The sequence below is a fragment of the Streptomyces endocoffeicus genome, from assembly GCF_016741935.1.
Taxonomy (GTDB): domain Bacteria; phylum Actinomycetota; class Actinomycetes; order Streptomycetales; family Streptomycetaceae; genus Streptomyces; species Streptomyces endocoffeicus.
Map to the genome: position 1 here is coordinate 1 of NZ_JAERRG010000021.1, position 55783 is coordinate 55783.

General features: G+C 71.3%; 57 protein-coding genes (1 of these 57 cut by a window edge). 14 read left to right on the forward strand and 43 right to left on the reverse strand.

Annotated features, from left to right (window positions below; all coding sequences use genetic code 11):
• Positions 1-258: 258 nt before the first annotated feature.
• Positions 259-543, forward strand: coding sequence for a hypothetical protein (locus JK364_RS37525; protein WP_044580366.1), 285 nt, complete (start codon positions 259-261; stop codon positions 541-543).
• Positions 540-830, forward strand: a complete 291-nt coding sequence (locus tag JK364_RS37530; RefSeq protein ID WP_201855878.1) for a hypothetical protein — start codon at positions 540-542, stop codon at positions 828-830. Before JK364_RS37525 ends, JK364_RS37530 begins: the two co-directional genes overlap by 4 nt.
• 45 nt (positions 831-875) lie before the next feature.
• Here the strand turns inward: JK364_RS37530 and JK364_RS37535 are convergent, their stop codons facing one another.
• The 11 genes from JK364_RS37535 to JK364_RS37585 form a co-directional block, all read right to left on the reverse strand.
• Complete coding sequence (locus JK364_RS37535; protein ID WP_201855879.1) at positions 876-1835, reverse strand: alpha/beta hydrolase family protein; 960 nt, start codon at positions 1833-1835, stop codon at positions 876-878.
• A gap of 265 nt (positions 1836-2100) precedes the next feature.
• Positions 2101-2370, reverse strand: a complete 270-nt coding sequence (locus JK364_RS37540) for a hypothetical protein (protein ID WP_201855880.1) — start codon at positions 2368-2370, stop codon at positions 2101-2103.
• A 149-nt stretch (positions 2371-2519) separates the two neighbouring features.
• Positions 2520-3083, reverse strand: coding sequence for an HD domain-containing protein (locus JK364_RS37545; protein WP_201855881.1), 564 nt, complete (start codon positions 3081-3083; stop codon positions 2520-2522).
• A complete protein-coding gene (locus JK364_RS37550) occupies positions 3080-3910 on the reverse strand; it encodes an inositol monophosphatase family protein (protein WP_201855882.1) in 831 nt (276 codons plus the stop codon). The genes JK364_RS37545 and JK364_RS37550 overlap by 4 nt, the downstream gene beginning before the upstream one ends.
• Positions 3907-5184, reverse strand: a complete 1278-nt coding sequence (locus tag JK364_RS37555; protein ID WP_201855883.1) for an alpha-D-ribose 1-methylphosphonate 5-triphosphate diphosphatase — start codon at positions 5182-5184, stop codon at positions 3907-3909. The genes JK364_RS37550 and JK364_RS37555 overlap by 4 nt, the downstream gene beginning before the upstream one ends.
• Entirely contained in the window at positions 5181-5942 is a 762-nt protein-coding gene (locus JK364_RS37560) for an ATP-binding cassette domain-containing protein (protein ID WP_201855884.1), read from the reverse strand. Before JK364_RS37560 ends, JK364_RS37555 begins: the two co-directional genes overlap by 4 nt.
• Positions 5943-5947: 5 nt before the next feature.
• The gene (locus tag JK364_RS37565) at positions 5948-7846 is read right to left on the reverse strand and encodes an alpha-D-ribose 1-methylphosphonate 5-phosphate C-P-lyase PhnJ (protein WP_201855885.1); all 1899 of its coding nucleotides are present in this window, start codon (positions 7844-7846) and stop codon (positions 5948-5950) included.
• On the reverse strand, positions 7843-8964 hold the full coding sequence (locus tag JK364_RS37570; RefSeq protein WP_201855886.1) for a carbon-phosphorus lyase complex subunit PhnI: 1122 nt from the start codon (positions 8962-8964) through the stop codon (positions 7843-7845). Before JK364_RS37570 ends, JK364_RS37565 begins: the two co-directional genes overlap by 4 nt.
• Complete coding sequence (phnH, locus tag JK364_RS37575; protein WP_201855887.1) at positions 8964-9728, reverse strand: phosphonate C-P lyase system protein PhnH; 765 nt, start codon at positions 9726-9728, stop codon at positions 8964-8966. The genes JK364_RS37570 and phnH overlap by 1 nt, the downstream gene beginning before the upstream one ends.
• Entirely contained in the window at positions 9725-10147 is a 423-nt protein-coding gene (gene phnG / locus JK364_RS37580) for a phosphonate C-P lyase system protein PhnG (protein ID WP_201855888.1), read from the reverse strand. Before phnG ends, phnH begins: the two co-directional genes overlap by 4 nt.
• 25 nt (positions 10148-10172) lie before the next feature.
• Positions 10173-10937, reverse strand: coding sequence for a GntR family transcriptional regulator (locus JK364_RS37585; RefSeq protein WP_201855889.1), 765 nt, complete (start codon positions 10935-10937; stop codon positions 10173-10175).
• A gap of 222 nt (positions 10938-11159) precedes the next feature.
• Between JK364_RS37585 and JK364_RS37590 the strand changes: the two genes are divergently transcribed.
• Together JK364_RS37590 and JK364_RS37595 are read left to right on the forward strand one after the other, a co-directional pair.
• Positions 11160-12140 carry a formylglycine-generating enzyme family protein gene (locus JK364_RS37590; protein WP_201855890.1) on the forward strand — a complete coding sequence of 327 codons (981 nt, stop codon included), beginning with the start codon at positions 11160-11162 and terminating at the stop codon, positions 12138-12140.
• Between the two features lie 114 nt (positions 12141-12254).
• Positions 12255-14522 (forward strand): arylsulfatase, encoded by a 2268-nt coding sequence (locus JK364_RS37595; protein ID WP_201855891.1) that lies wholly within the window; start codon positions 12255-12257, stop codon positions 14520-14522.
• Positions 14523-14595: 73 nt separating this feature from the next.
• Here JK364_RS37595 and JK364_RS37600 read toward each other — a convergent pair whose 3' ends face one another.
• Genes JK364_RS37600 through JK364_RS37635 form a run of 8 tightly spaced genes read right to left on the reverse strand, consistent with a single transcriptional unit; the run spans position 14596 to position 23268 of the window.
• Entirely contained in the window at positions 14596-15384 is a 789-nt protein-coding gene (locus JK364_RS37600) for an SDR family NAD(P)-dependent oxidoreductase (RefSeq protein WP_230993103.1), read from the reverse strand.
• 17 nt (positions 15385-15401) lie between these two features.
• Positions 15402-16895 carry an aldehyde dehydrogenase family protein gene (locus tag JK364_RS37605; RefSeq protein WP_201855892.1) on the reverse strand — a complete coding sequence of 498 codons (1494 nt, stop codon included), beginning with the start codon at positions 16893-16895 and terminating at the stop codon, positions 15402-15404.
• A gap of 5 nt (positions 16896-16900) precedes the next feature.
• A complete protein-coding gene (locus JK364_RS37610; RefSeq protein ID WP_201855893.1) occupies positions 16901-17773 on the reverse strand; it encodes an ATP-binding cassette domain-containing protein in 873 nt (290 codons plus the stop codon).
• The gene (locus JK364_RS37615) at positions 17766-18833 is read right to left on the reverse strand and encodes an ABC transporter ATP-binding protein (protein WP_201855894.1); all 1068 of its coding nucleotides are present in this window, start codon (positions 18831-18833) and stop codon (positions 17766-17768) included. The genes JK364_RS37610 and JK364_RS37615 overlap by 8 nt, the downstream gene beginning before the upstream one ends.
• On the reverse strand, positions 18830-19708 hold the full coding sequence (locus JK364_RS37620) for an ABC transporter permease (protein ID WP_201855895.1): 879 nt from the start codon (positions 19706-19708) through the stop codon (positions 18830-18832). Before JK364_RS37620 ends, JK364_RS37615 begins: the two co-directional genes overlap by 4 nt.
• The gene (locus JK364_RS37625; RefSeq protein ID WP_201855896.1) at positions 19705-20655 is read right to left on the reverse strand and encodes an ABC transporter permease; all 951 of its coding nucleotides are present in this window, start codon (positions 20653-20655) and stop codon (positions 19705-19707) included. Before JK364_RS37625 ends, JK364_RS37620 begins: the two co-directional genes overlap by 4 nt.
• A gap of 16 nt (positions 20656-20671) precedes the next feature.
• Positions 20672-22189, reverse strand: a complete 1518-nt coding sequence (locus tag JK364_RS37630) for an ABC transporter substrate-binding protein (protein WP_201855897.1) — start codon at positions 22187-22189, stop codon at positions 20672-20674.
• Positions 22186-23268, reverse strand: a complete 1083-nt coding sequence (locus JK364_RS37635) for an isocitrate/isopropylmalate dehydrogenase family protein (RefSeq protein WP_201855898.1) — start codon at positions 23266-23268, stop codon at positions 22186-22188. Before JK364_RS37635 ends, JK364_RS37630 begins: the two co-directional genes overlap by 4 nt.
• A 160-nt stretch (positions 23269-23428) precedes the next feature.
• On the opposite strand from JK364_RS37635, the gene JK364_RS37640 reads away from it, so the two are divergent.
• Both JK364_RS37640 and JK364_RS37645 read left to right on the forward strand, forming a co-directional pair.
• Positions 23429-24883, forward strand: coding sequence for an amidase (locus JK364_RS37640; RefSeq protein ID WP_230993124.1), 1455 nt, complete (start codon positions 23429-23431; stop codon positions 24881-24883).
• Entirely contained in the window at positions 24880-25647 is a 768-nt protein-coding gene (locus JK364_RS37645; RefSeq protein WP_201855899.1) for a FadR/GntR family transcriptional regulator, read from the forward strand. The genes JK364_RS37640 and JK364_RS37645 overlap by 4 nt, the downstream gene beginning before the upstream one ends.
• A gap of 63 nt (positions 25648-25710) precedes the next feature.
• Here the strand turns inward: JK364_RS37645 and JK364_RS37650 are convergent, their stop codons facing one another.
• Both JK364_RS37650 and JK364_RS37655 read right to left on the reverse strand, forming a co-directional pair.
• On the reverse strand, positions 25711-26430 hold the full coding sequence (locus JK364_RS37650) for an SDR family NAD(P)-dependent oxidoreductase (RefSeq protein ID WP_201855900.1): 720 nt from the start codon (positions 26428-26430) through the stop codon (positions 25711-25713).
• A complete protein-coding gene (locus tag JK364_RS37655; RefSeq protein ID WP_201855901.1) occupies positions 26427-27242 on the reverse strand; it encodes a polysaccharide deacetylase family protein in 816 nt (271 codons plus the stop codon). The genes JK364_RS37650 and JK364_RS37655 overlap by 4 nt, the downstream gene beginning before the upstream one ends.
• Positions 27243-27368: 126 nt before the next feature.
• Between JK364_RS37655 and JK364_RS57170 the strand changes: the two genes are divergently transcribed.
• On the forward strand, positions 27369-28130 hold the full coding sequence (locus JK364_RS57170) for a FadR/GntR family transcriptional regulator (RefSeq protein WP_201855902.1): 762 nt from the start codon (positions 27369-27371) through the stop codon (positions 28128-28130).
• Positions 28131-28137: 7 nt separating this feature from the next.
• Here the strand turns inward: JK364_RS57170 and JK364_RS37665 are convergent, their stop codons facing one another.
• From JK364_RS37665 to JK364_RS37680, 4 genes are all read right to left on the reverse strand, one after another.
• Positions 28138-29484: an amidase gene (locus JK364_RS37665; RefSeq protein ID WP_201855903.1), complete on the reverse strand. Its 1347-nt coding sequence runs from the start codon at positions 29482-29484 to the stop codon at positions 28138-28140.
• Positions 29485-29633: 149 nt separating this feature from the next.
• The gene (locus JK364_RS37670; protein WP_201855904.1) at positions 29634-30404 is read right to left on the reverse strand and encodes an SDR family NAD(P)-dependent oxidoreductase; all 771 of its coding nucleotides are present in this window, start codon (positions 30402-30404) and stop codon (positions 29634-29636) included.
• A complete protein-coding gene (locus JK364_RS37675) occupies positions 30401-31723 on the reverse strand; it encodes an MFS transporter (protein WP_201855905.1) in 1323 nt (440 codons plus the stop codon). The genes JK364_RS37670 and JK364_RS37675 overlap by 4 nt, the downstream gene beginning before the upstream one ends.
• 106 nt (positions 31724-31829) lie before the next feature.
• Positions 31830-32291, reverse strand: a complete 462-nt coding sequence (locus tag JK364_RS37680) for an Lrp/AsnC family transcriptional regulator (RefSeq protein WP_201855906.1) — start codon at positions 32289-32291, stop codon at positions 31830-31832.
• Positions 32292-32470: 179 nt separating this feature from the next.
• Here JK364_RS37680 and ilvN point away from each other — a divergent pair, with 179 nt between their 5' ends.
• Genes ilvN through JK364_RS37700 form a run of 4 tightly spaced genes read left to right on the forward strand, consistent with a single transcriptional unit; the run spans position 32471 to position 36466 of the window.
• Positions 32471-33013 carry an acetolactate synthase small subunit gene (gene ilvN / locus JK364_RS37685; protein WP_201855907.1) on the forward strand — a complete coding sequence of 181 codons (543 nt, stop codon included), beginning with the start codon at positions 32471-32473 and terminating at the stop codon, positions 33011-33013.
• Positions 33010-34107, forward strand: a complete 1098-nt coding sequence (locus JK364_RS37690) for a thiamine pyrophosphate-dependent enzyme (RefSeq protein WP_201855908.1) — start codon at positions 33010-33012, stop codon at positions 34105-34107. The genes ilvN and JK364_RS37690 overlap by 4 nt, the downstream gene beginning before the upstream one ends.
• Entirely contained in the window at positions 34104-35120 is a 1017-nt protein-coding gene (locus JK364_RS37695) for an alpha-ketoacid dehydrogenase subunit beta (protein WP_201855909.1), read from the forward strand. The genes JK364_RS37690 and JK364_RS37695 overlap by 4 nt, the downstream gene beginning before the upstream one ends.
• Positions 35117-36466: a dihydrolipoamide acetyltransferase family protein gene (locus JK364_RS37700; protein WP_372462055.1), complete on the forward strand. Its 1350-nt coding sequence runs from the start codon at positions 35117-35119 to the stop codon at positions 36464-36466. The genes JK364_RS37695 and JK364_RS37700 overlap by 4 nt, the downstream gene beginning before the upstream one ends.
• On the opposite strand, the gene JK364_RS37705 is transcribed toward JK364_RS37700, so the two are convergent.
• Positions 36457-37308, reverse strand: coding sequence for a helix-turn-helix domain-containing protein (locus tag JK364_RS37705; protein WP_201855910.1), 852 nt, complete (start codon positions 37306-37308; stop codon positions 36457-36459). The genes JK364_RS37700 and JK364_RS37705 overlap by 10 nt on opposite strands.
• A 200-nt stretch (positions 37309-37508) precedes the next feature.
• On the opposite strand from JK364_RS37705, the gene JK364_RS37710 reads away from it, so the two are divergent.
• Positions 37509-38438 (forward strand): alpha/beta hydrolase, encoded by a 930-nt coding sequence (locus JK364_RS37710; protein WP_201855911.1) that lies wholly within the window; start codon positions 37509-37511, stop codon positions 38436-38438.
• A gap of 224 nt (positions 38439-38662) precedes the next feature.
• Positions 38663-39043 (forward strand): hypothetical protein, encoded by a 381-nt coding sequence (locus JK364_RS37715; protein ID WP_201855912.1) that lies wholly within the window; start codon positions 38663-38665, stop codon positions 39041-39043.
• Positions 39044-39090: 47 nt separating this feature from the next.
• On the opposite strand, the gene JK364_RS37720 is transcribed toward JK364_RS37715, so the two are convergent.
• The 9 genes from JK364_RS37720 to JK364_RS37755 all read right to left on the reverse strand — a co-directional run bounded on the left by JK364_RS37720 (position 39091) and on the right by JK364_RS37755 (position 45816).
• Entirely contained in the window at positions 39091-39291 is a 201-nt protein-coding gene (locus JK364_RS37720; protein WP_230993105.1) for a hypothetical protein, read from the reverse strand.
• Positions 39292-39349: 58 nt separating this feature from the next.
• Entirely contained in the window at positions 39350-39739 is a 390-nt protein-coding gene (locus JK364_RS37725; protein ID WP_201855913.1) for a cupin domain-containing protein, read from the reverse strand.
• A gap of 11 nt (positions 39740-39750) precedes the next feature.
• Positions 39751-40224, reverse strand: coding sequence for a S26 family signal peptidase (locus JK364_RS37730; RefSeq protein ID WP_201855914.1), 474 nt, complete (start codon positions 40222-40224; stop codon positions 39751-39753).
• Positions 40224-42188 (reverse strand): ABC transporter ATP-binding protein, encoded by a 1965-nt coding sequence (locus JK364_RS37735; RefSeq protein ID WP_201855915.1) that lies wholly within the window; start codon positions 42186-42188, stop codon positions 40224-40226. The genes JK364_RS37730 and JK364_RS37735 overlap by 1 nt, the downstream gene beginning before the upstream one ends.
• Positions 42185-42685 (reverse strand): TlpA disulfide reductase family protein, encoded by a 501-nt coding sequence (locus tag JK364_RS37740; RefSeq protein WP_372462058.1) that lies wholly within the window; start codon positions 42683-42685, stop codon positions 42185-42187. Before JK364_RS37740 ends, JK364_RS37735 begins: the two co-directional genes overlap by 4 nt.
• Positions 42567-43415 carry a MauE/DoxX family redox-associated membrane protein gene (locus JK364_RS58195; RefSeq protein ID WP_372462056.1) on the reverse strand — a complete coding sequence of 283 codons (849 nt, stop codon included), beginning with the start codon at positions 43413-43415 and terminating at the stop codon, positions 42567-42569. Before JK364_RS58195 ends, JK364_RS37740 begins: the two co-directional genes overlap by 119 nt.
• A gap of 90 nt (positions 43416-43505) precedes the next feature.
• The gene (locus JK364_RS37745) at positions 43506-43709 is read right to left on the reverse strand and encodes a hypothetical protein (protein ID WP_201855917.1); all 204 of its coding nucleotides are present in this window, start codon (positions 43707-43709) and stop codon (positions 43506-43508) included.
• A gap of 198 nt (positions 43710-43907) precedes the next feature.
• Entirely contained in the window at positions 43908-44759 is an 852-nt protein-coding gene (locus JK364_RS37750; RefSeq protein WP_307841491.1) for a helix-turn-helix domain-containing protein, read from the reverse strand.
• 160 nt (positions 44760-44919) lie between these two features.
• Entirely contained in the window at positions 44920-45816 is an 897-nt protein-coding gene (locus JK364_RS37755; RefSeq protein WP_230993106.1) for a LysR family transcriptional regulator, read from the reverse strand.
• Positions 45817-45911: 95 nt separating this feature from the next.
• Between JK364_RS37755 and JK364_RS37760 the strand changes: the two genes are divergently transcribed.
• Positions 45912-46739 carry an oxidoreductase gene (locus tag JK364_RS37760; protein WP_201855920.1) on the forward strand — a complete coding sequence of 276 codons (828 nt, stop codon included), beginning with the start codon at positions 45912-45914 and terminating at the stop codon, positions 46737-46739.
• Between the two features lie 112 nt (positions 46740-46851).
• Here JK364_RS37760 and JK364_RS37765 read toward each other — a convergent pair whose 3' ends face one another.
• The 8 genes from JK364_RS37765 to JK364_RS37800 all read right to left on the reverse strand — a co-directional run.
• Positions 46852-49140, reverse strand: coding sequence for a polyprenyl synthetase family protein (locus JK364_RS37765; protein ID WP_201855921.1), 2289 nt, complete (start codon positions 49138-49140; stop codon positions 46852-46854).
• 248 nt (positions 49141-49388) lie between these two features.
• Positions 49389-50048 (reverse strand): response regulator transcription factor, encoded by a 660-nt coding sequence (locus JK364_RS37770; RefSeq protein WP_201855922.1) that lies wholly within the window; start codon positions 50046-50048, stop codon positions 49389-49391.
• On the reverse strand, positions 50036-51163 hold the full coding sequence (locus JK364_RS37775; protein ID WP_201855923.1) for a sensor histidine kinase: 1128 nt from the start codon (positions 51161-51163) through the stop codon (positions 50036-50038). Before JK364_RS37775 ends, JK364_RS37770 begins: the two co-directional genes overlap by 13 nt.
• A gap of 22 nt (positions 51164-51185) precedes the next feature.
• Positions 51186-52478 carry a serine hydrolase domain-containing protein gene (locus JK364_RS37780; RefSeq protein ID WP_307841492.1) on the reverse strand — a complete coding sequence of 431 codons (1293 nt, stop codon included), beginning with the start codon at positions 52476-52478 and terminating at the stop codon, positions 51186-51188.
• Positions 52479-52550: 72 nt separating this feature from the next.
• Positions 52551-52943 (reverse strand): LysR substrate-binding domain-containing protein, encoded by a 393-nt coding sequence (locus JK364_RS37785; protein ID WP_230993107.1) that lies wholly within the window; start codon positions 52941-52943, stop codon positions 52551-52553.
• 258 nt (positions 52944-53201) lie between these two features.
• The gene (locus JK364_RS37790) at positions 53202-54371 is read right to left on the reverse strand and encodes an aminotransferase (protein ID WP_201855925.1); all 1170 of its coding nucleotides are present in this window, start codon (positions 54369-54371) and stop codon (positions 53202-53204) included.
• 178 nt (positions 54372-54549) lie between these two features.
• On the reverse strand, positions 54550-55311 hold the full coding sequence (locus tag JK364_RS37795; protein ID WP_201855926.1) for an alpha/beta fold hydrolase: 762 nt from the start codon (positions 55309-55311) through the stop codon (positions 54550-54552).
• A gap of 206 nt (positions 55312-55517) precedes the next feature.
• Positions 55518-55783: the 3' portion of an alpha-L-rhamnosidase C-terminal domain-containing protein gene (locus tag JK364_RS37800; RefSeq protein WP_201855927.1), read on the reverse strand. It continues 1903 nt past the right edge of the window; the window shows 266 of its 2169 coding nt (coding positions 1904-2169); the start codon falls outside the window, past its right edge; it ends in the stop codon at positions 55518-55520.

The following is a 55783-nucleotide window of genomic DNA, read 5'->3' on the forward strand; positions in this document are numbered from 1 at the left end:
GCCGCGGTGGTACGGGGCCGCTGTCTCCCCTGCGGGCGAACGGTGGCCGGGGCCGCCCGGGCCATACGGTGGCGCGGCCGAGCCGCCCGGCGGGGGAGTGGCCCACCGGCTGCATCAACGGTCAAGGGGCCCACCGGCTACCCTGATCTCCCACTACGCCCCATAGAGCACGCGTCCTGCGAGAGAATGACCCGAGCGACGGCGCCTCGACCGGGGGCCGCCGACCGTCGCACCCGATGCGGGAAAGGGAACTCGGAGATGAGCGCACAGCCCGAACACCCCACCGACCGCAGGATCCCGGCAATCCCGAACACGATCAACGGCATCGGCGACGCGCTGACCGGAGCGAACCGGGCCCAGTTCTACGCCGAGGTGCTGGCCGCCGAGGAGGAGACCGTTCCGGGCGTCATGCGCAAGTGGTGGAAGGCGGCCATGCTCGACCGCGCCCCCGGCGCCGCGGAGAGCCGCTCCAACGCCGCAGCCGGCACCCGCCTGGTCTCCGTGGACGACCTCGCCGACCGGCTGGAGGGAATCACCCGATGAACCCCCGGCCGCGCGGCGGCTGGAGGGCGTGGACCGAGGAGATCCCCGCCCAGACGCTGCTCGACATGCCACCGGACCTCTCCAAGAAGGTCGTGAACTTCCTGAGCGCGCTCGCTCTCGAGGTCGGCGGCGCGATCGACCGCGACCGACAGCCCCCCGGCGATCCCATGGACGACCTGGGTGCCCGGTACAGCCTGCAGATCGGCGGCGAGCCGGTCGTCTTCGAATACGTCGTCCTCCCCGAACTCCGGGAGATCCGCGTCCCCGTATTGGTCTGGTTCCGCTGACCTTCCGCAGTGGGTCCGGGGCTGACGCGGGCCGTCCCCCCCGGTCTACTTCGATTCCACTCGTCCGAGCGGGCTGGGGTCGGCCGCCAGCGCGTCGCACGCCGTCTGCCACGCGGAATCCCCGGGGTTGAGCTGTGTGCGGAGGTAGGCCGTGGTGAGCCGCTGGACCGCGGACACGCGCTCGGGGCTTTCGTCGGTGGTCTCGGCGACGTCGTAGCCGGAGACCCCGCCGAGCCCGTGCTCCGCGTCGAACAGCGTGAGCAGGGACTTGGGGCCGGGGGAGAGGAGGTACGGATCGGTGTGCCACTCCGGGCCCCGGACCGTCAGGTGGGCAGACGCGTCCTTGTCCCCGGCGACCACGAGCGCGGGCGCGGTCATCTTGGCGAAGTCCGTGGTCAGGAAGAAGGGAAAGTTCTCGGCCGTGGACTCGGTGAGGGCGTCGCCGCCCCTGCCGGGCACGGCGAGCAGCACACCCGCCGTGATCCGGGGCTCGGCCAGGTTCACTTCCGTTCCGTCGTCCGGATCGGTGAGCCGGGCGCCCAGCAGCAGGCTCGCGGTGTGCCCGCCCATCGAGTGCCCGGCCACGGCCACCTTGCTCCGGTCGACGCGCCCGAGGAGCTGCGGAACGGCGGCCTCGATCACATCGAGCTGGTCGAGGACGCGCATCATGTCCTCGGCCCGCGATCGCCAGAACAGCGGCGCGCCAGGGGTGTTGGGGTCCAGGGTCAGCGTCCGCGAGCTCAGATGGGTGGGCTGGATCACGACAAAGCCGTGTGCGGCCCAGAAGTTGGCGAGCGGGGCGTATCCGTTCAGTGAGGAGAGGTGGTTCGAGTAGCCCTGGCCGTGCGAGAGGAGGATGACCGGCAGGCCGCTCCCGGTCACGGGCGCGGAGACGCGCACTTCCAGGTCCACGGCCCGGCCGGGCGCCGGCAGCGCCACCGGGCTGACCGAGAGGACGGGAGCGGTCGAGCCGAAGGTGTGGGCCGCGTATGTCGATTCACTCATGAGGTGCGTATGTCCCTTCAATGGCCTCTGCCGCCGGTCTTGTCCGGCGGGGGCGGGTGAGGCGATCAGGAGCGTCCGGCTTCGGACGGCGCCGAAAACGGATCGTCGTTCCGATTAATGTACGGAGCGGCGTTCCGTTTTGTCAAAGCGGTTGACCGTGAAGCGGCTCAGACGGCCATCCACGTGGACGCGCGGCTCGACCGCTTCTCGCGCCCCGGTGCCCTGACCGGGGTGTTCCAGGGTCCACTGCTCAGGGTGCGCGTCCTCATCGCGTCACCCGGCGGTTTCCCACGCTCGCGAACAGGGCCCAGCCGTCCAGCTCCCGCCTCGTGGGATCGTCGGGGCACCGTCCTGCCGGGGCCGCTCCGGAACGCGATGCGCAGTTCACCCTCGCCCGGAACAGCCGGAGGACGAGGGTTTCGCAGCACTCCGTGTGCCGTCCGTCGTCCAGTGTGCGGTGGGTGTGGCGCAGGGACCACAGAAAGGTGTCCCCGCCGACGACCAGCCGTCGGGCCTTCCTGTCGTCGCGCGCCATCCGCAGATGCTAGCCGCAGGGTCCCGTGGGCAGCAGCGCATTTCCTCGGGGAGCCGGGGGAGCGGGGGAGCGGGGGCGTATCGCTCCGGAGAGCATGTGCGCGGCGTCCGGGGGCAGGCCGCTCGGCCTGCCCCCGGACGCAATCACCCTCAGCCCCGCCGCGCCGTCACGCAGCGGGCGTGGGCCGCCAGGAGGGCCGGCATGGCGAGTCGCGGGCCGTCCGGGTCCTTGGCCGCGTCGTCCCAGCGGCGCAGCGCGACCGCGTCCGTGGCCAGCGGATGGGCCGCGAACTCCGCCACCTCGCGCTCGTCCATCGGGCCGCCCTGGACCTTCAGGGACGCGACCGACGCCGGGCTGAGCAGGGCGTGGTACGCCGCGTCGGTCGCCACCAGATAGCGCTTGGCCGGTACGTGCTGCGCGATGACCCACGCCGCCCGTTCGCCCACCCGGCGGCGGGCGAACTCGGCGCCCGCCACCTCGTGCGGCAGACCCGGGTGTTCGGCCCGGACCGGGCGGGCCCGGCCGATGTCGTGCAGCGCGGCGGCCACCACCAGTTCGTCGTCCGCGCCCGCGTCCATCGCCAGCCACGCCGTCTGGAGCGCGTGTGTCCGCTGGTCGACGGCCTCCCCGCCGTACGGCAGGCCCGCGAGGCCGTCGACGAGCGCGGTCAGTTCCTCGCTCGTCAGCGGGTCGAGGGGGATACGGGTGGTCATCGGTCCTCCGTTCCGCGGATGGTCTCCGCCAGTTCCTCCGCGAGCCGCGGCGTGGCCGCGACCACACCCGACCAGCGGCGAGTGAGATCGGGGTCGATCTCCAGCGGACGGCCGTGCACATCGATCACCGCGCCGCCCGCCGCGGGGACGGTCACCATCGCGGCCGCCAGGTCCACGATCCGGTGGGTGTCGGAGCCGGCGTCCGCGAACGCGTCCGTCGACCCCTCGGCCACCAGCACCGCTTCCAGGCAACTCGTGGACAGGATGCGGATCCTGGCCGCCCGCGTCGCCACCCGCCACCATGCGTCGGCGATGTGCGGCTGCGGCCGCAGCAGACTCACCGCGGCGCCGTCCAGCTCCGTACGGCCGTTCGTGCGGTACGGCGACGGCTGACCCGCCACCGTGTGCCAGCAGCGCCCGGTGTCCAGCCAGGACGTCAGCGCCTCGGTCGGCACACCGTCCACCGCGATGACACCCGCGAACGCGGACAGCGGGACCCCCGAGGCGGCGTTCGCCGTGCCGTCCACCGGGTCGGTGACCAGGGTGACGGCGGACCCGTTGTCGATGCTGCCCAGTTCCTCGCTGAGCAGATTGATCCGGTGGGCGTTCACGACCTCCGCGATCGCGGTGTCCACCAGGATGTCCAGCCGCATGGTGGGCGTACCGTCCGCGCCGACCTGCACCTTCTCGGCCAGCTGGGCCCGGTCGTACGCCTCGCGCGCGGCGCGGAACGCGTCCGTGGCGGCGCGGGTCGCCGCGGCCAGCACCGGGTGGACACCGGTCGGCAGGTGCGGTTCCGGCACCGGCCAGGGGATCCGGCCGCTCATGCCGCGTCACCTCCCGAGCGCGTTCCCGAGCCCGATGCCGAGTCGGCGTCCGACTCCGCGCGCAGGACAGCCGCCACGACGGGCCAGGGGCGGCCCGGTTCGGCCAGCACCAAGTCGGCCCGCAGCCCCGCCTCGAGACGGCCGCGGTCCGGGAGACCGGCGACGTCCGCCGCGCCGCCGGTGACCAGGCCGACCGCCGCGGGCAGCGGCGCCAGCCCGTCCTCGGCGAGCAGCAGCGCCGCCGAGAGCAGCCCCGACGGCAGGTAGTCGGAGGCGAGCGCGGTGACCAGGCCGCGCCCGACCAGCTCGCGGCCGGAGGCGTTGCCGTTGTGCGAGTGGCCGCGCAGCACGTTGGGCGCGCCCATCACCGTCGGCATGCCGTGCTCGTACGCCGCCTCCGCGGCGGCCACCGTGGTGGGGAACTCCGCCACCGTGCCACCCCGCATCCGCAGTTCCTCGATCTCCTTCGCCGAGCTGGGGTCGTGGCCGAGCAGCCGGATGCGGCCCGCGCGGGCCTGCTCGCCGAGCCAGTCCAGCGCCTCCTCGCGGACGTCGAGCCGGCCGTCCCGGTCCTCGATCAGCCGGTCCACGTAGCCGCGGGCCTCGTCCTCGGTGACCCCGCGGGTGCCGACGAGATACCGCTCGTAGTAGCCGCGGTCCGCGTACTGCCCCTGGCCTGGGGTGTGATCCTCGTGCGACACCAGGACCGGCCCGCGGGCGGCGCCACCGATGTCCTCCAGCCGCTGCCGCAGCCCGGCCAGGCCCTCCGGGCAGCGGACGTCCAGCCGGTGCAGGATCCGGTGGTCCACCAGGCCGTCGCCGCCGCGGCTCTCCACGGCCGCGCAGATCCGCCGCGCGTTCTCCAGGGTGCGGCGCATGCCGCGCCCGCCGCTCTCCTCGAACGCCGCGCCGTGGTACGCCGTGGTGACACCGGCCGCGCGCAGCTTGCCCTCGAAGGACAACAGCGCGAATTCCAGGGGCAGTTCGGCCCCGGGGCGCGGCAGCATCTCCTTCTCCAGACCGTCGCTGTGCACATCCACCAGACCGGGCAGACACAGCATCCCCTGGCCGTCGACGTCGGCCGCCACACCGGCCGGGTGCGGTGCGACCTCCGCGATCCTGCCGTCCCGGACCGCGACCAGCGCGTCGTCCAGCACCCGGTCCGGCAGCACCGCCCGCACGTGCCCCAGCACGTAGTCCCGGGGCGGGCCGCCCAGCGTCCAGCCCTGGGCCGGCGCCTCGGCCGGCCCCCTGCTCACCAGGCCCGTGCTCATGCCGCTGCCTCCAACATCTGTTCCGGCGCGCCCTGCCGGGCGATCCGGCCGTCGCCGACGAACACCACCCGGGACGCCAGCCGCCGGATGGCGTCCATGTCGTGGAAGACGGCGAGGACGGCGACACCCTGCCCCGCCAGTGAGTCGACCAGCTCCAGCGCGGCCTCCCGGTTGGCCGGGTCCAGCGCGGAGACCGGCTCGTCGAGCAGCAGCAGCCGGGGCGGCTGCACCGTGCCCGCGGCGAGGTTCACCCGCTGGCGCTCACCGCCGGAGAGGACACCGCAGTCCACGTCCCACAGCGTCTCGTCGAGGTTCAGCCGGCGCAGCGCGGCCGCGGCGGCCTCCCGCGCCTCGCCCCGGTCGAGCCCGCGCCGCCGGGCGGTCGCGGCGACCACCTCCAGCGGGCCGGTGCGCGGCGGGGCGGCCAGGAACTGCGATACGTAGCCGAACTCACGGCCGCGCAGCCGGGCCATCCGCCGGTCGGGCAGCGCGGTCAGCTCGACCGTCCCGGCCGCCGTGCGCAGCCTTACGGAGCCGGAGTCGGGCAGGTAGGTGCGGTACACACAGCGCAGCAGCGAGGACTTGCCCGCACCGCTGGGGCCCGCGAGGGCGACGTGCTCGCCGGTGTGCACATCGAGGTCGACACCGCGCAGCGACGGGACGGTCCGCCCGTCGATGCTGTGCAGGGTGAAGGACTTGTACAGGGCGCGGACGGTGAGGACCGGGTCCTCCGCGCGATCGGTGGGGGTGGTGTTCACCGGGCTCACCTCCGGGCGGCGGCGACGAGCCGCTGGGTGTAGGGGTGGTGGGGGTCGTGGAAGAGCTGGTCGGTCAGGCCGCGTTCGACGACCCGGCCCGTCTGCATGACCAGCGTGCGGTCGGTCAGCGCCTCGATCACGGAGAAGTCGTGGCTGACGACCACGGCGGCGACGTCCCGCTCGGAGAGCAGGCTCCGCAGCAGATCGAGCACACCGGCGGCCACGGAGGCGTCCAGACCGGTGGTGGGCTCGTCGAGCAGCAGCACCGGCGGCTCGGTGGCCAGGGCCTTGGCGATCTGCACCCGCTGCCGCATACCGCCGGAGAAGGTGTGCACCGGGTCGTCCATGCGGGACAGCGGCACCTCGACCCGGTCCAGCAGCTCCGCCGCGCGGCGCCGGATGGCGTGATAGCCGCGCCAGCCCGCCGCGGTCAGCCGCTCGGCGATGTTGCCACCGGCGGAGACCCGCAGGTCGAGTCCGGCGGCCGGGTCCTGGTAGACCACGGCCATCGAGTCGATCCGCAGCCGCCGCCGTACGGCCGCGGGCAGCGCGAGCACTTCGGACGCGCCGCCGTCCACCGAGGCGAGGTGGACCTGTCCGGCCGTGGCGGGCTCGTCGCCGATGACGCAGCGCAGCACGGTGGACTTGCCGGAGCCCGACTCGCCGATGAGGCCCAGGGCCTCGCCCGGCGCCACGTCGAAGGAGACGTCCCAGGCGGCCACCACCGCACCGGTCGACGGGCTGATCGCGGTGGAGTGCTCGGGACCCGTGCCGGGCACGGCCGACGCGCCGCCCGCGCCGTGCACCTTGCCGATGCCGTCGACGCGCAGGGCCCACTCGGGGCCATCGGCCCGGGTCCCACGGGCGGGCGCGGGCGTGTCGTCCGCCGCGGCGGTACGGGCCGCGGGCGTGTCGTCCGCCGCGGCGGTACCGGCCGTGGGCGTGTCGCGGCGTCCCGCGCGGGCCCGTGGATCGGGGAGCAGGGCCAGCGGCGCGCGCTCCCGGTGGGCGGCGGTGTCGGCGTCCCCCGCCTGGACCCGGGCGCACCACTCGGTGTCGCTGCAGGCGAAGGCGCCCTCGGTGCCCGAGTTGACGAGGTAGACGTCGCCGCTGCCGCAGAACTTGCAGCGCCCGCCCGGCTCGTGCTCGACCTCGAACGGCACATCGTCGAAGGTGAGGGGCCGGACCTCGGTGTGCGGGGGCACCGCATAGATGCGCTTCTCGCGGCCCGCGCCGAAGAGGTTGAGGTGCGCGGCCTCGTCCAGCCGGGGCACGTCCCAGCGCGGAATGGGGCTGGTCGCCATCACATAGCGGCCGCCGACCAGCACCGGATAGCCGGTGCTCGCGGTGATCATGCCGTTGCGGACGATGTCCTCGTACAGGCTGACCCACATCGCGGAGTAGTCGCCCTCGGCGTGCATCCGCGCGCACTCGGCCACCGACTTCTGCACACCGCGCAGCGGCTCGGGCACCGGCACCTGGTACACCAGCACATGGCCGGCGCCCAGGGCCTCCTCGGGGATGCGGTGGCGGGTCTGCACGACCGTGGCCTCCCGCGTGTCGGCTGACTCGTCGCACCCGGTGGTCTGCGCGATCATCCGGCGCAGATTGGTGGCGTTGACCCCGGCGTCGTCGCCCTGGTCGATCACCTTCACCGTGTCGTCGGCGCCGATCACCCCCAGGGTGACCTGGAGCCCGCCCGAACCCCAGCCGCGCGCCACCGGCATCTCCCGGGAGCCGAACGGGACCTGGTAGCCGGGTACGCAGACCGCGGCCAGCGCGGACCGGCGGATCTCCCGCTTGGCGTCCTCGTCGAGGATCCCGGCGGGTGGCCTGCCCGCGTCCGCCTCGGCGACGAGCGCGCCGATCCCGGTCGCCCGCGGTGTGTCGTACGCCGTGCTCATCGGCATTCCTTTCCGGCGGGCTCGGCGGCCCGTGCGGGCGGTTCCTCTCCCGCCTCGGCGGCGGCCCGCATGGCTTGCTTGCGCTCGGCCATCGAGCGGAAGGTGACGTAGTGGGGGAGCTTCAGGTGTTCCAGGAAGCCACCCGAGTCGAGGCCGTCGAGGGTGAGCAGCAGCAGCTGCTCCAGCGGCCCGCTGCGGCCGAACCGGCGGTTGGCGATGTCCAGGTTGGCCATGGCGATCGCCTTGCGCTCGTTGTGTCCGAAGCACAGGCCGTAGCCGATGTCGAAGCGCGTACGGTCCTCCTCCGCGCCGTCCAGGTCCTCGATGGCCTCGGCCTCGGTGACCCGGAACTCGCCGACGGTGACGGGGTTTCCGGTGTGCGGGTGGCGGACGCGCAGCGGCAGCCGGCCGTGGCGCAGGTCGCCCAGGGTGATCTCGTGTACGTCGCCGTCCGGCCCGAGGATCGAGCGGTACCACAGCGCCACCAGCGCACCGGACTCGGAGCGGGCCATGGCGGCCAGGACGGCCGACCGGTCGGCGGGCGGCCGGGCGGGCTTGCGGGTGATGTCGTGCGGCTCCGGATCGTCGGCGGTCCGTCCGTCGGCGACCAGGTCCATCTTGCGGAGCAGGTCGAGGAACCGGCGGGGACTGCGCTGGTCCTCGGTGCGGACTGTGCCGTTCGCGGTGTCCGTGGCCCGGGGCGACGGCTCGGGCGGGCCGTCGGGCCGCTCCAGCAGCCGGCCGGTGTAGTCGGAGGTGCGGCCGAGCAGCTGCGGGCCGTCGGGCTCGCGGAACGCCGGGACGATGCGGCGCAGCACGGTCATCTCGTCCGGGTCGACGGGTTCGCTGACCGCCAGCCGCGGCAGGGTGGACCGCTGCGCGCGCAGCAGGTGCGACGCCTCCAGGGTGTCCCCCTCGGCCTGCCGGAAGGCGTCGGCCGCGGTGGGCTCGTCGTACAGACCGGCCTCGCCCATCACCCGGTCGACGGCCAGCCGGAAACGGGCCGTGATCTGCTCGGTGGACGCCCAGGTCGCGGGCGCGTGGTCGCGCTTGCGGCGGACCAGGTCCTCGGCGGCGAGGATGGCCTCGAGTCCGCCACGTGCTCCCGAGTACCCCATCAGTCCTCCTCCTCGGCCACGGCATCGGTCGCGGCATCGGTCGCGGCACCGGCCATGGCATCGGTCGTGGCATCGGTCGCGTCGTCCACGGCACCGGCCAGGATCGCGGCGTCGGCCAGGATCGCGGCATTGGCCACGATCGTGACGGTCGTGCTGCGCGGCAGGCCCATGACGCGGCCGTCGGGCGTGGCCAGCAGCAGATCGACCCCCGCCGGGAAACCGCCGACGGCCTCGGCGCGCGCCGCCACGAACCCGTCCGGCACGCCCCGCGGGGCGATGTCCCGTTCACCCGGTACGCCGGGCCCGGACAGCCGCCAGGCCGACGCACCGCCCTCCAGCGCGGCCACCGGCAGACACAGCACGGCGCCGTCCTCCGGCGCCTCGGCGGTGCCCCGCGCCAGCCGCGGGATCTCCTCCGCCGCGACGGGCCGTACGGCGGCGGCGAGCCGGGCCTTCTCCAGCGGCACCGCGGGCGCGTTGGTGGCCACGCTCACCACGTCCGACCAGCGCCGCGAGCCGTCCTCCTCCAGGATGTGGACACCGGTGCCGAGGTCCGCGAGCGCGAGGACCGGCAGCAGCGCGGACGGCACCACGCCGAGGGCGTCCGAGGGGAACCGGGTCACCGTGCCCGGCCGCGCCAGGGCATCCAGCACGGCGCGGAAGACGCCCTGTGCCTGGGCGGGGCGCAGCTTGGCCGCGGTCACCAGCTCCGCGGTCCCCGCGGCGTCCGCGGCGGGTGGGGGAACCATCTCCAGGGCGGTCACGTCAGCTCCTCGAATTCGACGACGGTCGGGGCGAGCTCCGCCCACTCCTGGTCCTCCCGCCGCTCCCGGCGTGTCGCGATCCGTTCGCACAGCGCGTCGATCTCGGCGGTCCGGGGGCGGCCGGACTGCGCCTCGGCGTCGAGCACCGCGGCGGCCAGCGCGGCGGCGCGGTCGTCCCCGAGGCGCATGGCCCAGCCGCGGTGGCCGGCGAGCTCCACCTCGGCCCGGCAGGCCAGGACGTCACCGAGCAGGAAGCGCTGCTCCAGGACCGGCTCGCGGACCTGCGCGGTCACACAACCGACCTCGGGCCCCACCAGCACCCGTACCCGCGCGCCGTCGGCGATGCAGGCATCGGCCAGTTCGATCAGTTCGGCCCTCTCGGCCTCGGCCAGCAGGGCACAGCGATGCTCCCTGCTCATGACGTATGTCACCACTTCTCCTGGTTCATTGCGGTGTGACAACTCTGTGCGGTGTGACGGCCACGTCGGCGACGGCCCCGCGGTCGTCGAGCTCGACCACGACACGGACGGCGTCGGCGCGGGTCCAGGTACGGCTGCACATCAGGACGTCGCCGATCGCCTCGTCCCGGCTGACGCTCTCCACCAGCCAGGCGGGCTGGCTGCTCTCCATGCGCAGGACGCGCAGGACCTCCGCCGGTGGGACGTCGATGCTGACCCGGCACCAGGCCCGCGTCGGCCGCACCCGCACCGTCTGGCGGAGCACCTGGTCGACGGAGTCGACGGCGTGCAGGGCCAGGTCCAGATGGGGCACCTCGTCCACCGGGATCCACTCATGGACCCAGGAGGCGAGGAGGTCGTCGATGTAGAACTCGCGCACCACCTCGTGCACCCGCGAGCCGGCCGGCCGCTCGAACCTGTCCGCCAGGGCGGCGGGCAGGGGGATCGTGCGCACCGACTTGACCAGGGCCCGGGGTGTGGCGCCCGCCGCGGCGATCGTGGCGGACCACGACGGCGGGACGCTGCGCGAGATGACGTAGTCGATCCGCCGGTTGACGAAGGTGCCCGACCCCTGGGTCCGGCGGACGACGAACCGGCGCTCCAATTCCTGAACGGCCGCCCGTGCGGCGGCCCGACCCACGCCGAACCGCCGGGCGATCTCGGCCTCGCTGGCCACCCGTGTGCCATGGGCGCACTCGGCCAGCTCGGCGGACAACCGCTCCGCGATCTCCAGATACCTGGTCGCACTCACATCGGGAACTGTGATCGGCCCACTCGTCCGGACAACCTGCCGACGGCCAACGAGTCCGAACCGGGAACGTGAACAACCGGGACAGTTGTTTCGCGATGCGAGCGGGCCGTACCGGCGCCCGCCCCTGCCGCCCCTGCCGCCGGTCGAGGCGGGCGCGGCGGGTCGTACGCTCGAGCCGACGGAGAATGTGTGGTCAGCCGGGTGAGAGCGGTCGGAGGAGCGATGTCAGGCGCATGTTGTGCCCCCACGTCCGGGGGCGGCGAGGAGATTCCCGAAGCGTCCGCCGTGCGGGTCCGGGCCCCGGAGCGGGACCGGGCGCAGGGGCTGCGCGCCATGCTGCGCATCCCCGGAGGGGCGTTTCGGATGGGGGGTGACGACGCCGACGCGTTTCCCGAGGACGGTGAGGGCCCGGTCCGGGAGGTGCGGCTGTCACCGTTCCTCATCGACGCGACCGCCGTCACCAACAGGCAGTTCGCGACGTTCACACGCAGCAGCGGCTACCGGACCGACGCCGAGCGCTACGGCTGGTCCTTCGTGTTCTACGCACTCGTCCACCCCGACGCCCGGCGGATGGTGCGCGACGGCACGGTGGCGGAGGCGCCCTGGTGGCTCGCGGTCGACGGGGCGTGCTGGCGGGCTCCCTACGGGCCGGGGTCGTCATGGACCGAGCTGTCGAACCACCCCGTCGTCCACGTCTCCTGGCGCGACGCTTCCGCCTACGCGGCGTGGGCGGGCAAGCGGCTGCCCACGGAGGCGGAGTGGGAGATGGCGGCGCGTGGCGGTCTGGAGCGCTCCCGTTACCCCTGGGGGGATGAGCTCCTGCCTCGGGGACAGCACCGCTGCAACATTTGGCAGGGGCAGTTCCCGCAGGTCAACACCGGTGAGGACGGGCATCTGGGAACCGCGCCGGTCAAGTCCTACCGAGCCAACAACTTCGGCCTGTACAACACGTCGGGCAATGTGTGGGAATGGTGCTCCGACTGGTGGAGCACCACATGGCAGGTGGCCGACCGCCCGGAGACCCGCCGGGACCCGGCCGGACCTCCCACCGGGGAGGCGAAGGTGATCCGCGGCGGCTCCTACCTGTGCCACGCGTCGTACTGCAACCGCTACCGCGTCGCCGCGCGCACATCCAACACACCGGACAGCAGCACCGGGCACATGGGGTTCCGCTGCGCCGCGGATCCGCCCCCGGCCCGCTGACGGCACCTTGGTTGACACCGCTACGGGAGCAGGTGAAACTTACACGGCATACTGGTAAGACCAGTTAACTGGAGCGTCCGCGGATCGAAATGTCCACGCCAAGGAGCGTCCTGGATGACCAACGCCTCTCCTCATTCGCCGTCCACGCACGGTGCTTTCCAAGGCAAGATCGGCACCACCTACGAGGAGTCGACTCCCTGGTGGCCCGAGCAGCAGACGCTTCCCGAGGACACGCCGAACGTCGTGGTCATCGTGCTCGACGATGTCGGCTTCTCCGATCTCGGCTGCTTCGGCTCGGACATCGACACCCCCGCCATGGACGCCCTCGCCACCGGCGGCCTGCGCTACGCGAACTTCCACACCACCACGCTGTGTTCGCCGACCCGTGCCTCCCTGCTGACCGGCCGGAACCACCACTCCGTCGGCATGCGGATGCTGTCCAACTTCGACACCGGCTTCCCCAGCGGCCGGGGACGGATCACCACGGCCGCCGCGACGCTGCCCGAGGTGCTGCGCGACAACGGCTTCAACACCATGGCCGTCGGCAAGTGGCATCTGGCGCCGATGGAGCAGACCACCCCGTCCGGCCCGTACACCCAGTGGCCGCTGTCGCGCGGGTTCGAGCGCTACTACGGATTCCTGGAAGCGGAGACGGACAGCTTCCATCCGGAGCTGTTCTACGACAACCACGCGGTGGATCCGCCGAAGACCCCGGAAGAGGGCTATCACCTCAGTGAGGACCTGGTCGACCGGTCGATCGAATTCGTCCGCGACCAGACGTCGGTCACTCCCGAGAAGCCCTTCTTCCTGTATCTGGCGTTCGGCGCGGCACACGCCCCGCACCAGGCTCCCCAGGAATACCTGGACAAGTACCGGGGCCGGTTCGACCACGGCTGGGACGCCGAGCGCGCCACCCGGCACGCCCGCCAGATCGAACGGGGCATCCTGCCGCCCGGCACCGAACTGGCGCCGCGCAACCCCGGGGTCGTGCCCTTCGACGAGCTGTCGGACGACGAGAGGAAGCTGTCCGTACGCCTCCAGGAGGCGTACGCGGCGATGCTCGACCACACCGACCACCACATCGGCCGGCTCATGGAGTTCCTGGAGCGGATAGGCCAGATGGAGAACACCATCACCATCCTGCTCTCGGACAACGGGGCCAGCCAGGAAGGCGGGCAGAAGGGTTCGCTCAACCCCACCGCGTTCCAGAACGGCATCGCCGAGGACCTCGGGGAGATGGTCGCGCGGATCGATGACATCGGCACCACACGCGCTCACGGCAACTACCCCTGGGGCTGGGCACAGGCGGGCAACACCCCGTTCAAGCGCTACAAGCAGAACACCCACGAAGGCGGCGTCCGCTGTCCGCTCATCGTGCGGTGGCCCCGGGGGCTGCCGCGCACCGGCGAGGTCAGGCAGCAGTTCCACCATGTCAACGACATCATGCCGACCCTCTTCGACGTGCTCGGTGTGCGGGCGCCCGAGGTCTACAACGGCATCCCGCAGCTGCCGGTCCACGGTGTGAGCATGGCCTACACCTTCGGCTCGCCGGCCGCGCCGACGCGCAAGGAGGCCCAGTACTTCGAGATGTTCGGGCACCGCGCGATCTGGCACGACGGCTGGAAGGCCGTCGCCTTCCACCAGCGCGGCACGTCGTTCGACGACGACCAGTGGGAGCTGTACCACCACGACACCGACTTCTCGGAGTGCGACGACCTGGCGCGGGAACGGCCCGAGCAGCTGCAGAAGATGATCGCCCGCTTCTGGGTGGAGGCGGGGAAGTACGATGTGCTGCCGCTGGACGACAACGGGTTCGCCTACCGGGCGAAGATTCCGCGTCCCGGCTCGCCGCGCAGGCGCACCACCTTCACCTACTACCCCGGCATGGCCCATCTGCCCATCGCCGCGGTGCCACCGGTGATGAACCGCGCGCACCGCATCACCGCGTACGTCGACCGGGCCGCCGCGTCGGACGAGGGTGTCCTGGTGTCCCTGGGCAACATCAGCAGCGGTTACGTCCTGTACGTCAAGGACAACCGGCTGGTCTACGAGTACAACTTCCTCGGCACCCGGTACACGGTGACCTCGGAGGAGGAACTCCCCACCGGCCCGGCCGAGTTGAGCTTCGAATTCGTCAAGACCGCCGACATGCGGGGCACCGGACACCTGTACGTCTCGGGAAGGCCGGTCGGCACCGAGGCCATTCCGCGGGTCCTCCCGCACTTCCTGGGATGGCAGGGCATGGACATCGGGCGGGACACTCTGTCGCCCTCCTCGCCCAGCTATGACGGCGAATTCGCGTTCACCGGAGGGTTCGAGAAGGTCGTGTTCACGGTCGCCCCGGACGAAGCGGGCACCGTGCCCTTCGAGCGCATCGACTGATCCGGCCCCTGACGGCTTCAGGCCCCTCTCCCGAGGTCTGGGGAGAGGGGCCTGAAACATATGCGGCAGCCGGTCAGCTGGGCGGCGTATAGCGTCCGTCGATCGCAGTCCAGCCTCCGTCCACGAAGAGCTGGCTCCCCGTGACGAAGGAGGACGCGTCCGAGGCGAGGTAGACGACGGCGCCGGCCAACTCGTCGGCCCGGGACCAGCGGCCCAGGGCGCTCTTGCTGGCGTAGGCCTCCGACCACTCCGGCACGGCCCGGATCTGCGCGGTCAGCGGTGTGTCCACGACGCCCGGGGCGATGGTGTTCACCCGCACGCCCGACGGGCCCAGCTCGGCGGCCGCGGTCCGCAGCAGCTGGACGAGGCCGGCCTTCGTGGCCGCGTACACCCCCTGGCCCGGCTCGACGGACACCGCGCGGATCGAGCTGAAGCCGATGATGCTTCCCCTGCCGCGTTCGGCCATGCCCCGGCCGAACGCCCGCACCAGGTCGAAGGACGCGCGCAGATTGAGTGCCACGACCCGCTCGAATTCCTCCGCCGTGTAGTCGAGGAGGGGCTTGCGCACGTTCGTCGCGGCCGTGAAGACGAGCACGTCGACGGATCCGATCTCCTCGCCGGCCCGCGCGACCGCCTCGCCGTCGAGCACGTCGAGGGCGTACGCGACAAGGTCCGGCCCCATGGACGCCGTCTCCTCGGCCGCCGTCAGATCACGGTCGGCACACACCACCGTGGCGCCGTGCGCGGCGAGCGCCAGGGCGCTCTCGCGGCCGATTCCGCTGCCCGCGCCCACCACGACGGCCTTGCGGCCGTCGAGCCTGAACAGGCGGGAGTAAGCGTCCAGCGCATCGGTGTGGTCCATTGCTCGCACTGTGGTCCTCACGGCTTCTTTGTGGTCGGGCGAATCACTGCCATACGGGTGACGGTGAGCTCTTCGATGGCGAACCTCGGACCCTCCCGTCCGGCCCCGGAGTCCTTCACACCGCCGTACGGCATGACATCGGACCGGAATCCGGGAACCTCGTTGATGACCACTCCGCCCACCTCCAGGCGGTCCAGAGCGGTGAACGCGGTGTCGAGGGCGCTGGTGTAGACGCTCGCGTGGAGTCCGTAGCGCGAGTCGTTGACCAGGTCGAGGGCGGTGTCCAGATCGGGGACGGACCGTACCGCGACCACGGGGGCGAAGACCTCCTCGTGCCAGACGGGGAGGGCGCGGTCCACGTCGAGCAGCACGGTGGGCTCGATCACCCCGTCGCTGACGCCGCCTCCGGCGACGAGCGAGGCCCCCGCCTTCACCGCCTCGTCCAGCCACGCGCGGACCCGCTCGGTCGACCGTTCGTCGATGAGTGCAGAGACGCGCGTCGCCGGATCGCGGGGATCGCCCACGGCCACCTCGGCCACCCGCTCCGTCAGGCGGGCCATGAACTCCTCGCGCACCGCGTCCACCACGATGACCCGCTGCACGCTGATGCACGCCTGGCCCGACGCGTAGTACCCGCCGCGCACCACCGCGTCGGCGGCGGCGTCGAGGTCGGCGTCGGCGGCCACCACCAGGGCGGCGTTGGAGCCGAGTTCGAGCAGCACCTTGGTGGGTGCCGCGTCCCGGGCGATCCGATGGCCCACGGCGGCGGAACCGGTGAAGGACACCGCACCGATCCGGCGGTCGGTGGTCAGCGCGACACCCACCTCGGGGCCCCCGGTCACCAACTGGACCGCGGCTTGCGGCGCGTCGGCGGCGGCGAGGGCCTCGCGGAGGAGGTGCACCAGCCACAGGGTGGCCAGCGGCGTCTGCGGGGCGGGCTTGACGATGACCGGGCAGCCGGCGGCCAGGGACGGCGCGACCTTGTGCGCGGCGAGCAGCAGCGGGTAGTTGAAGCCCGCGATGCCCACCACCACGCCGATCGGCTTACGGGTCCAGAAGCCGAGCAGCCCCTCGCCCGACGGCAGCAGGTCCAGCGGCACGGTTTCCCCGTGCAGCCGGGCCACTTCCTCGGCCGCCGTCAGCAGTGTCAGCAGAGTGCGGTCCACCTCGACACGGCAGTCGACCAGCGGCTTTCCGGTCTCCAGGACCAGCAGCCGCTCGAAGTCCGCGCGTCGGGAGGCGATGGCCTCGTGCGTGGCGAGCAGTGCCGCCCTGCGGGTGTGCGAGGGGAGCCGTCCGACCCGCTCGCGCATCGCGAGGGCGGCGTCCACCGCCTGGTGTGCGAGACCGGTGTCCCCGACGGGGGCATGGGCGACGAACGTCCCGTCGTAGGGAAAGCGGACGTCCTCGGTGACGGGTGCCTCGACCCAGTGGTCCCCGATGGGAAGACCCTCGGGAAACTCCCTCACCACGGGGGATTCGCCGGCGGCGGGTTTGACGTGGGTGGTCACGGTCGTTACTCCCGGTTGAGGTCGGCCGCCGACACTCCGGACAATGCCTTGCCCAGCGTCGGAACGGCGGCGATCAGCCTGCGTGTGTAGGAATGCTGTGGGTCCTCGTACACCTGCTCAGTGGACCCGGTCTCCACGATCTGCCCGGCGTGCATGACCGCGACCCGGTCGCACACATGGCGGACCACGGAGAGGTCATGGGAGACGAAGACCAGTGTGAGGGACAGCTCGTCGACGAGGTCGGCGATGAGGTTGAGCACCTGGGCCCGTACGGACACGTCCAGGGCGCTCACCGGCTCGTCGGCCACGATGATCTTCGGCCGGGGGGCGAGGGCGCGCGCGATCGAGATGCGCTGCCGCTGGCCGCCGGAGAACTGGTGCGGATACCGGTTCGCCGCGTCGGCCCGCAGGCCGACGGCCTCGAGCAACTCGGCCACCCGCTCCCGGCGGTTCCCATGCCCCTGCGCCACCAGCGGCTCGGCCACGATGTCGCCCACGCGCATGCGAGGGTCCAGCGAACTCATCGGGTCCTGGAACACGAGCTGGAGCCGCTCGCGGACGAACTTCAGCTGTCTCTCCCGGAGCCCGGTGATGTCCCGGCCGTCGATCGCGACGCTGCCACCCGTGGGGCGGTCGAGCCCGGCCAGGATCCGCAGCAGGGTCGACTTCCCGCACCCCGACTCGCCCACGATGCCGAACCGCTGCCCCTGGGGGATGGCGAAGCCGACGCCGCGCAGGGCGTGCACCGGCGGGCTGGGGTGGCGCAGTGAGGTACGTGGCCGTTGGTAGACGCGCGTGACGTCGCGGACGCTGATGGCGTCCACGGGGCCGGTCCGCGGCTCGGGTGCGAGCGGGGCGCTGGTCTGCTGCTCAGCCACGGCCGGCCTCCTGGTTCGTGGGGGTGCCGGTCCCGTGCGCGCCGCTCTCGGGCACCGGGTGGAAGCAGGCGTAGCCGGAGTCCGGCCCGGTCGGAACCCATTCCGGTCTGGTGGCGCACACCTCGGTCGCCTGGGCGCATCTGTTTCTGAACACGCATCCGGCGGGGAACTGCCCCGCCGCCGGAACGGACCCGGGGATCGTGGCCAGCCGACCGCGGTCGTCGACCATGGTCAGATCCGACGCGCCGATCAGGCCCTGGGTGTAGCGGTGGCGGGGCCGGGTGAACACCTCCCGGACCGGGCCGGACTCGACCAGCCGCCCGCCGTACATCACCATGACCCGCTCGCAGGCCGTGGCCACCACGGCCAGGTCGTGGGTGATGAAGAGCATGGCCGACCTGCGGTCCTGGACGCCGCGCACGATCAGGTCGAGCACCCGCGCCTGCACCGTGACGTCGAGCGCGGTGGTGGGTTCGTCGCAGACCAGGAGCGAGGGGTCGTTCGCGAGGGCGATGGCCAGCACCACCCGCTGCCGCTGGCCCCCCGAGAACTGGTGCGGATAGGCCTGTGCGGCGGCCTCGGGGTCGGGGAGCCCCACCTGGGCGAGGAGTTCCACGGCGGCGGCGTGGGCGGACGCGCGGTCCGGCCTGGTCCGGTGGATCAGCAGCACCTCGGCGATCTGCCGCCCGACCTTCATGGTGGGGTTCAGGGCGGTCATGGGCTCCTGGAAGACCATGGCGAGCTCCTTGCCCCGCACCCGGGACATCCGCGCCTCGTCGGCACCCACCAGGTCGTGGCCGACTCCGGCGAGCCGCACCGAACCCGAGGCGCGGAGCCCCTCGGGAAGCAGGCCCATGACGCTCAGCGCGGTCAGCGACTTGCCAGAGCCCGACTCACCGATCAGGCCGACCCGTTCGCCGGCCCGGATGGTGAAGTCGACATCTTCGACGAGCGTGCGGCCGCCCACCGCGACGTCGAGGTTCCGCACGGTCAGCACATCATCGCGGCCCTCGGAGGAGCCCGGTCCGGAGGCCGGTGCCGTGTCAGGTGCCGGGATCATCGGTGGTCCTCCAGCTTGGGGTCGAAACGGTCGCGCAGGCCGTCACCGAGCAGGTTGAATCCGAGCACCGCCACCGCGATCGCGACGCCCGGGAACACGGCGAGCCGGGGGGCGATCGACAGCAGCTCCTGACTCTCCTGCAGCATCCGGCCCCAGGACGGGGTCGGGGGCGGGGTTCCGAAGCCCAGGAAGGACAGCGCGGCTTCGGCGAGTACGGCGATGGCGAAACCGACCGACGCCTGCACGATGACGAGACTGCTGACGTTGGGCAGGACATGCCGCACGGCGATCGCGAACGGCCCACGGCCCGCCGCCCGCGCGGCGATGACGTACTCGGTCTTCATGACCTGCAATGTGCCGCCGCGGATCAGCCGGGCGAAGTGGGGGATGGACGCGATGCCGATGGCGACCATCGCGACCAGCGTGCCGGCGCCGTACACGGCCGCGAACATGATGGCCAGCAGGAGCGCCGGGAAGGCGAGAAGCAGGTCGTTGCCGCGCATCAGCAGCTCGCCGAACCAGCCGGGCGCCATTCCGGCGACGATGCCGAGGGGCACGCCGATCAGGGCGGCGACTCCCACCGCCACGAAGCCGACGAACAGCGTGGTGCGCGAGCCCATCAGGATCTGGCTGAACACATCGCGGCCGAATTTGTCCGTGCCGAACCAGTAGTCGGGCGACGGCTCCTGCAGCCGCACCGAGGGATCCACCAGGGTCGGGTCGTGCGGGGTCCATACGAAGGACAGCAGCGCCATGCCGATCACGACCGCGACGATGAGACCGCCCACCAGGAGGCTGCCCGTGACCGGGCGGCGCCGACGGCGCTCCGCGGGTACCGCGGACGCGACGGTGGCTTCGATGTCCGGAGCACTCATGACGTGCCTCCCCTGAGCCGTGGGTCGATCAGCAGATAGACCATGTCCACCAGGAAGTTCACGAGCAGCACCGCCATTGCGATGATCATGACCACGTCCTGCACCACGATGAGGTCCCGGTTGGCGACGCTGTCCAGCAGCAGGCTGCCGAGCCCGGGGATGACGAAGACCCGTTCGATGACGACGGAGCCCACCAGCAGCGTGGCGAGCTGCAGGGCCAGGACGGTGACCACGGGCACCGCCGCGTTCCGCAGTCCGTGCCGCAGCAGCGCCCGCGTCGGGCGAAGTCCCTTGGCGCGAGCGGTGCGCAGATAGTCCTCCCGGAGGACGTCGAGCACGGCGCTGCGGACATAGCGGGTGAGCACCGCGGCCTGCACGATGCCGAGGGACAGCGCGGGCATCACCAGCTGTTTGAGGAACAGGACCGGGTCCTGCACCGGAGGTGTCCAGCCGTTCGCCGGCAGCCATCCGAGCCCCACCGCGAACACGGTGATCAGGAGGATGCCGGCGAGGAAGGCCGGGATGGCCACGCCGACTTGGGACAGGGCCGAGAGAAGGAGCCCGGACGGCTTGCGGTGCCGCACGGCCATGAGCGTGCCCATGGGGAGGGCCAGGAGGCAGGCGATCACCATGCCGGTGCCGACGAGCCACAGGGTGACCTGGAGGCGGTCGGCGAGCTGCGGGCCGATCGGCGCGTGGGAGATGTAGGAGTTCCCCGGGTCGAAGGTCACCAGCCCGTGTATCCAGCTGAAGTACTGGGCCACGAGAGACCGGTCGAGCCCGAACTGCTCGCGCAGTTGCGCCACCGCCGAGTCCGACGCGCTGGTTCCGAGGGCGACGCGGGCCGGATCCCCTGGCAGCACCGCCATGAACGCGAACACCAATACGGAGCTCACGACCAGGCTGGCCAGGAGGATCCCGATCCGCTGCACCAGACGGACGATCATTGGTTCAGACCGCCTTTCAGGACCGGCCGAGGCCGGTGAGATCCAGTGACTCGGACACGGAGTTCACCGGCAGACCGGTGATGTCCTTGTCCGCCACCATCAGGTTGGGCAGCAGGAACAGCCAGTCGGCCGCGGCGTCCTTGGACACCAGCCGGGCAGCCGCCCGCATATCGGTGATCTGCTGCTCCCGGGTGCCCTGGTCCGCCTTCGCCAGCAGCGCCCGGAACTCGGGGTTGTCGTAGCGGATGTAGGACTTCTTGTTCCCGAACACCGTCTGCATGTCGCGGGGCTCCACATGGCCGATGATGGACATGTCGTAGTCGGCGTTCTTGAATACGGTGGTCAGCCAGGCGGCGGGGAACTCCAGCTGGTCCAGCTTGACCTTGAACCCGGCCTGTTCGAGCTGGCTCTTGACCACGGTGCCGCACGCGGTGGCATACGGCAGTGTCGGAATCCGCAGCCGCAGCGTACGCCCGGCTTCGCCGGACTCCTTGACGAGCTTCTTGGCCCTGTCGCGGTCGTACGGATACTGGTCGGTGAGGTTCTGATACCACGGGTCGGTCGGCGGGACCATGCTGCCGATGAGCTTGCCGCGGCCTGCCCAGCAGGTGTCCATCAGGGCCTTGTGGTCGATGGCGTAGCGGACCGCCTGGCGGGCCTTCGGATTCTTCATCGGGCCCGAGCCGTTGTTGAGCGAGAGGACCACCTCGCCGTTGGTCGTGCCCTCGATGACCTTGTACTTCGAGTTGTTCTGGAACCGGTACAAGGACTCCGGGGACTGCATCTGGCCGATCACATTGATGGTGCCCGTGAGCAGCGCGTTGTTCATGGCCGTCGGGTCCTTGAAGTACTTGAGGGTGACCGACGCGAAGTGCGGTGTGCGCGCCCAGTAGCCATGACGGCGGGCCAGCGTGATCGAGTCGCCGCGGTTCCAGTTCTTGACCACATACGGGCCGGTGCCCACCGGTTCGGTGGCCAGCTTGCTCACCCCGGTCCGGCTGAACATCGCGCCGACGCGGGTGGTCATCCGGTACAGCCAGTCGTTGCTCGGCCGCTTCAGGGTGACCTTGAGCTCGGTGGGCGACACCGCCCGCACCGTGTCGACGACATCCATCTGGGTCTTCTGCACCAGCGTCCAGTCGGTTTTGACGCGTTCGATGGAGAACTTGGCGTCCTCGGCCGTGAACCGTGCGCCATCGCTGAACGTGGCGTTCTTCACCAGGTGGAACGTGTACGTCCTGCGGTCCTTGGACAGGCTCCAGGACGTGGCCAGTTGGGGCCGGATCTTCCCCGACTGGTCCAGCTTCACCAGGGTCTCGTAGACGTTGTAGAGCAGTGCCTGCGGAATGGCGGCACCTTCGGTTTTGGTGAAGTCGAAGTTGGCCGGCTCGGCGGTGAGGCCGATGTTCAGGGAATTCTTCCCCGCGCTGCCGCCGGTTGCGGTGGAACCGGCCGAGCAGGATGCCAGCAGCAGGCATGCGAGCGTGGCTGCGACCGCCCCGGTACCTCGCGTCGGCCGCCTGAGATATCTCATACGTTCTCTTCCTGGCCTTCCATCGCGTGCAGAACGGCTGATGCCACGTCCGCCGTGGTGGCGTTGCCGCCGAGGTCGGCCGTGTGGTGCTGGGTATCGCGCAAGGCGCCCGCCACCGCGTCGCGGACGCGGCGGGCCGGGCCGGTGTGTCCGAGGTCGTCGAGCAGCATCGCGCCGGAGAGCGTGCAGGCCACCGGATTCGCCACACCCTTCCCGGCGATGTCGGGCGCGGAGCCGTGGACGGGTTCGTAGATGCCCGGCACATCCCCGCCCGGCAGGACGTTGGCGCTGGGCGCCATGCCCATACCGCCCGCGAGCACCGCGGCGAGGTCGGACAGGATGTCGCCGAAGAGGTTGCTCGCGAGCAGTACGTCGAGGGAGCGCGGAGCCTGGATCATACGGGCGGCCATGGCGTCGACCAGCACGGTTTCCAGCTCGACTCGCGGGTACTGCTCGCCGACCTCACGTACCACCCGGTCCCACAGCGGATAGCCGTACCGCATCGCGTTGGACTTGGTCACCAGGCACAGGCGCCCCGACCGCCGGCCGGCCAGGGTGAAGGCCTGGTGCGCGGCCCGCTCGATGGCGCGACGGGAGTGCACGGCGACCTCGATGCCCAGATCGTGTCCGCTGCCGGCGTGCGCCACCCCGCCGGCGCCCACGTACTCGCCCTCGGTGTTCTCGCGCACGATCACCAGGTCCACGCCATCGGTGTCGCGCACCTTGGTGGGAACGCCGGGGAAGGCGCGGACCGGGCGGAGGTTCACGGCGAGGTCGAGTCGCTGCCGCAGGCCGATGATCAGCCCCCAGATCAGTTCGTGCTCCGGCACATCGGGACGTCCGACGGCGCCGAACAGCACGGCGTCCGTCTGCTTGACGAGGTCGGCCGCGTCGGCCGGCATCGCCGCGCCCTGCCGGAGGAACCGCTCGCCTCCCCAGTCGAACGAGGTCACCTCGAGCCGATGGCCGTCGGCCTCCAGGGCGGCCCGGAGGACAGGCACGGTCGCCGCGACCACCTCGGGGCCGATGCCGTCGCCCGGTATTACGGCGAGCCGCACGACGTTGGTGTCCCGCGTCATGGTGTTGGCCACCTTCCGTTATTACTGGCCTGACCAGTAAGCTCACTTGGCAGGTACCGTGGCGACTGAAGCTGTACTTGTCAAGGGTTCGAACGTCCTCAGGCATCACGAGGGGGCGCCGCTCAGCGCCAGCTGAGGGAGAAGGAGTGTGCGAGTGCTCATGGAACAGGGCCTGGCCACCATGCCGGCCGTAGAGATGCTGGCCGGATTCGCCGACGGCACGTTGTCGCCGGTCGAGGTCCACGACGCCGTCCAGTCGGTGATCGAGGCGCGCGAGAGTGTGCTCAACGCGTTCTGGGTGCGAGATCCGGACGGGTCCCGCAAGGCGGCCCAGGCCAGCGAGGCCCGCTGGGCGGCGGGGGAACCGCTCGGGCCCGTCGACGGCGTGCCCGTGACGCTGAAGGAGAACGTCGCCCGCAGGGGCGTCCCGATGCCCTCGGGCAACGCGGGGACCGAACCGGTCGTCCCCGAGGCGGACGCGCCCATCACCGCGCGCGTCCTCGAATCCGGCGGGGTGGTACTCGGGTCGACCGTGATGCCGGACTGGGGCATGCTCTCCTCGGGCGTCTCCAGCCGCCACGGCATCTCGCGCAGCCCCTGGAATCCGGACTGGACCACGGGCGGTTCCAGCTCCGGCGCGGGGGCCGCGGCCGCCGGGGGATACGGTCCGCTCCACGTCGGCACCGACATCGGGGGATCGATCCGGCTGCCGGGCACCTGGCTGGGCCTCGCCACGCTCAAGCCCAGCTTCGGGCGGATCCCGCTGGACGCCCCCTACCTGGGGCGTGCCGCCGGTCCCCTGACCCGCACCGTGGCGGACGCGGCCCTGCTCATGCGGGTGCTGAGCCAACCGGACCCACGCGACTGGTCGAGCCTGCCGCCGCAGGACATCGACTGGTCGGCGCTGGACGGCGACATGCGTGGTCTGCGGGTGGGCGTGCTGCTGAACGCCGGGTGCGGGGAATCGTGCGACGCCGAGATCCTCGCCGCGGTCAACCACGCCGCCGAGGTGTTCGAGGCGGCGGGGGCGGCCGTGGAGCCGGTCGAACCGTTTATGCGCCAAGACCTTCTGGACGACCTGGACCTGTTCTGGCGGGTGCGGTCCTGGAACGACTTCCGCGCCCTGGAGCCCGAGGCCCGGCTGCGCGTCCACCCCCACATCATCCGATGGTGTCAGGGGGGCGCCGATGTGCCGGGTACGCGGGTTCTCCAGTGCTACCAGCAGATCATGGGCATCCAGGCGCGGGCCGTGGCCGCGACGCTCCCGTACGATCTGGTGCTCTCGCCGGTGGCGCCGGTGGCGGCGTTTCCCGCCGAGCAGCCGATGCCTTTCCCGGGAGACGAGAAGACCATGGCCCACATCGGATTCACCGCGCCGTACAACATGTCGGGCCAGCCGGCCGCGACCGTCAACTGCGGCTTTACGGCGGACCGCCGGCCCATCGGGCTGCAGATCGCGGGCCGCCGTTTCGACGATCTCGGCGTCCTGAGGGCGGCGGCATGGTACGAACGGAACCGGCCTGCCGAGGCGGTCCCGCACTGGCCGGACAACGCCGATGGGGCGCTCACGGGGGAGAAGACGACATCGACCACGCCCGAAGGGGAGAAGCCTTGAGCGACGGGGCACAGTTCCGGCAGGTCTCGCCGGTACGGCTCTACCAGCGCATCGTCGAGCAGATCGAGCAGGCGATCGTGCGCGGTGACCTCAAGCCCGGTCAACGGCTGCCGAGCGAGCGGGAGCTGGTGACGCAGTTCGGGGCCAGCCGTCCCACGGTGCGCGAGGCGCTGCGCGTGCTGGAGAGCGACGGCCTCGTCCGATCGCGCCCGGGCGATCCGAACGGCCCGGAGATCCTGCCCTTCTCGTCGGCCGGCCTGACCAAGCAGATGACCCGGCTCGTCCAGTTCGACAATGTGTCGATGGCCGAGCTGATCTCGTTCCGCATGATCCTCGACGGGTCGGCGAGCTCACTGGCGGCCCGGCTGCGGTCCGAGGAGGAGCTGTCCGCGATGGAGCGGACGATCGCCGTCATGGCGGATGCGATCGAGGCGGGGTACGAGGAGTTCGGCAAGGCCGACGTCGCGTTCCACGAGGCGGTGGCCGTGGCCAGCCGCAACTCCCTCATCGAGGTCTGCAACCAGGTGGTCAGGGGCGCGGTCCTCGCGCTGATCTCGGACAAGGTCGCCCATGCCCACAACAGCGCGGCGCTCATGCGGGAGTCCCTCCGCCACCACCAGGAGGTGCTCGAGGCGATCCGGGCAGGGGACGGCCAGGCGGCGGCGCGCATCTCCCGGCGCAAGCTCTACGAGTACTACGCCGGCTACGTCCCCGAGGACGAACGGGGGCCGCTGCTCGCGCTCGTGGAGGACGAGGAGGCCTGAACCCCGCTGCCTCCGCCCGGCGTGGGAGCGTTTCCCTCAGTGCCCTCAGTGCCCTCAGTGCCCTCAGTGCAGCGACCGGCCGCCGTCGACGGCGAGGGTGGCTCCGGTGAGGTAGCCGTTGGTCCCGGCCAGCACCACCGCTTCGGCGATCTCCTCGGCCGTGCCCGCTCTGCCGATCAGGTAGCCGCGCCGCTCGTCGACGTGTGCGCGCTCGCTCGGCGAGCGCTGCTCCTGAGCCGTCCTGGCCAGGGGAGTGTCGACGAGACCGGGGCACACACAGTTCACCCGGATGCCCCGGGGGGCGAGGTCCAGGGCCATCGAGCGGCTCAGCCCGACGGCCGCGGACTTCGACGCGACGTAGGCGGCCATCTCGGGGATCGGCCGCACTCCGGCGGCGGACGAGACGACCACGATCGCCCCGCCTTCGCCCATGAGGGGCAGCAGCGCCCGGCTGACCGTCCACACCCCGGTCACGTTCACGGCGAAGGCCCGGTGCCAGTCGTCCTCCGCCGTCCCGGCCGTGGTGTCGACCGCTCCGACGGCGACCGCACCCGCGCAGTGCACCAGCAGGTCAAGGCGGCCGTGGGCATGGGCGACCCGCTCGGCGAGCGCGTGAACGGACGCGCTGTCGGTGACGTCCACCGGCTCGTCCCCCGCGGCCGGAGCCCGGTCCGCCACCACCACGGCGGTGCCTCCCGCCCGCAGCCGCGCGACCACGGCGGCACCGATTCCACTGGCGCCGCCTGTGACGACCGCGACGCCCGGAGCGATACCGGCGCTCATGTGGCGTCCCGCTCCGCGAGAAGCCCCGGACGAACGCGCTCGGCGTAGTCGGCGCAGGCCAGGAACTCCGCGCGCCCGGAGGCCAGCACATGCCGGATGGTCTGCTCCAGGACCCACATCCGGGACGGCCGCCCGATGATCTGCGGGTGCATGGCGAGCATGAAGTGCGTCCCCGGCTCCTCGGCCAGACCGTCGAACTCCCGGGTCCAGGTCTCCAGCACCGCCGAGGGCGCCGACATCACCCGCCCCGGCACGCGGTTGGTGTACATGAAGACCGGGGTGTCGACGAGGGCCCAGGCGAACGGGAGCTCGACGATGCCGGTGGTGCGGTCGCGCGTGTCCAGCAGGTGGGCCGAGTCGGAGTCGAAGAGGTTGGAGGAGAACCGCATGCCGTGCTTCTCCATCAGTTTCACCGAGTGCGGGGTCAGCTCCGCGGCGGGCGAGCGCCAGCCCTGGGGCACGCGGCCCGTCGCCCGTGTGATGGCGTCCGCGGCGAGCTGGAACTCCTCGGCCTCCTGCTCCTCGCCGAGGTTCTCGGACCAGGCGTGGGTGTGGCTGTGGTGCTCGATGGTCAGCCCCGCCTCCAGGATCGCCTCGATCTGGGCGGGGTAGCGCTCCACGACCTGGCCGGGGACGAAGAAGGTGGCCGTGACGCCGTAGCGGCGCAGCAGAGCGAGGATCCGGGGCAGCCCCACCTTCGGGCCGTAGTGTCCCTGGGACACCCAGACCGGCTTGTCCGCCCCGGCGGGGTCGCGGGCCGTCCAGAGGAGCTCGGCGTCCATGTCGAAGGTCAGCAGAACGGGTGTGGTCATCGATGTGCTCCTGGCTGGATCCGGACGGGACGTCCGTCCCTGACGGGAATTGTGGTCTGAACAGCTGCTAGGTTGAATATGTGGCTGTGTGGGGCGCGGCCCGGGGGACGACGGGACTGGGGAGCGATGTTCACGCCGGTAGACAAGAAGCGGGCCTTCGAGGCGGTCGTCCAGCAGATCGAGTCGGCGATCTACGCCGGCGAGTACGCCCCCGGTGACTTCCTTCCGCCCGAGCGGACGCTGGTCGAGGACTTCGGGGTGGGCCGGTCCACGGTCCGCGAGGCGCTGCGGATCCTGGAGAGCATGGGCCTGGTGAGGACCAGCCCGGGCAGCCGGAGCGGACCCGAGGTCTGCGGCTCGGTGACCCCGGGCCTGACCCGGATGCTGCGGGGCGCGGTGCGGATGGAGGAGATCCCGGTGGTGGACCTCGTCCAGTACCGGATCATCGCCGGAGCCGCCGCCAACCGGCTCGCGGCTCATCTGCGGACGGATGAGCACCTCGAGCGGATGGAGGCGGCGATCGAGGCGATGGAGGCCGCCACCGACGCCGCCTCCTTCGCCGCGGCGGACGACGGCTTCCACGTGGTCGTCCGGGAGGCGGCCGGGAACCGGGTGCTCGGCATGGTGGGCGGCGTGATTCAGGACGCCACCCTCGATCTGGTGGCCGGGGCCGTCGGCCCGTCGGCCGGTGCGTCGCGGATGCGGCGGGAGTTCATCGCGGACCACCGCCGCATCCTCGCCGCGATCGCCGGGCGTGACGGCGACACCGCGGCCCGGCTGGCCAGCCAGACCCTGTACGACGCCTACTCCGGCGCCCTCGACGAGGACCAGCGGCACCGACTCGCGGTGCTGCTCGAGCCGGACGTACGGAACTCGCGCGGCCATTGAGCCCACCTCACCCGGCCGTGGCCGAACGTGCCGGCCACGGCGCGGGGCGAGGCGGGAAGACATGCCGCTGCACCGCGCCGGCCACGTCCAGGAGCCGGTCCTCGGCCCCCGGGCGGCCCAGCACCTGCAGCCCCACCGGCATCCCCGCCACCGTTCCGCACGGCACCGTGATCGCTGGGTAGCCGGTGTAGTTGGCCAGGAAGGTGTACGCGACCAGCTCGCGGCGGGCGACCTCGGGCAGTGCGTCGGGCGGACCGCCCGCACCCTCCGGTGCGATCACTCCCGTGGTGGGCGTCACCAGGAAGTCGACGCCGTCGAGCAGCGTGTCGAGGTGGTCCGCGGCGGCGTCCGCGCGGCCCAGCGATTCCGAGTACCGCGCGCCGCTGACCTCGGCCGCCCGCTCGAAGTGGTGGCGGGTGTAGCCGGAGAGGAGCCGGCGCGAGGCCGCGTCGGCCATCATCCGGTCCCCTCCGGTGGCCAGCCGGTCGGCCATCATGGCGTCGTAGAAGGGTTCGGCGAACCGGGGGGTGTCCAGGCCGAGCCGGCTGTCGTCGACCTCGACGTCGTCGAGGAGGGCGAGCCGTCCCACCGCGACGCGGACCGCCTCGACCACCTCGGGGGCGGCGTCCCGGCCGCTGTCGGCGACCCAGCGCAGCCGCCACCCGGGGTGCGCGGACCGAATGGCGGCATCGCGGTCGACGAAGACGCGAGTGCTCCGCTCGGCGTCCCACGGCCCCCGCATGGCCTGCCACATCGCACGGGCGTCCGCGACCCGCAACGCCAGGGGACCGGGGACGGAGAACCGGCGGGTGCCGATGAACCCGCCACCGGCCGGCGTGGCCCCACGGGACGGCTTGAGCCCGACCACACCGCACAGGGCCGCCGGAATGCGCACCGATCCTCCCCCGTCACTGCCCAGGGCGACCGGGGTCAGACCGGCGGCGACGGAGGCCGCGGCGCCCCCGCTCGACCCGCCGCAGATGCGGGCCGGGTCCCACGGGTTGAGCGTCTCCGGCTGGAGTTCGTTGACCGTGCGGATGTAGATCGCGAATTCGGAGGCGTTGGTCTTGCCCACGAGGATTCCCCCCGCGCGCCGGATGCGAGCGACCACCGGAGCGTCCCGCACCGGCACGTGCTCGGCGAACACCGCGGAACCGAACGTCGTACGGACGTGGCCGGTCGGGTAGGTGTCCTTGACCGAGAAGGGGACCCCGTGCATCGGTCCCAGGCGATCCGGTGCCGCGTCGGCCGCCTCGGCATCGGCGAGCGCCCGCTCGGGACAGACCGTGAGGAAGGCACGCAGTCCCGGATCGCGGTCGCGGATCCGGTCCAGGCTCTCTCGAGTGGCCGTCACGGCGGAGCGGGCCCCCTCCCTCCGCTGTGCGTCCTGCTGCGGGTCCTGCTGCGCATCCCGCTGTGCGTCTTGCTGCGCGTCTTGCTGTGCGTCAGGGGCACTCGCCAAGGTGTTCACTCCGATCGTGGTTCGGGAATGACCGGGGGCGGTCATGACCAGCCGCCGAAGATCGACCAGCCGCCGTCGACGGCGAGGGTCTGACCTGTGACATAGGACGCCTCGGCCGAGAGCAGGAAGCGCACCACGGAGGCGACCTCGCCGGGCGACCCGAGACGGCCCAGCGGGGTACGCCCGAGGACGCCCTGCTCGTCGAGCAGACCGCGGGCGAAGTTGCGCTCGACCAGCGGTGTGCGGATCGTGCCCGGGGCGACCGCGTTCACCCGGATCCCGGCGGCCGCCCACTCGGCGGCAAGCTGGCGGACGAGCCCCTCGAGCCCCGCCTTCACCGCGCCGTACCCCGTTCGGCCGTGCAGCGCCCGGCCCGCGGCCAGGCTCGACATCGCCACCACCGCGCCCCCGCGGACGGCCAGCAGCGGATGGGCGGTGCGCAGCAGCCGGGCGGCGGCCTCGACATGGACCGCCCACAGCTCATGCCAGCCCGTGTCGTCGATGTCGAGGAACGAGCGGGTCATGCCGGTGCCCGCGTTGCTGACCACTCCGTCGACGCGTCCGAAGGCCGCCTCTGCGGCCTCGACGAGCGCCCGGGTGGTCGCCGGATCGGCGACATCGCCCGCCACCGCGACACAGCCCCGGCCCTCGGCCCGTACCTCCGACTCCGCCCGCGCCAGGTCGCCGTCCGCGTCGAGGCCGTGCACGACCACGTCCCAGCCGGTGCGGGCGAGTGCGAGGGCGCACGCCCGCCCGATCCCCGACGACGAGCCGGTCACCACCGCGGCGGGCCTTCCCTGTCCGGTGCTCATCGATCCCGCAGCGGTTCGAAGGCCGTCTCGCGCATCCGCAGATAGACGATCAGCGTCGGGATCGCGGCGGCCATCGCCCAGAACGCCGGGGCGAGCGGGGTGCCGAGCCAGGCGATCAGACCCGTCGCGATGAACGGGGCGGTCCCGCCGAAGATCGCCGAGCTGAGGTTGTACGGCAGGGCCATGCCGGAGTAGCGCAGCCGGGTCGGGAACAACTCGGTCAGGCCCGCCGTGCCCGGACCCGAGTAGCACGCCATGATGAGCATCGCCGGGAGTTGGGCGACCAGCGCGGCCCACAACGAGCCATGGGACATCAAGAGGTAGATGGGGATCGCCGATACGAAGAACACGGCGGCGTGGGCGATCAGGATCGGCCGTCTGCCCACCCTGTCCGACACCCGTCCCATGACCAGCGTCAGCGCCGCGTAGACGGTCATCCCGATGACATTGGCCAGGTAGGCGTCGCCGAGGCTCAGACCGGCCTCGTTGTGCAGGAACGTCGGGGTGTAGGTCAGGAACGTGTAGAAACCGATGTTCGGCAGGGCGGTGTAGAAGAACGCGGTGAACATCGCGCCGCGCTGAGTCCGCACCGCCTCGGCGGCCGGTCGTTCGGCCACCTCACCGGCCTCCCGCAGGGCCTGGAAGTGGGGTGTGTCCGCCATCCGGAACCGGATGTAGAAGCCGATCGCGCCCAGCGGAAGCGACAACAGGAACGGGATGCGCCAGCCGCCGTTCTCCAGCGCGTCGGCCGAGCCGAGGTTGGTGATCGCCGTGACGACCAGGACACCGGCCAGTGTCCCGGTGATGACGCTGAACTGCTGCCAGCTCGACACCCGGCCGCGCCGGCCGACCGGGGCGTTCTCGGTCATCACCGTGGCCGAGCCGGTGAACTCCCCACCGGCCGAGAAACCCTGGAGCAGACGCAGCAGCACCAGGAGCGCGGGTGCCGCGACCCCGGCGGCCGCGTAGGTGGGCAGCAGCCCCATGCCGAGGGTGCTCGCCGACACCAGGATCAGGGCCCACGCCAGTGCGGTACGCCGGCCACGCCGGTCGCCGAGCTGCCCGAAGAACAGCCCGCCCAGCGGCCGGACCACGAAGCCGACACCGAACACCGCGAACGTCGACAGCGTCGAGGCCACGGTGGACTCGCTCGGAAAGAACAGTGACGAGATCACCGGACTGAGCGCGGCGTAGACGCCGTAGTCGTACCACTCGATGAAGTTGCCGATGCCACCGGCGACGACCGCGCGGCGCGAGCTGTGTCCGGACGGCACGGTATCGGTCTGCGCCACGTTCGGGGGTCTGGCGGTCGTGGGCATATGAGCCTCCCTGAGACATGGTTTTTGCGACCTAGCTACTGGTCGGACCAGTAGAAAAGTAGGTCACCGCGCCGGGAGTGTCCAGGGTCGCGGTTCCCCGAATACCTCAGGGCATGGGAGTTCCGCGTTGCCAGGAGTCGATGACGATCAGCGTCTTCGTCTGGAGCACACCAACCCCCTTACGGCGCAGACGATTGACCACTTTCTGCAGGTCATCGACGCTGTCGACATGCAACCTGACGAGCGCGTCCACATCGCCGGTGAGCGTCAGCACCTCGTCGACCTCCGGCAGGGTCGACGCGAACTCCACGATGTCGTGGATATCGGTGTCGCCCGTGAAGCGCAGCTCGGTGACCGCCTGAAGGCCCTGCCCCAGCTTGGCCTGATCCGTGGTGATCGTGTAGCCGGTGATGATTCCCGACTCCTCCAGGCGTGCGATGCGCCGGCGGACCGGCGCCGGGGAGAGCTTCACCAGACGTGCGATATCGCGAACGGTGCGCCGCCCGTCGGCTCGCAGCAACTCCAGGATGTGCAGATCGACTGAGTCGAGATGTACGGGTGCCGACATGCCGGAAGTGTAAGCAGTACTTCCCTCAACGCTCACTCCCGCCCCGGCCGGACTGCTCAAGAGGAGCGTGTTCCGCGTCGCTGTGCACACTTTCGTTGTGCACCGATCGGGCCCTTGAAACGGTGTCCCGCATGTCAGCGTCGACACAACCGGCAACACACGTTGCCCCATCCGAAACCATGCGGCCAGGCAGCCACCGGGCCGGTGCCGTGCTGCGACTCGATGTCCTCGCCACGCCCCTGGCGGTCGCCCGGGTCGCCTCGATCCTGGCCCATCGCCAGTTCGACGTGGTCACCATGGACATCGCCGCGCCCGTCGACGGGGTGCGGAGGATCACCATCGAGGTGGACACGGCAGACGACATCAGATTGCAGCAACTCGTCAAGTTCCTGAACCGCTCATCCGACGTCGTCAAGGTCATCCGCCTCTCCGACGACATGTCGCACAACCGGCGCGGGGCATTCGTCACGGTCGCCTTCCCCGAAGGCCGGCTCGCCGAAGCCGTCGCCATCGCCCGGGCGTTCTCCGCCGAGATCGTGGAAGCGGACCGGACCCGCTGCACCGTCTTCACCGCGGCGGAGCCCGCTCGTGTCGACGACCTCGTCAAGGCGCTCTCCGGCTTCACCATCCGGGAGCTCGTGATGGCGGCGCCGCTGCGGATCCCGCGTCCGCTCCGGAAGCACACCGCCGAGGACCGCGGCCGCACCGGGGGGCAGCGATGAGCCCGGACTCCGGTGCGGCACCCGCGGCGGCCCGCGCCGATGACGTCCTGCGGCTGGTGGATCCCGCCGGGACGCTGAACGAACGGGCTGCCGAGGGCATGCTCGACGTGACCGGTGAACTGGTACGCGGGCTGTACCGCGACATGGTGCTCGGGCGCCGCTTCGACCAGGAGGCGTACTCCCTGCAACGCCAGGGTGAGCTCGGCCTCTGGCTGATGTCCCTCGGTCAGGAAGCGGCCCAGGCCGGGTCGATCCGCGCGCTTCGAGCGGACGACCGGGTCTTCCCGTCCTACCGCGAACACGTGGCGGCTCTGTGCCGCGGGATCTCACCGACGGAACTGCTGTCGCAGTGGCGCGGCGCGAGCCACGGCTCATGGGACCCCGAGCGGTATCACTTCCACATCTACAGCCTTGTGCTGGCCACGCAGACACTGCACGCGGTCGGCTATGCGATGGGCGTTCGGTACGACGCCGCCGACAGCGTCGTGCTCACCTACTTCGGCGACGGCGCGTCCAGCCAGGGGGACGCCAGCGAGGCGCTCAACTGGGCGGCGGTGACATCGGCACCCATCGTGTTCTTCTGCCAGAACAACGGATGGGCGATCTCGACACCCGCGAGCAAGCAGTACGCCCGCCCGCTGAGCGAACGTGCGAAGGGGTTCGGACTCGACGCGGTGTCCGTGGACGGCAATGACGTACTGGCCGTCTACGCCGCCACACGAGCTATGGTCGAGCGGGTCCGTACCGGTGGCGCACCCGGGCTCATCGAAGCGCACACGTATCGCATGTCCGGACACAGCACGTCGGACGATCCCAAGCGCTATCGCGACCACGCCGAGCTCGCCAGGTGGGAGGCACACGACCCGGTGGAACGTGTACGCCTTCTGCTCACGGCGCGCGGCTGGGCCGACGAGGACTACTTCGCCACGGTCGCGTCCGACGCCGAGGAGCTCGCGGCGCGGACGCGCGGGGAGTGCCGTGCGCTTCCCGAGCCGTCCCTGAGCGACACCTTCCGCAACACCCTGTGCCAGGAGACCGAGGCCCTGCGACGCGAACGCGAAGGCTTCGAGATGTTCAAGGAGTCCTTCCTGTGACCACCACGGCCACCACGGCCACCACGGCCAGTACGGCCACCACGACCACGCTCGGACGCGCGCTGAACGAGGGCCTGCGGCAGGCGATGCGCGACGACGAGCGGGTGGTTCTGCTCGGCGAGGACATCGCCTCCCTGGGCGGGGTGTTCCGGGTGACCGATGGCCTTGCCGCCGAGTTCGGCGACCGCGTCGTGGACACCCCGCTGGCCGAATCGGGAATCGTCGGGACGGCGATCGGCCTGGCCCTGCGCGGGTACCGACCGGTGTGCGAGATCCAGTTCGACGGTTTCGTCTACCCCGCCTTCGATCAGATCGTCAGCCAACTGGCGAAGCTGCGGGCCCGCTCCCGCGGGCTGCTGCGGCTTCCGGTCACCATCCGGATCCCGGTGGGTGGCGGGATCGGCGCGGTCGAGCACCACAGCGAGTCGAACGAGGCGTACTTCTGCCACACGGCCGGCCTGCGCGTCGTGGCATGCGGCCATCCGCAGGACGCGTACGACATGCTCCGTGCCGCGATCGCGTGCGACGACCCCGTCATCTTCTACGAGCCGAAGCGCCGCTACTGGGACCGGGCCGAGGTCGACCTCGGCCGCCCCGTGGACGGCGACACGCTGGGGCGCGCCCGGATCCTGCGCGAGGGCGCCGACGCCACCGTGGTCGCGTACGGGCCCGCGGTCGCGGTCGCGCTGGGCGTGGCCGAGGTCGCCGCCACCGAAGGACGTTCGCTGGAAGTCCTGGACCTCCGCTCGCTGTCGCCGCTCGACACCACCGAACTGTGCCGCTCGGCGTCGAAGACGGGACGCGTCGTGGTCGTCCACGAGGCACCCGTCAACGTCGGCCTGGGCGCGGAGATCGCCGCGACGGTCATGGAGCACTGCTTCTACGACCTCGAGGCCCCCGTGGAACGGGTCGGTGGCTACAACATCCCCTATCCGCCGGCCCGAGCGGAAGGCGACTACCTGCCCGATCTCGATCGAGTTCTCGACGCCGTCGACCGGGTGTGCGCCCCGTGAACCGCCCGGCGAACCTCCCGGAGGACGCGATGCTCGTCACCAAGCACTTCCATCTCCCCGACGTCGGAGAGGGCCTCACCGAAGCCGACATCCTCGAGTGGCGTGTGGAACCCGGCGACCGGGTCGGCGTCAACGACATCATCGTGGAGATCGAGACGGCGAAGGCGGCGGTGGAGCTGCCCAGCCCGTACGCCGGGACCGTCACCGAGATCCTGTGTGCCGCCGGCGAGGCGGTGGCCGTCGGCGCGCCGATCATCACGTTCCAGGTCGAGGACGACACCGTCCCGCGGACGCCGCCCGAACCCGACGCCACGCTCCAAGAGCCCGCCGATCCGCCCGCCCCGGACGGTGGCCGGGACGAGGAGCCATCCGCCGCCGCCCGCGAGCCCGTCCTGGTCGGCTATGGGCCGGCCCACGCCCGGACGGCGCGCCGCCCGCGCAAGAGGAAGCCCGCGCCACCGGCCGTCACACCGTCCACCGGGAAATCCCTCGCGGCCCCACCGGTGCGCAAGCTCGCCCGCGACCTCGGAGTCGACTTGGCCCTGGTGACCGCCACGGGCGCGTCGGGGCGCATCACCCGAGAGGATGTCCACCGCCTCGCCGAGAAGGGGGCAACCCCGTCGAACGGCGCTGACCCGACCCGTGACGACGTGGTGCGCACACCGATTCGCGGAGTGCGCAAACACACCGCGGAGGCCATGGTCAAGAGCGCTTTCACCGCTCCGCACGTCACGGAATGGGTCACCGTCGACGTGACGCGGTCCCTCAAACTGCTGAAGCGGGCACGCGCCGACAAGGCGTTCGACGGGGTGCGCCTGACACCGCTGTGTCTCGTCCTCAAGACGGCGTTGACCGCCATCGCGCGGCATCCCGGGATCAATGCCAAGTGGGACGCCGAGGCCGGTGAGATCGTCCAGTACCCCGACGTCAATCTCGGCATCGCCGCGGCGACACCGCGAGGGCTCATCGTCCCCAACATCGCCGCGGCCCAGCGGCTCTCCCTGCGTGAGATCGCCTTGGCCCTCACCGACCTCGTCGACCAGGCCCGCGCCGGCCGGACGCCACCCGAGCGGATGAGAAACGGGACGTTCACGATCACCAACATCGGTGTCTTCGGCATCGACGGCGGAACACCGATCCTCAACCCCGGCGAGGCGGCGATCCTCTGCTTCGGCCAGGTGCGGCGCACGCCGTGGGAACACAAGGGACGCGTACGGCTGCGCGACACCACGACCCTCGCCCTGTCGTTCGACCACCGTCTCGTCGACGGCGAACTCGGTTCGCTCGTCCTGCGCGACATCGCACGCTTCCTCGAGCGGCCGGACCTGATGGTTCTTCACCGCTGATCGGCCGTCCAGGACGTGAGGATGCGCAGGGCGTCGTGCGAAGCGCTGCCGGGCTCGGCGGTGAGGACCATGAGGCGCTGCCCCGAGCCGTCGGGGCTGCTCCAGATGTCGCAGTCCAGCGTCAGGTCACCGACCAGCCGATGCCGGTAGCGCTTGGTGCCGTAGCTGTCGCTGTTGACGCGGTGCTCGGCCCACCAGGTGCGGAAGTCGGCGTCCTGGACGGACAGCTCGCCGACGAGCTGGGCCAACTCGGGGTCGTCGGGGTCGGCCGCGGCCTCCATGCGCAGCGCGGCGACGGCGTCACGGGCGTCGTGCCGCCACTCCCGGTGCATGTCCCGGACGATCGGGTCCGAGAACAGCAGCCGTACGTAGTTGCGCCGCCCCGATGGCATCAGCGAGAAGTCGGTGAACAGGGCCGCGGCGGCCACGTTCCAGGCCAGGATGTCCATCCGCCTGCCGAGAACGATGGCGGGGGCACCCGTGAGCTGATCGAGGAGGCGCCGCATGGTGGGCCGCACCCGCTGCGCGGGCCGCCGTCGGCGGCGCGGCCACTCATCGGCCCTGCCGGCGAGTTCGTACAGGTACCTCTGCTGGTCGTCGTCGAGGCGCAGCGCGCGGGCGAGGGTGGTGAGCACCGATGCGGACGCCCGGACGCGGCCCTGCTCCAAGCGCGTGTAGTAGTCGACGCTGATGGCCGCGAGCTGGGCGACCTCCTGGCGGCGGAGTCCCGCGACCCTGCGCTGGGAGTCCGTCGTGGGCAGGCCCAGGTCCTGCGGCGCCAGCTGCGCTCGGCGAGCCTTGAGGAACGCCCCGAGCTCGCGGGGGGCGGGTGCCGGAGTCATGGGTTCCATTGTCGCGTGAGCGGCACGGGAGGAGAGGGGGCAGGTTTCTTCCCAGGCAGAAACCTGCCTCTTTTGGGTGCCGGGGGCAGCGCCGAGGGTGGGGGAGTGCCTGGCGGATGTGCCGGGCGCGGAGCCCACCGCCCCGGCGCGAAGCACCGCCTTGGTGCGGCTCCGCTGAGACAGCACACCTGGAGCATCCCGTGGCGAAGACGAACATCACCTTCGACAGTGCCGGCATCCCGCTCGCCGGTCACCTCTACGTCCCCGACGCCCCGGCGCGCGGCCCGCGCCCGGCGATCGTCGTCGGCCACCCCGGCAGCGGTGTGAAGGAGCAGGCCGTGGGCCGGTACGCGCGGCGCCTGGCCGAGAGGGGCTACGTCACGCTCGCCTTCGACGCGGCCTACCAGGGCGAAAGCGGTGGCCGGCCACGCGGGCTGGAGGATCCCGCCCACCGCGTCGAGGACCTCAAGGCCGCCGTCTCCTTCCTCACCACCCGCGGCGAAGTCGACTCAGGCCGCATCGGCGCACTCGGCATCTGCGCCTCCGGTGGCTACGTACTGCCCGCCACCGCGAGCGATCACCGCATCCGGGCCGTCGCCACGGTCAGCGCCGTCGACATCGCCCGCCAGTTCCGGCTGGGAGCCGATGGGACCCAGGACCCCGCCGTGTTCCAGAGCATGCTGGCCGCCGCGGCCGACGCACGCACCACCGAGGCCCGTGGCGAGACGCCGCCGGTTCTGACCCTCTTCCCCGACACCGCCGAGCAGGCCCGCGCGCTCGGCGGAGAGCACGGCGCCGAGGGCTTCGCGTACTACCGCACCCCGCGCGCCCAGCACCCCCGCTCGGCGGGCTTCCTCACCTGGACCAGCGTCGACAAGATGGCGACCTTCGACGCCTTCACGCCGATCCCGCTGATCGGGCAACGCCCTCTGCTCATGATCGTCGGCACCCGGGCCGTCACCTCCTGGATGAGCGTCGAAGCGTTCCAGCGGGCCATCGGCCCCAAGGAGATCCACTGGATCGACGGCGCAAGCCATGTCGACCTCTACGACAGGAAGCAGTACGTGGACCCCGCCGTCGAGAAGCTCGCGGGCTTCTTCGGCGAGCACCTGGACCAAGCGCGGGGCTGACACCCGGGTCGGCTTTGCGCGGGGTGGGCGGCCGCCTCGGCGCATCCCGCCAATACCCCGTCCCGCGCATCGTCTTCGCAGGTCGGACGGTGGGGCGTCCCATGAACGGCTCAACTCGCCGACGACCGTGGCGGGCGGCGGACACCGCCCGGCAGCCTCGATGGTGCCAGACGGACGGCGCGGCCCATTCCCGCACCGTCCCCGCGACTCGTCAGGAGAGAGATATGTCCGTCCGTATGTTCTGCCGTGCCGCCGTCGCGGTGACGGCAGTCGGCGTCCTGTCGCTGTTCGAGATCGGAACCGCCTCCGCGACCGGTAAGGCATCGGCCTGGTACCTGGGCCATGAGGCGGCGCGCGTGAACTACTGGAGCAGCACGGACGACTTCCGGCTCTCCGACATCTCGTGCGACGGCAACTCGGTGTACGCCCAGTACCAGCGCGCCGGAGCAAGCCGGCGAACCCTGAGCAACACCAGGGGCTGTCACACCCACACCGACTTCAACCGCAGCTTCACCAACGGCCAGACCATCAAATACCGCGTCTGCGTGAAGGTCGCCCTCGAACCCGACAACTGCAGCGCCTGGAAATGGGACACCACAGGCTGACCACCCCGGCGACCGGACGGGCCCGCCCCGTCCGGTCGCCGGTATGCCTACGGCTGAGCACTGCGCAGCCAGCGCAGCGAGGCGAGACCCAATGCGGTCATCATGGCCACGATGTTGGGATCGGCGGCCGGCCCGGCCGCGCCGGCGGTCCGCAGGAGAAAACCGGCGTGCAGGGCGAGCACCTCGTTGATCCGGGCGGGTGTCGTCGGGCAGGCCCAGGTGTGCCGCCACGAGTTCCTCGCCGGCATCGCGTGTCATGGTGATCTCCCGTCTTCAGTGGCCGGGTAGCGGATGGTGGCCGGGTGCTCAGCTCTGCGGGTGGGCTCCGGCATCCTGTGCCACCGAGTAGCCGGGTACGGACGGCCATCGGACGGTCAGCACCACCGACTCTTCCTCCGCGAACCATGAATGGTCGACTCCGTGCCCCCACACGACGTAATCACCCTGCTCTTCCAGAAGAACGTCGCGGCCGGGGAGTTCCACGCGGAAACGGCCGCTGATGAGCACCAGGAGAGCCGTGCGTTCCTCGCCCCTCACCCACTCCGCTCGTTCGTCGCCACGAGGGTGGACGCCCCATTTGATCTCCACGGCCTCGCTGTGGCGCGGATCGCCGACGTCCTTGAAGTGTCCGAGGAGCCACCCCCGGTCCAGTGCCGCATCCTTGCCCGCATTGCCCACGTACACGCTGTCGCTCACGGTGCCGGACGCTAGCAGCTCGGCCGGGGGCGGGGCCGGAGGACGGTGCCCAGGACGTGGGTCGTGGGGAAGTAGCCCACCTCGCGGGAATCGTAGCTGTTGTGGGTGTTGTCGCCAAGGAGGACAAGTGCCCCGGGCGGGACGGAGCCACCGGTGGCGTACGGCTCCGGGAGTGCTCCCGGAGGTGGTCGGTCGCCCGCCACCGCCGCCACCCGCTTGATCATCCAGTCCTGTGCGGTACCCACGGCCGCTACCGCCTGGCTCGGGGTGGGTGACGAGTGCCCGCCGTCCCCCTGTCGCACGACGACCACGTGCCCGACCGCGCACCGTCCGCCACGCCGCACCAGCACACGCTCCCCGTCGCGGTACGTGGGTTCCATGCTCCCGCCCCGTACGGTCACAACCACGAGCGTCCGCCGCAGCACCGTTCCCGTGATGAGAGCCGTCCCCAGGGCCATCCCCAGGCCCAGTACCATCGGACCCATCACACGGCCTCTTCCGGCGCTACCGGAGACTCCTCGGCGGAGAGCTGGTAGCCACCGGCCTGGAGGGTGAAGAGCCGGGCGTACTCACCGCCCGCCGCCATCAGCAGGGTGTGGTTTCCCCGCTCGGTGACCCGCCCGTCCTTGAGCACGACGATGATGTCCGCGTCCCGCAGCGCACTGAGCCGGTGCGAGATCAGGAGGCTGGTGCGGGTGCTCCGCTCGCTCCGCAGAGACGTGTGGATCTCGTGCTCCGCCTCCGCGTCGAGCCCGGCCGACGGCTCGTCGAGGATCATCAGCTCGCGGCGCGTACCCGCATCGCGCAGGAAGGCCCGCGCCAGCGCCAGCCGTTGCCACTGACCGCCGGAGAGGACCACGCCCGTCTCCGGGTCGCCCTTGTCCTCCTCCGTGAAGAACATCCGGGTCAGCAAGGTGTCGTAGCCCCGGGGCAGCGCGGCCAACTGGCGGTCGATTCCGGCCCGTTGGGCGGCCTGACGCATCCGCTCACGCGATCGGTCCGGTTCCGTCAGCACGCTGAGGTCGCCGAGCGCGATGTTCTCCGCCGCCGTCATGTCGTACTGCATATAGTCCTGGAACACCGCGCCCACGCGTTTCCGCAACCGCGCCGGATCGACCTCACGGATGTCCACGCCGTCCCACAGGATCGCGCCGCGCGTCGGGTCGTAGAACCGGCAGAGCAGCTTCACCAGAGTGGACTTGCCCGCCCCGTTGAGTCCGACGAGGGCCAGTGCACGGCCTTGCGGAATGTGCAGGTCGACGCCGCGCAGCACCCACGGGAGATCAGGCGAATAGCGGAACCAGACGTCCCGGAGCTCGATTCCGTGGCGCAGTGTCGGCAACGGGCGGGGCCGGTCCGCGACCGGGAGGTCCGAGGTGGCCTGCGTCACCGCCGTGTAGTGGTCGAACATCAGCAGCGTCTGCTGGCCCTGCGCGGCATCGCCCGCCAACGAGGCCAGCGCCCCCTGCACACCGGCGATCGCGGCCACGAACATGGTCACATCGCCCACCGACAGCGCCCCGCCACGCGCCGCGAGGACCGCCCAGAGCAGCCCAGCGCCGGAGACCAGCGCCGCCAGTCCGCCCAGCGCCGTCTGCACGGCGATTTCGCGCCGGTCCATGGCCCGCTTCGCGGCGTTGGCCGTACGCCGTTCCGTCAGCATCCGCTCGCGCAGGAACGGGCCGATGCCGAAGAGCCGGACCTCCTTGGCCGCCTCCACACTCGAGAGCAGATCGGCGTAGAAGAACTCCCGCCGCTCGACCGGCCCGACCTCCCACAGCATCCGCGCCCGACGCCGTGCCAGTGCCACTTCCGACCACAGCACGGGAACCCCCGCCACCAGCAGAATCCCGGCCATCACTGGGCTGACGAGGAGGAGCGAACCGAGGAAGCCACCGATGGTCACCCCGGCGCGCACAACGCCCAGGATGCTCTCCGCGACATGGGTGGCCGTCTCGTGGCCCGCCTGCTGGGCCAGCCGAAGGCGGTCCAGGAAGTGCGGGTTCTCGAACTTCCCCAGCCCGACGAACCCGTCGACGGCGGCGAACAGCCGGTCCTGCATCTCCAGCCCCACCCGGCGGTCCAGCTCCGCTCGCGCGTATCGCATGGCCTGCGAGGCCACCACCGCCGTCACACCGAGGCAGGCCATCGCCATCCCGGGCCACAGCAGTGTGCTCGGGGCACCGCTCGCCAGGTCGTCCAGGACCAGTTTCATCAGCCAGGCCGTCGCCACCGGCAGCGCGCTGACCAGCAGCGACAGTCCTATGTGGAGCAGCAGGGTGCCGGGGGCGGCGCGGGCGGTGACCGCGCAGACGGCGGCGAGCCGCCGCAGCGCGATCATGGCGCGCCCCGAGCCCCAGGAAGGGGCGTCGGAAGGGGCGTCGGAAGGGGCGCAGTCGGTGTCCGCCGCCGACTCCTCGTGGCCGCCTCGCCCGCGCACGGTGCTCACACCGGAAGCGTCGGCCGGGACAGGTCCACCGCGTCGTCGGTGACCACGACATCGCCCTCGGTATCCGGCTCGACCATGAGCACCGTGGGGAACGCCATGATCTCGAATGCCGCGCCCATGGGTTCCTCGTTGCGGGTCTGGGTCACGACCTTCGCCACCGACCGCAGTTCGGCGACCATGGGCGCGGCCAGGTCCTCGTCGCCCACCACGGCGGCCAGCACCCGATCGCGTCCGCCGGGCATCGTACGGGCGTACTCCATGAACTTCGGCAGCTGCTCCTTGCACGGTCCGCAGGTCGGCGTGAAGAAGCCCACCAAGGTGGTCCCGGTCATCGTGGCGCGGCTCAACGGCTCGCCGTCCACGGTGTGGGCGGCGAACTCACCCACCGGCTCGCCGAGTTCGATCGCCGAGCGTGGCCGGTCGACGGCCCTCGCCGCCAGCAGCTCGCCGTGCTCCCGCAGGCGCTTGATCACGCCCAGGGTGAGGATCAGGTCCAGCGAACACAGTGCCCCCACGAGCACCACGGCGCTGATCAGGACTGGCATGGTTGTTCCTCCCGGATGTCCCGGATATTCCGGATGGCCTTCGGATGGTGTGTGCGCGCGTCGAATCGGGGATCTGCCGGGCCCTGGACGGACCGAAGAGCTCCGCCAGATCGTCGAGTACGGTCACCAGGGCACCCGCGACGAGCCCGGCCGCCGCCGCCACGAGGGCTCCCGTCGCCGTCGCCGGAGCCTGGTCCGCCAGTGTCAGCAGGCCGGCCGCCGCCGCGACGGCGGTCAGCACCACATTGCGCAGAAGGTGGCGGCGGCCGAGCGGGGCCGCCGAGGCCCCGAAGCAGCGGCAGGCGGCGCCCGTTCCCCGCCGTACCGTGCGGGCGATCGCCGCCGCGAAGACGCTCAACAGCCCCGCCGCGAGGGCCAGTCCGGCCACGGTGGCACCGTCCGACGGCGCGATGAGCAGGGCGCAGACCGCGCCCTCCGCGGTGACCACGGCCCCCGCCGCGGGTCCGACCAGCCGAGGTGGCACCACTCCCATGGCGGGCAGCGACTCCACGAAGGCCGTGAACCTGCCCCGCCCCACCGACTTGCTCAGGAAGGCGATCAGGAAGACCACGCCGATCATGGCCCGGACCGCGATCACCAGATACTGCACGGCAACCCTTTCAATCGAGGTAGGGGTGCGGGCTGAGCGTGAAGGCGGCCCCCGAATGCCCCCGTTGGCCACTCGGGGGCCGCCTGCCCGCTGTCGTTCAGCGGTGCGCCGCGTACGCCGTCGTCCAGGAGCGGACGGCGGTCAGCGCGGCACTGTGTGGTGTCAGCAGCCCACGCAACCGGTGCAGTCGAAGCCTCCGGCCGAGTTCTTGCAACACCGGGCGTTGCAGCTGCACTGACCGCCGTACTGCCGGTTGCACTGCCAGCATTGCGGCCAGCACTGCTTCACCTGCACGGCAGAGGCCTCCACCTGGGGAACGAACAGGCCGAGCAGCCTGCTGCCCATCGTGGTGAGCGTCCTGTACATGTCCACCCTCCTTCCGTCGAGTCCGGCCCGGCTCCGTGGACTGGGCACGGGCCGATGTTGGATCGAGCCGACAGACGGCGCCTGCCGACTCCGCCACCATCGCGATCCGGCAGGAGGGATGTCTTGTACGAATGCGACACCGAGAATGCGATACCGAGAATGCGACACCGGGAATGCGACGTCGGGAATGCGCCGCCCTCACTCGGCGAGCAGAACGCTGGTGACCTGATCGGGCAGGAAGTCCAGCGGGTCACCGGGCTTGGAGGACGCCCGGCGGGTTCCGAACCGGCCCGGTGTGCAGCCGACCCGGTCCTTGAAGGCCCGGGTGAAATGGGCCTGGTCGTAGTAGCCCGCGAGGGCCGCCGCCTCCGCCCACGGCAGACCGCCGTCCTGTAGGCGCAGCGCCTCCTGCAGCCGCAGCACCTGGGCGAACTGCTTGGGTGGCAGGCCCACTTGCTCGCGGAAGCGCCGCTCCAGCCGTCGGCGGCTCCATCCGGTCTCGGCGGCCAGATCCCCCACGCGTATCCGGCCGTGGGTGCGTCCCAGCCGCCGCCACGTCCAGACCACCTCGGGCGCGCACTCCGGCCCGGCCTGGGCCCGGGCCGCGAACACCCCGTCGAGCAGGGCGAAGCGCGATGTCCAGTCGCGGCACTCGGACAGGCGGCAGAGGAGACGGCCCGCCTCCCGGCCCAGGAGATCGGCCGGGTCCAGATTGCGCTCCGCCAACTCGGCCATCGGCATGCCGAAGAAGCGGAAGGCCGCGATCGGCGTCAGCATGACCGTCACGCCGGATAACTGGCCGGTGTGCTCGCCCAGCGTGGCGGTGGCCCGTAAGCCGTTGATCATTGAGGTTCCGGTGACACACTGGCGCGGATCCACCGCGTCGGCGATCCGTATCGGTTCGCCGAATCCGAGCATCACCTTCACCACACCGTCCGGCACCAGCAGCCGACATCGGGGCTGACGCGCGCCGAACCGGAAGCCCCGGTATCCCAGCACATGTTCGCGGGCGGTGGCGCCGGGTTTCCTGGTGATCAGTTCTCGCGACACCGTCGCACTCGATAAGCCCCTCGGCGAGTGCTTGTCGTGCATTTTGCTTCCCCCTCGTGTCCGTGGATCGGTCACATGAGGCCCATCGTGTCCGGCACGGGGAGACGGGGGCCACAGAGATCAGGCCAATGCGGGCGGCGCCATCGTCACGGCCGCCGGCTCAGGACCGCCCGGTCGCCTGCCGACAGGCACGTACGTAGTCCAGCACCAGGGGACGGTGGTCGTCGGCACGCCGGGCGAGTGCGTACTGGCTCGGCGAGATGCCGCGCACCGGCCGGGTCACGACGCCGCCCAGGGTGATGAGCGGTGCGTTCCCGCTGGCCAGCAGGCAGACCCCGCGCCCGTCCACCAGAGCCTCGTACGTCTCCTCGGTACTGGCGATCTCGGCACCGACGACCGGTGGCCTGCCGTCGCGGGCGTCCGTGGCGAGCCAGTAGTCCCGGAGTGCCCCGGCGCTCGGCGGCAGCGCGAGGAACGGCTCGTCCAGCAGGTCGGCGAAGTCGACCACGTCCCGGGCGGCCAGGGGATGCTCCTCGGGCAGCGCGACCAGCCGGGGTTCCTGGGCCACCACCACCCAGGTGTAGCGGTCCGGATCGGGCATCGGGAGCCAGATGAACGCGAGGTCGCTGGAGCCGTCCGCGAGCCCCGCGGTCGGATCCTCCCAGCTCACCTGGCGAAGTTTCATACGGGCGTCGGGGTGCGCGTCGGTGAACCGGGACCTGATCCCGGGCAGCAGACCGCCGCGGCCCGGGCTGGTGCTCATCCCCACGACGAGTGTCGCCCGTTGCCCGGCCTTGGCCTGTTCGACCGCTTCCCGCGCGGCGTCCCACGCGGCGAGCACCTGCTGGGCGTGCGGCAGCAGCGCGGCACCCACCGGTGTGAGCCGGACGCTCCTGCCGTCCCGTACGAACAGCGGCGCGCCGAGCTGGCGCTCCAGCGTCCGGATCTGCTTGCTCAGCGCGGGCTGCGAGATGAACAGCCGCTCGGCCGCGCGGGTGAAGTGCAGCTCCTCGGCCACGGCGGTGAAGTACCGGAGATCTCTCCCATGCACATCCATAACCATCGGCTATCACACCGGGTCTTGGACGGGCAAAGGACTTCTCCGCGAGAGTCGACCCCGAAGAGCACAACACCTCCGTGAAGGGATGTCCGATGGGCAAGGTCTGGCTGGTGACCGGGGCGAACAGTGGCTTCGGCCGGGCGATCACCGAAGCCGCGGTGGCCGCCGGGGACGTGGTCGTGGCCACCGCACGCCGTGTGGAGGCGCTGGGCGACCTCGTGGCCGCGCACCCCGACCAGGTGGAGGCGCTGCCGCTGGACGTCACCGATATCGCCGGGATCGAGGCCACCGTGCGGGATGTGGTGAGCCGTCACGGCAGGGTCGACGTCCTGGTCAACAACGCGGGGCGCGGCCATGTCGGCGCGGCCGAGGAGACCACCGACGCCGAGCTGCGTTCGCTGTTCGACCTGCATGTCCTGGGCCCCGCCGCCCTGGTCAGGGCCGTGCTCCCGGCCATGCGTGCCCGGCGCTCCGGTGCGATCGTCCAGATGAGCAGTATGGGCGGCCAGATGTCCTTCGCCGGATTCTCCGCCTACAGCGCCACCAAATTCGCCCTGGAGGGATTCTCGGAGGCACTGGTGGAGGAGGTGCGCCCGCTCGGCATCAAGGTGCTCATCGTGGAGCCCGGCGCCTTCCGCACCAGCCTGATGGACAACACCGGCGCCAGCGAGGAGATCGCCGACTACGCCGAGACCGTCGGGCCCACCCGGCGGATGACCCGGACCGCCGGGGGCACGGAGCCGGGCGACCCGGCCAGGGCGGCGACGGCGATCCTGACCGCCCTGGACGCCGAGCGGACGCCGCTGCGGCTGCCCCTGGGCAGCGACGCGGTCGACGCGGTCCTCACCCACCTCGACGCCATCCGCTCCGACGTCACCACCTGGGAGAAGACCGCCCGCGACACCGCCTACCCGCAGTAGGCCCGCGGCGGTCGGGGAGGTCCCGCGGAGGCGGATGGACGTTCAGCGCCCGGTGCTGCCGTCGATGAGTTCACGCAGGATGTCCGCGTGACCGGCATGGCGACCGGTTTGTTCATCCTCGGGGGATGTGGTCCGTTTCCCGCTGGGCGGCGTACCAGCCCAGTGCGCGCACCATGGCCTTGTGCGGGGTCGGTGGGAGCAAGGGCGCGAGGGCGTCCCAGGTCTTGTCGACGAGTGTGCGGGCCTCGGCCACGCACGCGTCGACGGCTCCGCCGCGCAGCAGCAGCTCGGACGCTTCGAGCGCACCGGCGTCGGAGCGCTCCCGGAGGGCGTCGCGCAGGCGTCGGCGGTCGGTTGTGTCGAGGAGGCCGGTGGCGTGGGCCACGGGGTAGGTGACCTCGCCGTTGCGGAGGTCTTCGGCGGGGGAGCGGGTGGTGATGCCCCGCTGGTGTTCGTCGCGGGTGCACTGCCCGTACAGATCGGCGACGTCGTCGGTGATCTGGTAGGCGATGCCGACGGCCTCGAAGTACTCGCAGATCGCGGCGAGTTGGACCTCGTCGGCGCCGCCGAGGATCGCGGAGACCTCCGCGGTGCTGCGCACGAGCATGCCCGTTTTCAGCCGGTGGGCGGTGCGGATCTGGTCGAGGAGGGCGTGGGCGTCACCGGTCGCCACGGCTTCGTCGAACGCGGTGTGGTGCCCGGCGAGGTCGAGGGCCTGACCGGCGTGGGCGGCGCGCAGGTCCCGCAGATAGAGCCGGTAGATGCGCAGCATGGTGCCGGGGTCGGCCTGCGGGACGCGCTGGATGAGGGCGTCGAAGGTGTAGTAGCCGAGGGTGCCGGCGGTGATGGCGGGAGCGGTGCCGAAGACCTCGTGGACGCTCGGACGGCCGCGCCGGGTGGGGGAGTTGTCCTGGATGTCATCGATGACCAGCGCCGAGACATGGAGGAGCTCGGTGACCGCCGTCAGCGGTCGGTAGGGCTCGGGGTCGGCGTCGAGAAGGCAGAGTACGGCCGCGGCCACGTAGGGGCGCCAGGAGCGCCCGGGGTTGTCCAGCAGGTGCAGGAGGGGAGCGGCGATCCCCTGGTGGAGGCGGATACGGGTGGCGGTGTCCAGTCCCGTTCCGTCGCCGATGCCGGTGAGCAGCCCCAGCGCGGTGTCATCGGTGGCATCGGTGGAGTAGAGCGCGGCGGCTTCCGCGCGGGCGATGTCGTGGGTGCGGCGCATGTAGTGCTCGATGTCGCCGATGGTGTTGGTCGGGAGGGTCTGCAGGAATGCCGTGCCGGCCACGGGCGTGGTCCCCATGACACCGCGCACGGTGGCGGGGCTCTCCCACAGGGCGCGTCCGACGAGCAGCGTACGGACCTCGCCCTCCGCCGCCGGGGCGATCACCTCGACATCCAGGCCGAGGCCGGGGACGCTCACGCGCACGGCGGTCGGGTAGGTGTTGAGGGTGGCCAGCGAGGTCCAGTGGCGCACGGGCCGCCAGTCCACGTCGTGATAGCCGACCCCGCCGTCCGGGGCGACCGCCGTGGCGCGGGTGAACTCCAGGGTGGTGGCACCGGTGGCGGGGTCGGTGTTGCGTGCGTGGACGCAGCTGATCTCCCAGCCGTTGCCGAGCTGGATGCCCGCCCACTCCCAGGTGTGGTCCGGCGTTCCCGGGGCTCGCCGGACGTCGTAGTAGGTGCTGCCCCAGTCCTGCTCGAACCAGGCGTGCCCCTCCACCCGCTGCTGGGTGCCGTCCGCGCGGCGCAGGGTCCCGTGGGCGTGCAGCCGGGGCACGAAGTACGACGTCATCGTGTCCGCGCCGGTCGGCAGCCGCCCCGGGTAGCACCCCTGGGCGTCGAACTGCGGGACCGCCGGCTTGACGGGGGTGAGGACGAGCTCGAAGCGTTCCTCGTCCTGGAAGGCCAGGCGGTAGCCGCCGTCCTCCTCGCGGCGCAGCGCGGCCGGCTCCCCGAAGGAGATGTCGAGCGTCTCGGCCGAGTCCATCACCGGCTCGGTCAGCATCCGGTCGGGCAGCAGCGGGCCCTCGGCGAGGGCCTCCGTCAGCGCCTCGCGTACCCGCTGATCCAGCGCGGTGTCGCCGAGGAGCGTGTCGTGGACCGCGCGATGCATGGTGGGCGACATCCAGGCGCGGTGGGAAACCCCTGCCGGGCCCGAGCACGTGGACACCAGGCCGTACCCGGGACGGGCGGCGCGGTCCCGCACATCGTGGTGTTTCAGGAAGCTGACCATCCACGTGTACGTGTCGCCGCTCTCGTCGCGCAGATGCCCGTTGAGATACCACGCCTCGGCGCCGACCGAAGGGTGCGGCGCGCCGAAGGGCGCCGAGCCGGTGGTGTGCTGCGGCGCCGGCCGCGAGGGGCGCTGTGCCATGGAACGGGACGGGGAGGTGGTCATACCGGAAACCTAGACGTCCACCGCCCGCGCACCGGGTTCCCCCGCACCGGCCCCACCGCATCGGATGAACGCACAGCCCGGGTATCGGGTCGTCACCGTGCCTTCGAGACCCCCGGCTCGTTATGGCGCAACGCCAAGGGGAGGAGGCCCTCGATCGCACTCGCCGCCCTCCTCGCCTTCCACTTCCGCACCCGGAACACCCTCGGCAAGACCGGGCGGCGCTCGCCGGGCCCCACGGGCGTTCCCGGTCAGCCGCGCCGGTCGCCGTCGTCCAGGTAGTGCAGCACCGCGAGCACACGGCGGTTGGCGCTGTCCGTCGGTGGGAGTCCGAGCTTGCTGAAGATGCGGTTGATGTACTTGCAGACCGCGCGTTCGGTGATGGACAGCTCCGTGCCGATCGCGGCGTTGGACAGTCCGCGGGCCATCAGTTTGAGCACTTCCCGCTCGCGCGGGGTCAGTTCGGCCAGGGTGTCGGCCCCGGTCAGCCGATTGACCAGCCGGCCGATCACATCGGGGTCGAGGACGGTGCCACCGGCGGCGACGGTCTCCAACGCGGCGAGGAATTCGGTCACCTCGCTGACACGGTCCTTGAGCAGATAGCCGACTCCGCCGTCGGAGTCGGCCAGCAGCTCCCGGACGTAGGTCTGCTCGATGTACTGCGAGAGGATGAGGATCGGTGCGCCGGGCCGGCGCCGGCGGGCCTCGATGGCCGCGCGGAGGCCCTCGTCCCGATAGGTCGGGGGCAGCCTGATGTCGACGATGGCCACGTCGGCACGTTCCTGGTCGAGTGCCTCCAGGAGCGCGTCGGGGTGGTCGACGGCGGCCACCACCGTGCAGCCGAGTTCGGCCAGCAGGCGTTTCAGCCCCTCGCGCAACAGCAGCAGATCCTCGGCGATCACGACACGCATGGCAGCTCCGCGCGCAGAGTGGTGGGCCCGCCGACCGGGCTGACGAGCGACAGACTGCCGTCGAAGGCGGCGACGCGGCGCCGCAGACCGGCGATTCCGGTGCCGCGCAGTTCATCGGCCCCGCCCCGGCCGTCGTCCAGAACCTCGACCCGCACGCGCTCCCGGTCACTTCGCACCGTGATCTCGGCCCGGTTCGCGCCACTGTGCTTGGTGACGTTGGTCAGCGCCTCGGCGACGACGAAGTACACCGTGGACTCCAGCGCCACCGGCAGTCTCCCGGGGACATCGACCGTGACCGCGACACCGGTCAGCGCCGCCCCGGCCCGCTCGGCCAGCGACTCGATTCCCCCGGCCAGCCCCCGGTCCGCCAGGATCGGGGGATAGACGCCGCGTACGACGTCCCTCAGCTCCCGCAGGGCCGCGCCGATCTCGGCGCGGGCCTCCCGTAACAGCTTCCTGTCGTCCGGGAGTTCGCGCAGCCTCATATCCAGCAGGCCGAGCAGCATGCCGGTGGACACCAGCCGCGCCTGTGCGCCGTCGTGGAGATCGCGTTCGATCCGGCGCAGCTCTGCGGCCTGCACCTCCAGCACCCCGGTCCGTGACGCGGTCAGGGTGGCGATCCGGCGGGTGAGGCGGCTCCGGTGCGGCCCCTCCAGCAGCGTCCGGCCGACGCGTGCGTGCCAGCGTGGCAGTCCGTGCGAGCACGCGGCGGCGAGCAGGAGGAGGATCAGCCCGTACAGCGCCGCGATGACCGAGCTGGTGGTGTCCCGGACCGGAACGAAGACCACGGCCGGGGGTCCCAGCCGCCACCACAGCGGTGTGCTGACCGAGAACAGCGCGATCGCCCACATCACCATGCTCAAACCCAGCACCGCCGGGCCGAGCACGGCCTGGAAGACCAGCCAGAGGACCTCCCGTGCCGGAGTGGTGCGCTCTGTTTCAAGAGGTCCGAGCACCATGGTGTCCACTTGGCTCTGACGTTCGACGAGCGGGCCGACGGCCGGCCTCCGGCGGTGGTGCCGCATCGCCCACACCGGCCAGTTCAGCAACAGGCCGAGCGCCCGCACACCGGTCAGCGCATTGGCGACCATGATCTTCAGATCCTGGCTGATCAACGGAGTCGCTCCCCCTGATGAGCTATGACCGGTCGTGCGCGTCGTGCGCGTCGTTCGCCGAAAGCGTCTTGTAGACGGTACCGGCGAGGTCGGGCAGTGTGTCCTCTTCGACAGAGCTGTTGACAGCGACGACGATGACCATGCGGCTCTTCGGGAAGTACAGGTGCAGCACCCGGTTACCCAGGGTGGCCCCTTCGTAGAACCAGACCGTCCCGGTCACGGGGTCGGCGTGTTTCGCGACGCCGAGCCCGAAGCCGAGAGGATCGCCGGCCGTGACGGTCGTGATGGGCTTGCTCGTCTTCATCGAGGTCAGGGACTCCAGCTCGCGCTGCTGCGCCGCGGGCAGCAGGCGGCCGCCGTACAGCGCCTTGTCCCAGGTCGTCACGTCCTTCAGCGAGCTCACCAAGCCGCCCGCACCCTGCGCCCAGGACAGGCCGAGCGGCGGAAGCGCCTTGTTGACGTGGGTCGGCAGGATGGACTGGACGGAGTACGGGGTCGGCATGCGCGAGGCCGTGTCCGGGCGGCACTCCGCGGGCAGGCAGGTGTCATGCAGCCCGAGGGGCTCGATGATGCGCTCGGTGAGCCGATCGGAGTAGCTGTCATGCGACGCCCGTTCGACAATCATCTGCGCGAGGAGGTAATTCGTGTTGGAGTAGGCGTACTTCGCCGGGCCCAGCGGCCGGCCCTCCGCATAGGACACCAGACGCTCCGCTGTGAAGCGCGTCGACGGATCGGCGTCGAAGTCTTCGAGAAACGCACTCTGTTCGGTGTAACTGGGGATACCGCTGGTCATCGACAGCAGTTGCCCGATGGTGACATCGCGCCACGCCGGATACCGGGGAAGCCACTCTCCCAGCTTGTCGTGCAGGGACAGCTTTCCCTCGGCCTCCAGCTGAAGCAGAAGCACGGATGTGAACGCCTTGGTGTTGCTGCCTATCTGCCACATCGCGTCACCCGGCACCTGGCCACCGCCGCCATAGCGCGTCGTCCCGGCGCTGACGGAGATATCGGGCCGCTGATCGGCGTAGGTCACCCGAAGTGAGAGCGCCGAGAAATGGTCCTTCCTGCCATGAGCGTCCAGATATTTCCTGAGGTCGCTCCTGAGCGACTCGGCGACGGTGGGCGCGGTCCGCTCCGCCACCGCATGGGAGACTCCGGCCTCGCACCCCGCCGTCGTCAGCCCGGAGACAGCCACCGCGGCGACCGTCGCCAGCACCGCGAGGCGCTTCCCGCCCCGACCACCAGATCGACGGATCGAACACCTCATTGCCGCCATTCCTCCCTCGGATTGAACAGAACCGGGAACGACGATCACGCTACGGAGCGGAGGTGCGGCGGGTAATCAGGTCACCCCCCTTCTTCGTTGACATGCAGGCATCCCCCCGGTCTACCGCGCCCGGCGCACCGAGGCGGGCGTTCTGGTGCCGCCGCCGACGATGTCGATCAGATCGTGGACCAGCATGTCCACCTCTCCGGCGCGCCAGGCGAGCACCACCCGGCTCGGCTGGTGGCCCGTCACGGGAACGAAGCTGACACCCGGTGCCGCGTGGCGGCGAGCGGCGGCGGCCGGGAGCAGGCCGACGGCCGATCGCCAGACGACCGCGTGCAGGCATTCGCCGATCGTGCTGACCACGGGCGGGTCCGGGTCGGCGGTGTCGGTGGCGAGCCAGAAGTCACACCACTGCGGGTCGGTGCCCGGTGGCAGCCGGAAGCTCGCGCGTCCGCGCAAGTCCGCGACATCGACCTGGTCCGATCCGGCCAGAGGGTCTGTGGCGGGCATGGCGACCAGCGGAGAGGTCAGCCGCACCACCGACGGCATCATCAACATCATCCGGCACGCCCGGGAGGTGACGGGGATCGACCGGCTGTACGCGGTCCTGGGCGGCCTGCACCTGCGCTTCGGGTCGGTCGTCGACCTGGCCGGCACAGCAGACGCTGGCGACCCGGCTGCCGGATGCCTTTGTGCCGAACGCGGTGGGCAGTACGTTCATGCTGGGCAGCGTGGCATGACGGCTCCGCCGAGCGCCGGAGTGCCCGGTCAGCCGAGGAGATCCTGGGCCATCAGATCAAGACGCTCGGCGAACTCGGTGAGTCCGGCCTGGTCGACGTTGCCGAAGCTGACCCGGAACATCTGGCGGTCGTCGGGCAGGAAGGCGGTGCCGGATATGACGAGCGTGTCGTAGCGGGTGATGAGGTCGCGCACGACCTCGTCGGTGGGGCGCTCGGCAAAGGGGTGCCGGATCCAGCCGAAGAATCCTCCGCCGCTCATCAGCTCGAAACCGCCCGGCCGATCGGCCAGCGCGGTTTCCAGCCGACGTCGCTTGTCCGCGACCTCGTTCGCACGCGCACGTCGCCACTCCTGGGCCGAGGTCAGCCCGGCCCAGGCCGCCTCCTGCCCGATGCGCGGAGGACAGATCGCCACGCAGTCGAGCAACTTCATCACCTCGCGGCTCAGCTCGGGCGAGGCGACGACCGCGCCCACCCGGTAGCCGGGTATCGCCAGGTCCTTGGAGAAGCTGTGCAGGCTCACCAGGGTCCGCTCCCAGTCCGGGTCGGCGAACAGCTCGTGTGCCGGTTCCTCCGTGTCGCGGAACGAGCGGTAGGTCTCGTCCAGGATCAGCGCGATATCGTGCCGCTTCGCCAGCTCGTAGAACCCCGCGAGCACATCCGGCGGAAGGGTGACGCCGCTCGGGTTGCCCGGGGTGACCAGCACGATCGCCCTGGTGCGCGGCGTGATGAGCGCTTCGGCCGCCTCCGGGTCGGGCACGAGGCCGGGGCCGGGCTCGAGGTATCGCGGCACGACACCGTTCATGCGCAGCCACATGTCGTAGTTGAAGTAGTACGGCAGGGCTTCGATGACCTCGTCACCCGGTTCGGTGAGCGACTGGGCGACCAGGCAGAATGCCTGATTGCACCCCGCGGTGACGACCATCTGACCGGCCCCCACCGGGCTCCGGTAAGCGCGGCTGAGGTCGGCGGCGAACGCCTCCCGCAGCCGGGGCAGCCCGGGAGCCGGCACATAGGCGGCGCCGTTCGGCTCGTGTGCGACCTTGGCGACGTGGTCGATCATCTCGATCGCGGGCGGGTAGCTCGGCGCGGCCTGGGCCAGATCGAGTAGCGCACGCTCGCCGCTGCGGCCCGCCAACAGGGCATATGTCGCGCCCATCGGTGAATCGATCTGGTGCACGGTTCGCGGGCTGAGTCGCACGTCGGCGCTCCTTCACGGCTTGGGTGTCCGCTGACGGTCGAACACGATGCTATCGGCGTACTTCGCGAGTGCTTCGCGAGTGCTTCGCGCACCGGCCGAGCCGCGGGAGGCGGTGCCGCGGGGCGTGGTATCGGCGCCCGGCGGCACCACCGGTGGCCGGGCGCCGATACCCGCCACGTCAGGCCGGTGAGGTGACGGCCCGGCCGAGGTGCCGGGCGAAGAACCGGACCGCGCTGTCGGCCTCGAACCTGGGCACCTCCTTGTGCCTGCCCGCGTTGGCGTGCAACGTCTTCTCCTTGGAGGCGAAGGCGTCGAACAACGCCAGACCCGACTGGCGCGGGATGTGCTCGTCGTCCCACTGGAGCACGAACTCGATCGGAACGGTGATCCGCCGCGCCGTCTCGGCCAAGTCGTGCCAGAAGACGCCGAAGACCGCGGCGGTGATCCTGGGGTCGGCCGCGGTCAGCGGCACCCCGATCGCCGTGCCCATGTTCAGACCGAAGTAGCCGACCGGCCCTTCGGCGCCGATCTCCGGCAGCTCTTGGAGGGCGTCCAGGGTCGCCCGCCACTCCGGCACCGCACGCTCGGCCAGGTGGGCGTTGTAACGGACGACGATCGGGCCGACCGGCTCGCCCGCCGCCATCGCCCGCCGCATCGCGGCGATCTCCCGCTCGTCGAGCGCCGTACGCGGCCGGCCGCCGTGACCGGGCGCGTCGATGACGGCCACGTGGAAACCGCAGCCGGTCACCAGACGGTGCGCACGGCCCGCCATCGCCGGAGCCTTTTTGTGGGTGCCGCCACCGTGCCCCATGAGCACCAGGGGCGCGCGATCGGGGCCGGACGCGGGCGACCAGAGCACACCGGTGACCTCACCAACGGTGAAGTCGCGTTCCATGACACCGTTGGACGATGTCTCCGCGGTGAACCGCACAGAATGCATAGGTTGTTGCCTTTCGGGGAGTGCCTTGTTGTCGAGGCGCTCCCGGCGACACCTACATCGATCGCCCGGCCGTGACAAAGCGGGGGAGCACCCACAGGGATACAGCGTTCATGGGTCTCACCTCCTGGCTCGGTGTCACGGGCTCGCCCGCACGCTACCAACCCGGGCGTCATCCCGCCCAACCCTTTTCTCTTCGGCCGCGGGCGCTACCCCGCCCAGGCGAAGGTGGCGGTTCCGCGCACCCCCTCGAAGACGACCGCGTCGCCCACGCGGTGGGCTCCCCGGCCCGCGTCCCCCGACGGGCGGCCGTCGCGCCAGGCGATCCGGCCGTTCACGGCGATGGTGCGGTCCTTGTGGAGGAGGGGAACCGCGACCCGGCCGGCCGTGCCTTCCGGTGCCCGGACGGTGAGGACGAACGAATCGTCGCCCGCCCCGCGCCGCCACCGTACGGACAACGTGCCCGCCGGCACCG

What these genes read in the sequence shown, in the direction of transcription:
- JK364_RS37770 (WP_201855922.1), bottom strand. Translation starts at nt 50,048, where the DNA reads ATGCGTGTCGTGATCGCCGAGGATCTGCTGCTGTTGCGCGAGGGGCTG.
- JK364_RS37640 (WP_230993124.1), top strand. Translation starts at nt 23,429, where the DNA reads ATGGAACAGGGCCTGGCCACCATGCCGGCCGTAGAGATGCTGGCCGGA.
- JK364_RS37620 (WP_201855895.1), bottom strand. Translation starts at nt 19,708, where the DNA reads ATGAGTGCTCCGGACATCGAAGCCACCGTCGCGTCCGCGGTACCCGCG.
- ilvN (WP_201855907.1), top strand. Translation starts at nt 32,471, where the DNA reads ATGCGGCCAGGCAGCCACCGGGCCGGTGCCGTGCTGCGACTCGATGTC.
- JK364_RS57170 (WP_201855902.1), top strand. Translation starts at nt 27,369, where the DNA reads ATGTTCACGCCGGTAGACAAGAAGCGGGCCTTCGAGGCGGTCGTCCAG.
- JK364_RS37615 (WP_201855894.1), bottom strand. Translation starts at nt 18,833, where the DNA reads ATGATCCCGGCACCTGACACGGCACCGGCCTCCGGACCGGGCTCCTCC.
- JK364_RS37590 (WP_201855890.1), top strand. Translation starts at nt 11,160, where the DNA reads ATGTCAGGCGCATGTTGTGCCCCCACGTCCGGGGGCGGCGAGGAGATT.
- JK364_RS37785 (WP_230993107.1), bottom strand. Translation starts at nt 52,943, where the DNA reads ATGCCCGCCACAGACCCTCTGGCCGGATCGGACCAGGTCGATGTCGCG.
- JK364_RS37745 (WP_201855917.1), bottom strand. Translation starts at nt 43,709, where the DNA reads ATGTACAGGACGCTCACCACGATGGGCAGCAGGCTGCTCGGCCTGTTC.
- JK364_RS37530 (WP_201855878.1), top strand. Translation starts at nt 540, where the DNA reads ATGAACCCCCGGCCGCGCGGCGGCTGGAGGGCGTGGACCGAGGAGATC.
- JK364_RS37555 (WP_201855883.1), bottom strand. Translation starts at nt 5,184, where the DNA reads ATGAGCACGGGCCTGGTGAGCAGGGGGCCGGCCGAGGCGCCGGCCCAG.
- JK364_RS37765 (WP_201855921.1), bottom strand. Translation starts at nt 49,140, where the DNA reads ATGACCACCTCCCCGTCCCGTTCCATGGCACAGCGCCCCTCGCGGCCG.
- JK364_RS37550 (WP_201855882.1), bottom strand. Translation starts at nt 3,910, where the DNA reads ATGAGCGGCCGGATCCCCTGGCCGGTGCCGGAACCGCACCTGCCGACC.
- JK364_RS37565 (WP_201855885.1), bottom strand. Translation starts at nt 7,846, where the DNA reads ATGAGCACGGCGTACGACACACCGCGGGCGACCGGGATCGGCGCGCTC.
- JK364_RS37720 (WP_230993105.1), bottom strand. Translation starts at nt 39,291, where the DNA reads ATGCCGGCGAGGAACTCGTGGCGGCACACCTGGGCCTGCCCGACGACA.
- JK364_RS37595 (WP_201855891.1), top strand. Translation starts at nt 12,255, where the DNA reads ATGACCAACGCCTCTCCTCATTCGCCGTCCACGCACGGTGCTTTCCAA.
- JK364_RS37705 (WP_201855910.1), bottom strand. Translation starts at nt 37,308, where the DNA reads ATGACTCCGGCACCCGCCCCCCGCGAGCTCGGGGCGTTCCTCAAGGCT.
- JK364_RS37655 (WP_201855901.1), bottom strand. Translation starts at nt 27,242, where the DNA reads ATGACCACACCCGTTCTGCTGACCTTCGACATGGACGCCGAGCTCCTC.
- JK364_RS37795 (WP_201855926.1), bottom strand. Translation starts at nt 55,311, where the DNA reads ATGCATTCTGTGCGGTTCACCGCGGAGACATCGTCCAACGGTGTCATG.
- JK364_RS37730 (WP_201855914.1), bottom strand. Translation starts at nt 40,224, where the DNA reads ATGGGTCCGATGGTACTGGGCCTGGGGATGGCCCTGGGGACGGCTCTC.
- JK364_RS37535 (WP_201855879.1), bottom strand. Translation starts at nt 1,835, where the DNA reads ATGAGTGAATCGACATACGCGGCCCACACCTTCGGCTCGACCGCTCCC.
- JK364_RS37625 (WP_201855896.1), bottom strand. Translation starts at nt 20,655, where the DNA reads ATGATCGTCCGTCTGGTGCAGCGGATCGGGATCCTCCTGGCCAGCCTG.
- JK364_RS37635 (WP_201855898.1), bottom strand. Translation starts at nt 23,268, where the DNA reads ATGACGCGGGACACCAACGTCGTGCGGCTCGCCGTAATACCGGGCGAC.
- JK364_RS37715 (WP_201855912.1), top strand. Translation starts at nt 38,663, where the DNA reads ATGTCCGTCCGTATGTTCTGCCGTGCCGCCGTCGCGGTGACGGCAGTC.
- JK364_RS37525 (WP_044580366.1), top strand. Translation starts at nt 259, where the DNA reads ATGAGCGCACAGCCCGAACACCCCACCGACCGCAGGATCCCGGCAATC.
- JK364_RS37675 (WP_201855905.1), bottom strand. Translation starts at nt 31,723, where the DNA reads ATGCCCACGACCGCCAGACCCCCGAACGTGGCGCAGACCGATACCGTG.
- JK364_RS37545 (WP_201855881.1), bottom strand. Translation starts at nt 3,083, where the DNA reads ATGACCACCCGTATCCCCCTCGACCCGCTGACGAGCGAGGAACTGACC.
- JK364_RS37540 (WP_201855880.1), bottom strand. Translation starts at nt 2,370, where the DNA reads ATGGCGCGCGACGACAGGAAGGCCCGACGGCTGGTCGTCGGCGGGGAC.
- JK364_RS37755 (WP_230993106.1), bottom strand. Translation starts at nt 45,816, where the DNA reads ATGGATGTGCATGGGAGAGATCTCCGGTACTTCACCGCCGTGGCCGAG.
- JK364_RS37630 (WP_201855897.1), bottom strand. Translation starts at nt 22,189, where the DNA reads ATGAGATATCTCAGGCGGCCGACGCGAGGTACCGGGGCGGTCGCAGCC.
- JK364_RS37690 (WP_201855908.1), top strand. Translation starts at nt 33,010, where the DNA reads ATGAGCCCGGACTCCGGTGCGGCACCCGCGGCGGCCCGCGCCGATGAC.
- JK364_RS37670 (WP_201855904.1), bottom strand. Translation starts at nt 30,404, where the DNA reads ATGAGCACCGGACAGGGAAGGCCCGCCGCGGTGGTGACCGGCTCGTCG.
- JK364_RS37680 (WP_201855906.1), bottom strand. Translation starts at nt 32,291, where the DNA reads ATGTCGGCACCCGTACATCTCGACTCAGTCGATCTGCACATCCTGGAG.
- JK364_RS37570 (WP_201855886.1), bottom strand. Translation starts at nt 8,964, where the DNA reads ATGGGGTACTCGGGAGCACGTGGCGGACTCGAGGCCATCCTCGCCGCC.
- JK364_RS37600 (WP_230993103.1), bottom strand. Translation starts at nt 15,384, where the DNA reads ATGGACCACACCGATGCGCTGGACGCTTACTCCCGCCTGTTCAGGCTC.
- JK364_RS37760 (WP_201855920.1), top strand. Translation starts at nt 45,912, where the DNA reads ATGGGCAAGGTCTGGCTGGTGACCGGGGCGAACAGTGGCTTCGGCCGG.
- phnG (WP_201855888.1), bottom strand. Translation starts at nt 10,147, where the DNA reads ATGAGCAGGGAGCATCGCTGTGCCCTGCTGGCCGAGGCCGAGAGGGCC.
- JK364_RS37650 (WP_201855900.1), bottom strand. Translation starts at nt 26,430, where the DNA reads ATGAGCGCCGGTATCGCTCCGGGCGTCGCGGTCGTCACAGGCGGCGCC.